53 protein-coding genes (2 of these 53 only partly in view) are annotated in these 57671 nt (G+C 43.3%); 35 read left to right on the top strand and 18 right to left on the bottom strand.

Going from position 1 to position 57671, the window contains the following annotated elements:
* A protein-coding gene (locus HNW13_RS16315; RefSeq protein ID WP_192114069.1) for a sigma 54-interacting transcriptional regulator crosses the window boundary here: on the bottom strand, positions 1-830 show its 5' portion. The gene continues 550 nt to the left of window position 1, outside the view; 830 of the gene's 1380 nt are visible here — the first part of the coding sequence; it begins with the start codon at positions 828-830; its stop codon lies off the left edge, out of view.
* A 3-nt stretch (positions 831-833) separates the two neighbouring features.
* The gene (locus HNW13_RS16310) at positions 834-2801 is read right to left on the bottom strand and encodes an ATP-binding protein (RefSeq protein ID WP_192114068.1); all 1968 of its coding nucleotides are present in this window, start codon (positions 2799-2801) and stop codon (positions 834-836) included.
* A 405-nt stretch (positions 2802-3206) separates the two neighbouring features.
* On the opposite strand from HNW13_RS16310, the gene HNW13_RS16305 reads away from it, so the two are divergent.
* Together HNW13_RS16305 and HNW13_RS16300 are read left to right on the top strand one after the other, a co-directional pair.
* Positions 3207-4997, top strand: coding sequence for a flavocytochrome c (locus HNW13_RS16305; protein WP_182743789.1), 1791 nt, complete (start codon positions 3207-3209; stop codon positions 4995-4997).
* 401 nt (positions 4998-5398) lie between these two features.
* Positions 5399-5824, top strand: a complete 426-nt coding sequence (locus HNW13_RS16300) for a VOC family protein (RefSeq protein ID WP_182743788.1) — start codon at positions 5399-5401, stop codon at positions 5822-5824.
* 326 nt (positions 5825-6150) lie between these two features.
* On the opposite strand, the gene HNW13_RS16295 is transcribed toward HNW13_RS16300, so the two are convergent.
* Both HNW13_RS16295 and norR read right to left on the bottom strand, forming a co-directional pair.
* Entirely contained in the window at positions 6151-6897 is a 747-nt protein-coding gene (locus tag HNW13_RS16295) for a DUF1499 domain-containing protein (RefSeq protein ID WP_194956023.1), read from the bottom strand.
* A gap of 188 nt (positions 6898-7085) precedes the next feature.
* Entirely contained in the window at positions 7086-8666 is a 1581-nt protein-coding gene (gene norR / locus HNW13_RS16290) for a nitric oxide reductase transcriptional regulator NorR (RefSeq protein ID WP_192114067.1), read from the bottom strand.
* A gap of 187 nt (positions 8667-8853) precedes the next feature.
* On the opposite strand from norR, the gene hmpA reads away from it, so the two are divergent.
* Entirely contained in the window at positions 8854-10035 is a 1182-nt protein-coding gene (hmpA, locus tag HNW13_RS16285) for an NO-inducible flavohemoprotein (RefSeq protein WP_192114066.1), read from the top strand.
* Between the two features lie 157 nt (positions 10036-10192).
* On the opposite strand, the gene HNW13_RS16280 is transcribed toward hmpA, so the two are convergent.
* From HNW13_RS16280 to HNW13_RS16240, 9 genes are all read right to left on the bottom strand, one after another.
* The gene (locus tag HNW13_RS16280; RefSeq protein WP_192114065.1) at positions 10193-11350 is read right to left on the bottom strand and encodes a PP2C family protein-serine/threonine phosphatase; all 1158 of its coding nucleotides are present in this window, start codon (positions 11348-11350) and stop codon (positions 10193-10195) included.
* Between the two features lie 8 nt (positions 11351-11358).
* Positions 11359-11934, bottom strand: coding sequence for an ABC transporter substrate-binding protein (locus HNW13_RS16275; protein WP_101084988.1), 576 nt, complete (start codon positions 11932-11934; stop codon positions 11359-11361).
* Positions 11934-12383 carry an outer membrane lipid asymmetry maintenance protein MlaD gene (mlaD, locus tag HNW13_RS16270; protein ID WP_101084987.1) on the bottom strand — a complete coding sequence of 150 codons (450 nt, stop codon included), beginning with the start codon at positions 12381-12383 and terminating at the stop codon, positions 11934-11936. The genes HNW13_RS16275 and mlaD overlap by 1 nt, the downstream gene beginning before the upstream one ends.
* A 12-nt stretch (positions 12384-12395) precedes the next feature.
* Positions 12396-13190 (bottom strand): ABC transporter permease, encoded by a 795-nt coding sequence (locus tag HNW13_RS16265; protein ID WP_162024038.1) that lies wholly within the window; start codon positions 13188-13190, stop codon positions 12396-12398.
* The gene (locus tag HNW13_RS16260; protein ID WP_101084985.1) at positions 13190-13987 is read right to left on the bottom strand and encodes an ATP-binding cassette domain-containing protein; all 798 of its coding nucleotides are present in this window, start codon (positions 13985-13987) and stop codon (positions 13190-13192) included. The genes HNW13_RS16265 and HNW13_RS16260 overlap by 1 nt, the downstream gene beginning before the upstream one ends.
* Positions 13980-14309: an STAS domain-containing protein gene (locus HNW13_RS16255; protein WP_011639120.1), complete on the bottom strand. Its 330-nt coding sequence runs from the start codon at positions 14307-14309 to the stop codon at positions 13980-13982. Before HNW13_RS16255 ends, HNW13_RS16260 begins: the two co-directional genes overlap by 8 nt.
* 6 nt (positions 14310-14315) lie before the next feature.
* Positions 14316-14717 carry an ATP-binding protein gene (locus tag HNW13_RS16250; RefSeq protein ID WP_101084984.1) on the bottom strand — a complete coding sequence of 134 codons (402 nt, stop codon included), beginning with the start codon at positions 14715-14717 and terminating at the stop codon, positions 14316-14318.
* A gap of 3 nt (positions 14718-14720) precedes the next feature.
* Complete coding sequence (locus tag HNW13_RS16245; protein ID WP_192114064.1) at positions 14721-15518, bottom strand: VacJ family lipoprotein; 798 nt, start codon at positions 15516-15518, stop codon at positions 14721-14723.
* Positions 15519-15793: 275 nt separating this feature from the next.
* A complete protein-coding gene (locus HNW13_RS16240; protein WP_162024040.1) occupies positions 15794-16012 on the bottom strand; it encodes a DUF6500 family protein in 219 nt (72 codons plus the stop codon).
* 278 nt (positions 16013-16290) lie between these two features.
* Here HNW13_RS16240 and HNW13_RS16235 point away from each other — a divergent pair, with 278 nt between their 5' ends.
* Entirely contained in the window at positions 16291-17037 is a 747-nt protein-coding gene (locus tag HNW13_RS16235) for a phosphatase (RefSeq protein WP_192114063.1), read from the top strand.
* Between the two features lie 163 nt (positions 17038-17200).
* Here the strand turns inward: HNW13_RS16235 and HNW13_RS16230 are convergent, their stop codons facing one another.
* Both HNW13_RS16230 and HNW13_RS16225 read right to left on the bottom strand, forming a co-directional pair.
* Positions 17201-17929, bottom strand: a complete 729-nt coding sequence (locus HNW13_RS16230) for a single-stranded DNA-binding protein (protein ID WP_192114062.1) — start codon at positions 17927-17929, stop codon at positions 17201-17203.
* Positions 17930-17994: 65 nt separating this feature from the next.
* A complete protein-coding gene (locus HNW13_RS16225) occupies positions 17995-19362 on the bottom strand; it encodes an MFS transporter (protein WP_101084979.1) in 1368 nt (455 codons plus the stop codon).
* Positions 19363-19606: 244 nt separating this feature from the next.
* Here HNW13_RS16225 and uvrA point away from each other — a divergent pair, with 244 nt between their 5' ends.
* The 4 genes from uvrA (at position 19607) to HNW13_RS16205 (ending at position 25982) form a co-directional block, all read left to right on the top strand.
* On the top strand, positions 19607-22468 hold the full coding sequence (gene uvrA, locus HNW13_RS16220) for an excinuclease ABC subunit UvrA (protein WP_192114061.1): 2862 nt from the start codon (positions 19607-19609) through the stop codon (positions 22466-22468).
* Between the two features lie 50 nt (positions 22469-22518).
* Entirely contained in the window at positions 22519-23490 is a 972-nt protein-coding gene (locus HNW13_RS16215; RefSeq protein ID WP_192114060.1) for a M20/M25/M40 family metallo-hydrolase, read from the top strand.
* A 254-nt stretch (positions 23491-23744) separates the two neighbouring features.
* Positions 23745-25637, top strand: a complete 1893-nt coding sequence (locus HNW13_RS16210) for a DEAD/DEAH box helicase (protein WP_101084976.1) — start codon at positions 23745-23747, stop codon at positions 25635-25637.
* A 183-nt stretch (positions 25638-25820) separates the two neighbouring features.
* Positions 25821-25982 carry a hypothetical protein gene (locus tag HNW13_RS16205; protein ID WP_162024045.1) on the top strand — a complete coding sequence of 54 codons (162 nt, stop codon included), beginning with the start codon at positions 25821-25823 and terminating at the stop codon, positions 25980-25982.
* A gap of 14 nt (positions 25983-25996) precedes the next feature.
* Here HNW13_RS16205 and HNW13_RS16200 read toward each other — a convergent pair whose 3' ends face one another.
* Positions 25997-26965, bottom strand: coding sequence for a DMT family transporter (locus HNW13_RS16200; protein ID WP_192114059.1), 969 nt, complete (start codon positions 26963-26965; stop codon positions 25997-25999).
* 207 nt (positions 26966-27172) lie between these two features.
* Between HNW13_RS16200 and HNW13_RS16195 the strand changes: the two genes are divergently transcribed.
* From HNW13_RS16195 to HNW13_RS16065, 27 genes are all read left to right on the top strand, one after another.
* Complete coding sequence (locus HNW13_RS16195) at positions 27173-28276, top strand: phosphoribosylaminoimidazolesuccinocarboxamide synthase (protein WP_192114058.1); 1104 nt, start codon at positions 27173-27175, stop codon at positions 28274-28276.
* Positions 28277-28574: 298 nt separating this feature from the next.
* Positions 28575-28727, top strand: a complete 153-nt coding sequence (locus HNW13_RS16190) for a hypothetical protein (RefSeq protein WP_157822756.1) — start codon at positions 28575-28577, stop codon at positions 28725-28727.
* 582 nt (positions 28728-29309) lie between these two features.
* Complete coding sequence (locus HNW13_RS16185) at positions 29310-30965, top strand: AMP-binding protein (protein ID WP_101084973.1); 1656 nt, start codon at positions 29310-29312, stop codon at positions 30963-30965.
* 140 nt (positions 30966-31105) lie between these two features.
* A complete protein-coding gene (locus HNW13_RS16180; protein ID WP_101084972.1) occupies positions 31106-32035 on the top strand; it encodes a calcium/sodium antiporter in 930 nt (309 codons plus the stop codon).
* Between the two features lie 219 nt (positions 32036-32254).
* Positions 32255-32935 carry a tetratricopeptide repeat protein gene (locus tag HNW13_RS16175; protein ID WP_192114057.1) on the top strand — a complete coding sequence of 227 codons (681 nt, stop codon included), beginning with the start codon at positions 32255-32257 and terminating at the stop codon, positions 32933-32935.
* A gap of 77 nt (positions 32936-33012) precedes the next feature.
* Positions 33013-34107, top strand: a complete 1095-nt coding sequence (locus tag HNW13_RS16170) for a histidine kinase (RefSeq protein ID WP_192114056.1) — start codon at positions 33013-33015, stop codon at positions 34105-34107.
* Complete coding sequence (locus tag HNW13_RS16165; protein WP_192114055.1) at positions 34104-34712, top strand: response regulator transcription factor; 609 nt, start codon at positions 34104-34106, stop codon at positions 34710-34712. The genes HNW13_RS16170 and HNW13_RS16165 overlap by 4 nt, the downstream gene beginning before the upstream one ends.
* Before the next feature lie 140 nt (positions 34713-34852).
* A complete protein-coding gene (gene recG, locus HNW13_RS16160) occupies positions 34853-36928 on the top strand; it encodes an ATP-dependent DNA helicase RecG (protein ID WP_192114054.1) in 2076 nt (691 codons plus the stop codon).
* Between the two features lie 399 nt (positions 36929-37327).
* Positions 37328-38215 (top strand): DUF3014 domain-containing protein, encoded by an 888-nt coding sequence (locus tag HNW13_RS16155; protein WP_192114053.1) that lies wholly within the window; start codon positions 37328-37330, stop codon positions 38213-38215.
* A gap of 248 nt (positions 38216-38463) precedes the next feature.
* A complete protein-coding gene (locus tag HNW13_RS16150) occupies positions 38464-39243 on the top strand; it encodes a beta-ketoacyl synthase chain length factor (RefSeq protein ID WP_192114052.1) in 780 nt (259 codons plus the stop codon).
* Positions 39236-40090, top strand: a complete 855-nt coding sequence (locus HNW13_RS16145) for a 1-acyl-sn-glycerol-3-phosphate acyltransferase (protein WP_192114051.1) — start codon at positions 39236-39238, stop codon at positions 40088-40090. Before HNW13_RS16150 ends, HNW13_RS16145 begins: the two co-directional genes overlap by 8 nt.
* A gap of 27 nt (positions 40091-40117) precedes the next feature.
* The gene (locus tag HNW13_RS16140) at positions 40118-40372 is read left to right on the top strand and encodes a phosphopantetheine-binding protein (protein ID WP_101084965.1); all 255 of its coding nucleotides are present in this window, start codon (positions 40118-40120) and stop codon (positions 40370-40372) included.
* Positions 40373-40380: 8 nt separating this feature from the next.
* Positions 40381-40629 carry an acyl carrier protein gene (locus HNW13_RS16135; protein ID WP_101084964.1) on the top strand — a complete coding sequence of 83 codons (249 nt, stop codon included), beginning with the start codon at positions 40381-40383 and terminating at the stop codon, positions 40627-40629.
* Positions 40629-41180, top strand: coding sequence for a hypothetical protein (locus HNW13_RS16130; RefSeq protein ID WP_192114050.1), 552 nt, complete (start codon positions 40629-40631; stop codon positions 41178-41180). The genes HNW13_RS16135 and HNW13_RS16130 overlap by 1 nt, the downstream gene beginning before the upstream one ends.
* Positions 41173-42540, top strand: a complete 1368-nt coding sequence (locus HNW13_RS16125; RefSeq protein WP_192114049.1) for an AMP-binding protein — start codon at positions 41173-41175, stop codon at positions 42538-42540. Before HNW13_RS16130 ends, HNW13_RS16125 begins: the two co-directional genes overlap by 8 nt.
* A complete protein-coding gene (locus HNW13_RS16120) occupies positions 42533-42925 on the top strand; it encodes a thioester dehydrase (RefSeq protein WP_162022126.1) in 393 nt (130 codons plus the stop codon). The genes HNW13_RS16125 and HNW13_RS16120 overlap by 8 nt, the downstream gene beginning before the upstream one ends.
* Positions 42922-44796 (top strand): glycosyltransferase family 2 protein, encoded by a 1875-nt coding sequence (locus HNW13_RS16115; protein WP_192114048.1) that lies wholly within the window; start codon positions 42922-42924, stop codon positions 44794-44796. The genes HNW13_RS16120 and HNW13_RS16115 overlap by 4 nt, the downstream gene beginning before the upstream one ends.
* 4 nt (positions 44797-44800) lie before the next feature.
* On the top strand, positions 44801-46363 hold the full coding sequence (locus HNW13_RS16110) for an aromatic amino acid ammonia-lyase (protein WP_192114047.1): 1563 nt from the start codon (positions 44801-44803) through the stop codon (positions 46361-46363).
* A complete protein-coding gene (locus HNW13_RS16105) occupies positions 46364-46795 on the top strand; it encodes an acyl-CoA thioesterase (RefSeq protein WP_101084958.1) in 432 nt (143 codons plus the stop codon).
* Positions 46795-47658 carry an outer membrane lipoprotein carrier protein LolA gene (locus HNW13_RS16100; protein WP_192114046.1) on the top strand — a complete coding sequence of 288 codons (864 nt, stop codon included), beginning with the start codon at positions 46795-46797 and terminating at the stop codon, positions 47656-47658. The genes HNW13_RS16105 and HNW13_RS16100 overlap by 1 nt, the downstream gene beginning before the upstream one ends.
* A complete protein-coding gene (locus HNW13_RS16095) occupies positions 47658-50066 on the top strand; it encodes a transporter permease (RefSeq protein ID WP_192114045.1) in 2409 nt (802 codons plus the stop codon). Before HNW13_RS16100 ends, HNW13_RS16095 begins: the two co-directional genes overlap by 1 nt.
* The gene (locus HNW13_RS16090) at positions 50056-51324 is read left to right on the top strand and encodes an NAD(P)/FAD-dependent oxidoreductase (RefSeq protein WP_192114044.1); all 1269 of its coding nucleotides are present in this window, start codon (positions 50056-50058) and stop codon (positions 51322-51324) included. Before HNW13_RS16095 ends, HNW13_RS16090 begins: the two co-directional genes overlap by 11 nt.
* The gene (locus HNW13_RS16085) at positions 51314-51934 is read left to right on the top strand and encodes a DUF3261 domain-containing protein (protein WP_192114043.1); all 621 of its coding nucleotides are present in this window, start codon (positions 51314-51316) and stop codon (positions 51932-51934) included. Before HNW13_RS16090 ends, HNW13_RS16085 begins: the two co-directional genes overlap by 11 nt.
* A 102-nt stretch (positions 51935-52036) precedes the next feature.
* The gene (locus tag HNW13_RS16080; protein ID WP_192114042.1) at positions 52037-53239 is read left to right on the top strand and encodes a beta-ketoacyl-[acyl-carrier-protein] synthase family protein; all 1203 of its coding nucleotides are present in this window, start codon (positions 52037-52039) and stop codon (positions 53237-53239) included.
* Between the two features lie 4 nt (positions 53240-53243).
* Complete coding sequence (locus tag HNW13_RS16075; RefSeq protein ID WP_182743295.1) at positions 53244-53735, top strand: hotdog family protein; 492 nt, start codon at positions 53244-53246, stop codon at positions 53733-53735.
* A 63-nt stretch (positions 53736-53798) separates the two neighbouring features.
* Positions 53799-54524 (top strand): 3-ketoacyl-ACP reductase FabG2, encoded by a 726-nt coding sequence (locus tag HNW13_RS16070; protein ID WP_011635828.1) that lies wholly within the window; start codon positions 53799-53801, stop codon positions 54522-54524.
* A complete protein-coding gene (locus HNW13_RS16065; RefSeq protein WP_182743297.1) occupies positions 54521-55747 on the top strand; it encodes a beta-ketoacyl-ACP synthase in 1227 nt (408 codons plus the stop codon). The genes HNW13_RS16070 and HNW13_RS16065 overlap by 4 nt, the downstream gene beginning before the upstream one ends.
* A gap of 67 nt (positions 55748-55814) precedes the next feature.
* Here the strand turns inward: HNW13_RS16065 and HNW13_RS16060 are convergent, their stop codons facing one another.
* Together HNW13_RS16060 and HNW13_RS16055 are read right to left on the bottom strand one after the other, a co-directional pair.
* Entirely contained in the window at positions 55815-57317 is a 1503-nt protein-coding gene (locus HNW13_RS16060) for a methyl-accepting chemotaxis protein (RefSeq protein ID WP_182743299.1), read from the bottom strand.
* A gap of 8 nt (positions 57318-57325) precedes the next feature.
* Positions 57326-57671, bottom strand: the 3' portion of a protein-coding gene (locus HNW13_RS16055; protein ID WP_192114041.1) for an SCO family protein. It continues 209 nt past the right edge of the window; only the last 346 of its 555 coding nucleotides appear in the window; the start codon falls outside the window, past its right edge; it ends in the stop codon at positions 57326-57328.

Here is a 57671-nt window from a genome sequence, read left to right as displayed (position 1 = left end):
CTACCTAAAGGGTAATATTGTTTGCTTTCTAACAGCGCTAATAACTTAATTTGGGCATCCAGTGGTAGCGTGCCAATGTCGTTAAGATAGAGTACCCCACTGCCCACTTGATGCAATAAACCTGCAACCGCTTCTAGCTCGCCATTATTGTGATGATACAGTTGGCCACACATTTTTTGCTCAAATGACTCGCAACTAATACCCGCAAGATTAATACTAACGAAGGGTTCATTAGGGCTATAAAGTGCATGGCAAGATTGAGCAAACTCGCTTTTACCGGTTCCACTGGCGCCATAAATTAACAAGGGTTCAGGGCTACACGATACGGCTTCAAGATAGCGAAATTGATCTAATAGCTGTGGCTCGCAAGTCAGCATATTATTGAATGCTTGCGGGTTATCTAAGGTTCGGCTTAAAAATTTCTCTTTGATGTAAAGGTAGTTTCTTTCAAGCCCGACTACTTCAAGTGCGCGGCGAACTGTACGAGCAAGTTCATCGACATTGTCTGTTTTGATAAAGTAGTCATAAGCACCATTTTTAATGCAACGAACTGCTGTATCAACCTCATTTACCCCTGTCACTATAATGACTCGAGTGTTAGGGAAATCACTGCGGATCATCGCTAATAACTCTTCACCGGAGTGAAATGGCATGGTGAGATCGACTAGCACTAGCGCATAGTCGCCAACCTGTAAGCGACTACTCACCTGGCGACTGTCGACACAAGTGTCAATTTCAGCTTCGGGAACTAGACGGTTCAGAGTTATCGCGAGTGTTCGTAACCATGCTGCTTCGTCGTCGATTAACAGAATATTTCTGGCTAGTTTCATGGGCTAATCCTGTTGTGCTAATGCAAAAATAAGTCGAATTTGCGTGCCTTTGCCTAAGGTAGACTGAATCTGCATTTCGCCTTGATGTTCTTTAATTATTTTACTGCACACCGATAACCCTAAGCCGCTACCACCTTCGTTGCGCCTAGTGGTAAAAAAGGGTTCGGTAATACGCTTTAATGTGGCACTGCCCATCCCGCAGCCATTATCTTGGATACTCAAGATGGCCATATTGTTTGCAACATGTGTGTCTATCACTATGCTCCCTGGCTGGGTTGAGCAAGCATTACACGCATTTTGAATGAGGTTAATTAACACCTGATGTAACTGTTGAGCATCGCCTGTAATGCAAGGGCTAGGGTCACATAACATGGTGCTGATCTGATGAGATTTTGTTTGATTCGCGGTGAGGCGCTGGGCCACTTGAACCACATCATTTAAGCTCACTCGGGTATATTGATCGGCAATATGCGGCATGGCGTAACGTTTTAGGTCATTAACAATTCGACTGATACGTTTAGCACCCTCTTCTATAGAGCCACAACTATACTGTAACTCTTCTATCGCAATGTCTGGATTTAGCCCAGCAATAAGCCAGAAAGGATTTTGTTTCTGATAGTGCTTAGCGGCAGGCGTTAAGTCTTTCATGGCCGCGGTAAATAGTGATACAGCATGCACAATAAGGCCGGTTGGATTATTGATTTCATGGGCAATTCCCGCAGACAACTCTCCCAATGAAGCTAAACGACTGGCTTCTTCATTAGCTTGGCGTAATCGATGCTGCTCGGTTGATTCTTCAAGTAGAATCACCACCTGATTGTTGGCAATGGGATGAATTTGTAATTGCCAAAATTGCTGCTGATACCGCATGTCGGCAGTAAGCGATTTTTGGGTCGATAACACCTCCAATACTGCGGCTTTAAGCTTAAAAACATCGTTGTCGATATAGTAAAATCCATCTGAATCTAACAGGTGAATATTGTTATCGTTACTCCATAAATGCTGGAGTTCCTGGTTTACTATGGTCACGCCATTAGGAAGCCCATCGAGAACGGATTGGAACTGTTGCGACAATTCAGATATTTCAACTTCAATCCGCTTTCGTTGAATTAATTCGGCATCGAGCGCTTTAGTATGACGGCGTAAACTAGCGCTTATAAATCCGGTGAAAATCATCCCAATAGCAGACATAATCGCCACTAAAATTGCGAGGGCAAACATGCGCTTTTCGGAAGAGGTTAAATCAACTTTTTCACGCCCGGTGCCAAACCATTTATTAACCAGTTTGTCGTATTCGCCCGATAATTTTAACTGCCTAAGCGCCTCGTTAATTTGGTACATCAGTTCGGTTTTTGTCTCATTCGCGACAAAATTAAATGCCCCGAAAATTAACGCATCACTGGAACTTCGCACCGATGGATATAGCGGAAGTAAGCGCCGCGCAACAAAACTCTCGGCAATAACCACGTCGACTTGGTTTTTTATCAGTAATTGAAAACCGGTTTCATACAAATCAACATCCACGCGGTCGAAATTTTGCAGATGGTCAGATAAAAACACATCAACAAAGGCACCATTTTTAATAGCTACCCGCTTACCAACAAGATCTGCCCAATTGTTTATTAACGCCTTACCCTGCAAGGTATAAGCTTTAGCATGGGTTGCATATATAGGATCAGATTGAGCTAACTTGCGATCCATGTTCACCGGGCTAACCACAGTAATCACATCGATATCGCTGTCAGGATCATGAACATCTTTTACCAATTGTTGAAAACTCTTTCGACGTACAATAATGCGCTTATTGGTCAGCTGGCCAATTCTATCCATCAACTCGATATTAAAGCCTTGATCAACACCGTTATTACGCCACTCTAATGGCGCTGTTTTTGAGTGTACGCCAAAGACAATGCTGTCTTGCGCGAGCACAGGCATAGTGATGATGATAAGTAATAGCAATAGAGTTTTCATGCCGCGATATTACCTATTTTCTCCACTTGAAACTGTGCAGCATTACCCGAATTAGCAAATCATTATGTACGTTTTCTTATGATGTTAACTCGATGTGATCTACCTCTACATAAGCTATGCAAAATTGCATATACCCCTTTATAGCTATGCATGTTTGCATAGCGCATTTTTAGGCTTGTGATTGAGTTGTCATTTCTGCCCTCTATTCTGGTTATCTGGTTGTTGATTGCGCCCCCTTAGGCAAAGATTACATTGAGCGAACATAATAGCTGACCAACTCGATGCTAATTTGGACCGTATTTTTAAAGTGAAGTGAAGTCAGTTTCACTTCAGCCTAACTAAAACAATAAGAGGCTTCTATCGTTAATGAATAAACCGTCATTACGTATAGAAGGGGGAGCAAAAATGAAAAAGATCAATCTTGCAGTCTGTATTGCTACATTAATGGGCACAGCAGGCCTAATGGGCAATGCTGTTGCCGCTGATAACTTAGCTGAATTCCATGTACAAAACCAAGAGTGTGATAGCTGTCATACACCAGATGGTGAACTGTCAAACGACAGCTTAACCTATGAAAATGCCCAATGTGTATCTTGCCATGGCACACTTGCTGAAGTAGCTGAAACCACAAAACATGAACATTACAATGCTCATGCTTCCCATTTCCCAGGCGAAGTAGCTTGTACCTCATGCCACAGCGCACACGAAAAATCGATGGTGTACTGTGACTCTTGCCACAGCTTCGATTTCAACATGCCTTATGCTAAAAAATGGCTACGTGACGAACCTACTATTGCTGAATTGGCCAAAGATAAATCAGAACGTCAGGCGGCCCTTGCTAGCGCCCCACACGACACTGTTGACGTAGTGGTTGTCGGTTCTGGCGGCGCAGGTTTCTCTGCTGCAATATCTGCAACAGACAGTGGTGCTAAAGTCATTCTTATAGAGAAAGAGCCTGTTATTGGCGGTAATGCTAAGTTGGCTGCAGGTGGCATGAACGCTGCTTGGACTGATCAACAAAAAGCTAAAAAAATTACTGATAGCCCTGAGTTAATGTTCGAAGACACCATGAAAGGTGGCCAAAACATAAACGATCCTGCATTGGTTGAAGTGTTAACTTCGCACTCTAAAGGCTCTGTTGATTGGCTGACCGCGATGGGTGCCGATTTAACCGATGTTGGCATGATGGGTGGCGCATCTGTTAACCGTGCACACCGTCCAACTGGTGGTGCTGGTGTTGGTGCCCATGTCGTTCAAGTACTTTATGATAATGCAGTGAAACGCAATATCGACTTACGCATGAACACTCGCGGTATTGAAGTGCTTAAAGATGATAAAGGCACTGTTAAAGGTATTCTGGTTAAGGGGATGTATAAAGGTTACTACTGGGTGAAAGCCGATGCGGTAATCTTAGCAACGGGTGGTTTTGCTAAAAATAACGAACGCGTGGCTAAACTTGATCCTTCACTAAAAGGCTTTATCTCTACTAACCAACCTGGAGCTGTAGGTGATGGACTGGATGTGGCTGAAAATGCGGGTGGCGCATTGAAAGACATGCAGTATATCCAAGCTCACCCAACACTATCTGTTAAAGGTGGCGTAATGGTCACTGAAGCGGTACGCGGTAATGGTGCGATTTTGGTTAACCGCGAAGGTAAGCGTTTCGTTAACGAAATTACCACTCGTGATAAAGCGTCTGCCGCTATTTTAGCGCAAACCGGTAAATCAGCTTATTTGATTTTTGATGATTCAGTGCGTAAATCACTGTCAAAAATTGATAAGTATATTGGTTTAGGTGTTGCACCAACGGCAGATAGCCTAGTTAAATTAGGTAAAATGGAAGGTATTGACGGCAAAGCACTGACTGAAACCGTTGCGCGTTACAACAGCTTAGTGAGTAGCGGTAAAGACACTGATTTTGAGCGTCCAAACCTACCGCGCGCACTTAACGAAGGTAACTACTACGCAATCGAAGTCACACCTGGTGTTCACCACACTATGGGTGGCGTGATGATCGACACTAAAGCTGAAGTCATGAATGCTAAGAAGCAGGTTATCCCAGGCTTGTATGGTGCTGGTGAGGTGACTGGCGGTGTTCATGGTGCTAACCGCTTAGGTGGTAATGCCATTTCAGACATCATCACCTTCGGTCGCTTAGCGGGTGAAGAAGCTGCAAAATATTCTAAAAAGAACTAATCGATTTAGAATTCACTGACTCGCTAGTATCAGTAAGCCACAGTTCATTGCTGTGGCTTTTTTTATGCGTCAATATCTCCATACCTATCGAATTAACCTCAACTAGGGGTAGAGATGAGAATAGAATGATAAAGATATTAAGCTTAGCCATTAACCACTCTCAAACTTGTCATTTGTTTTACTAACAAAACGAATTAACCCGTCAATAGCTGGCCTATTGCAAGTCTTCTGATGTAAAAAATAACGCAGTTAGCAAGGAAAAAGGCTGTTTGCGAGGCGTTTATTATCCCGAGTTCTGGTTAATTAATGCATAATCGACGGCACAGTAAATTTGCATTAACTCACTAGCTAACTCAATGGCTAATTCACTGGCTAATTTACAACGCTATCAAAGGATAATAATGAAACAGTCTATAGTTCACATCGCGCTAGTGGTGAATGATTACGATGAAGCCATTGATTTTTATGTTAATAAATTGAAGTTTGATCTAATTGAAGACACCTATCAAGCAGAACAAGACAAACGCTGGGTTGTGGTGTCGCCTCCGGGGTCAAACGGAGTGTCGTTGTTGCTAGCTCGTGCATCTAAACCGGAGCAGCATGATTTTATTGGTAACCAAGCCGGCGGACGGGTATTTCTTTTTTTGAATACCGACGATTTTTGGCGCGACTATAACCGCATGCAACTTGATGGGATTAAGTTTGTGCGCCCGCCTCAAGAGCAAGACTACGGCACAGTGGCGGTATTTGAAGATCTGTACGGCAATCTTTGGGACTTACTGCAGTTAAATGATAAGCATCCTATATCAATTAGAGCATCAATATAGCGCTGTTTGTTATGTATTTTTTGATAGCTTTTTAAGCGAGTAAAATAGAGAGACAGCTTTGTACTTTCGCATCATATCCATCAAGCGCGATACCGACTGATTGATGGCTACAAACAATGGCAGTTCTGCTAAAGAGCTGATTTAAAGAGCTGATTTAAAGTCAGAAATATCTCGCATCACAAAACTTAGCATAATAATCGTTAGCAGCTGTATCTTCAATTAAGCATTTAAGTTAATTAACCGTTTTGTCGTCATTAATAAAAAGGAGCATTTTATGCTCCTTTTTATTGGTTAAAACCTGCTGCATAATTTATTCAAGACTCAGACTATTCAGAGAACCGCTGACTAAATTCTTGAATGCGTTTTGCGTTCACACCAGCATCGCCAATACCAATCCGCGACACGCTGCGTAAATCAATACGACTGCCCTGCTCTAGTGTAGACACGACGATAACAACATCATCTGCAAAATTGAAAAAAGGCGTTGTTGCCGTACTTTCAAAGCGCAGTGCTTTTGGGTCTTGAGCGACAATGGTCCAGCCCATGGTTTTAGCGACAGTTAATGCTTTTTGATAAGCCGCTTCTACCGATAAGTCTGACGCAATTGGTTGAATATTGGGAAAAGCTTGCAGTTGCTGCGCGGCAATCTCTTCTCCGCCATATACCAAACTATTTTTAGCGCCAACCCGGCTGTCAGTTAAAAACTCAAACTGCGGTGGTGATTGAGTATTGGTAGTAATATCGTGAATAGGTGGGTATTTCACTGGTTTGATAACCAACGCCATAATGCTCGGCGACAATATAGCTAAGCCCAGTAATAGCGCTATTGTAGAGGTTAATATGCCTTTGCCCTTAGCGTTACTGTCTTGCTTAATGGTAAAGCTGGTCACTAATGCCAGCACCGCAACCACGACCACTAAATAACCCAACAGGTTATTGTAATTACGACTGGCCATAAAGCCGACAATAGGGTCCCACAATCCCAGTGACGAGCCAAAAACCATCAAAGCAGCAATCGCGACTGCGACGATGGCAACCACCAACGAAATATTACCTACATAACCTTTTTGCATAACATTAATCCTTTAGGAAACTCTAATTAATCCAACTTCACTCAGTATATAGACCAGAATTTTTCGGAATATATTACTGAAATAACAAAATATATTCTAATTAATCTCAAATCGTCATTACTGCAGAACGAGATGGCTTCAGACGAGATAATTAGCCGCTCACGTCACGGCTTCTTTGGATATCATTCTTAATATGCCGCGTTAGGATCAAGCCCTAAACGACGCATGGTGCGGATTAAATTGCTTCTATCCAGCTGTAAACTTCTGGCAACAGCGGCTAAATTACCTCTTTCGGTCGCTAATACCGTCTGTATTATTTGTCGTTGGTACTCATCGGTTGAATCACGTAGTCCAAGGGTTAACACCTGCGATAATGCAGCTGCGGCATTACTGTCGCTGATATTATCAACCTCGGCTATTGCTGGTGCTACTGTATGGCTCACAACAAACTCTGAACCGAGATGAACACGACTTATGTTAATGATACTGGCATGACGCCCTTGCTCGCTAATAGCCCTTAACGCAGCTCGACTGAGTAAGTGTTCTAACTCACGCACATTGCCAGGCCAATGGTATTGAGTTAACTGATCAATGGCGGTTTGCTGTAACCTCAGTTTCGCGACGCCAAGCTGATGTTGGTTTTTTTCTAAAAAATAGCCAGCCAGTAAAATAACGTCTTTACCACGATCCCGTAATGGTGGCACAGGTAAAGGATACACACTCAAGCGATGATATAAGTCAGCCCTAAAGCGACCTTCTTTGACTTCTAACTGTAAATTACGGTTAGTAGCGGCAACAATTCTGACATCCACCACGATAATATTATCGCTGCCGACTCGTTGAATTTCACCGTTTTGCAACGCACGTAGTAACTTAGCTTGCACCGCAAGTGGTAACTCACCCACTTCATCTAAAAATAATGTCCCACCATCAGCCAATTCAAAGCGGCCGCGACGGTCACTTACCGCACCAGAATACGCGCCTTTTACGTGACCAAATAATTCACTTTCAACGATGCTTTCTGGCAATGCAGCACAGTTAATTTGTACTAGTAGTTGCTCGCTGCGACGTGATTGCTGATGAATACTTTTGGCAACCAGCTCTTTACCCACGCCAGTTTCGCCAGTGATTAATACCGATAGATCGCTGGCTGCAACGGTATTTATCTCAGACAATAAATCCGTAATTGCGACACTGTTTCCAATAATACTCGACGGTCCAGCAGTCGCTAACATGCACTGCGCCACTTGATGATTACGTTCAACTTGCACTTCTAATGCTTCAATATGTTCACTGGTACTAATCGCAGCGGCCACAGCAGCAATATAAGCGCGGGTTTCGGTTGGGTTAAGCGCATCAAAGCTACCTGCTTTCATGGCGTCTAAGGTTAAAACGCCCCACGCTTTACCGTCGATATAAATGGTACTGCCCATGCAGTCATGCACGTGCAATTGTTCACTACCATCATCGACTAAACCGTCGTAGGGATCGGGCAGTGTTGAGTCGGCATCAAAGCGGGTAATATGTGGGTTAGCTAAAATTTGCTGTAAGCGTGGATGGTGGTTGATCGAAAACTGTCTAGCGAGGGCTTGTTGCTTTAGCCCTACAACAGCCACAGGGACTAAATGATCATGTTTAAGTTTTAACAAGGCCACTACGTCACATGGTATAGCGCGCTGAATCGCTAAAATCAGTCGTAAGTATCGTTCCGATTTTATCAGGTCACGATTTAAGTCTTCTACAATGTCGATAAAGGGAACAATATTCATAATATGTCAAATTAACCCAATTTAGGTTAATTTGACATATATATTGATCTAGGTCAAATTAACCCTTATGAAAATTATACCTGCTAAATCAGCTAGATAAATATTGGCGTGTTCTGTGCAATGTATGGGTAGACAAGGTAATTGATTGAAGCTTATCGCTATTTTACTCCCTAGAAGGAAATCATTAATGTTAGACACTGCAACTGTTCAAATTATTAAAGCCACCGTTCCGGCTCTGCAAATTTACGCTAATGACATCACCAGCCATTTTTATCCATTACTGTTTGCACAGCATCCAGAAGTATTACCATTTTTCAATCAAACTAACCAAGCCAAAGGCACTCAGCCTAAAGCACTGGCAAATGCGGTTATTGCTTACGGTGCCAATATTGATGAATTGGGCAATTTAAGTGATGCCGTTAGTAAAATCGTTCAAAAGCATGTTGCATTAGGCATTTTACCTGAACAATATGACGCTGTTGGCAGTTGTTTAATACAAGCCATTAAAGCCGTACTCGGTGATGCTGCAACAGACGAAGTGATTGATGCTTGGACCAAGGCTTACGGCCAATTAGCCAACATATTGATTGCGGCGGAAGAATCAATTTATACAGCTAAAGAGCAACAACAAGGTGGTTGGCGTGGCGAGCGTGACTTTATTTTAGTCAAACGTGTAGATGAAAGCTCAGTGATTACCTCATTCTACTTTCAACCTTTTGATAATAAAGGCTTACCAAAATTTGATGCTGGGCAATTTTTGACCTTAGTATTTGATGATATCGACGGCGTATCAATGCGTCGTAACTACAGTCTATCTGACGCGGCAGGCAAAGATTACTTAAGAATTAGCGTCAAGCGTGAACCTAATGGCGTGGTTTCAAATCACTTACATAACAATATTCAGTTAGGCGATAAAGTGAAATTACGTGCACCCAGTGGCGATTTCATCTTACGAAAAAACACCAAGCCGTTAATATTATTGACTGGCGGTGTCGGTATTACTCCTGCGATTAGTATGCTCAATACTGAAGCGGGTTCAGGACGCGATATTCGCTTTATTCATGCGGCCATAAATAGTGATGTCCATGCGTTTAAACAGCATGTCGATCAACTTGCCTCAACACATGACCATATAAAACCTTTGTATGTTTACAGCCAACCAGAACAACACTGCCAACCTCATGCCACTGGGTTTATTGATGCATCAATCATTGCAGAGCAACTCCCTGCAGACCGCGATGTAGAATTTTACCTGCTTGGCCCTACCGGTTTTATGAAAGCAGCATTGGCCATCGCCACCAGCTTAGGTGTACCAGCAAGCCAAATTCATTATGAATTCTTCGGCCCAGCTGAAGCATTAACCGCTTAATAGCCCAACAAACCAGTGAGATAAAAAAAGCCCTGAGCGTTAACTCAAGGCTTTTTAGTTATTGATAAAAACGATTAAACCTGTGACTGGAGATGTCCTAGAACGGGATATCGTCATCCCAATCTTCATCTTCTCAATGATTAAATACTCAATTAGCTTAAATAAACTGGATTGCGCACATGGTCAAATCATCCTGAAACTCTGAAAAACCGCAAAACTGTTTCATTTGCTGCTCCAGATACTCCAGCATAGCTTCGGGTTCATCGGGTGCTGCGCTGATGGCTTTTTCTAAGCGATCGAAACCAAATAATTCTTTGTGGGCATTTTGCGTTTCGATGACCACATCGGTATACACAAATAAGATATCACCTACATCAACACTAACCCGGTAGGTATCCCAATTTTGCTCACGCAGTACCCCAATAGGAATGCCACCTTGATCTAAGGCAACCAGCCTGTTGGCTTTTTTCAAATAGGCGTGAGGATGGCCTGCATTAGCATAAATAAGTTCTTTCTCTTGGAAGTTATAACGCATTACTGTAGCGGTTAAAAAGCTGCCACGAGGCTTTTTAGTGAAAAAATGTTGATTGATATAATTAAGCACTTCAGAAGAACTACTGTTTAAATCTTTCGGTTCAAAGGTGCGTAAGATGGCATCTATCATGGCGGTTTCTACTGCCGCGGCAGGGCCGTGACCCGATACGTCAGCAATAATCATTCCGATATCACCCTGGACATCTGGGCGACTTTTACCAAGGTCGACAATGTCTAAATAATCACCACCAGCACCTTTCATCGCTTTATAGGTATAAGCCATTTTAACAGAGCTGAGTACGATACCTTTGTCTGGCAACATCAATTGCTGCAAGCGCGAAATTTCTTCTATCTCATCGCGGATCCACACCTGGGCAGCGTTAAGTTGTGATGACGCTTCGGAAAACTGGAAGCTTTTTAGCTGGTACAAAAGCCTAAAATACAACGAGCTAACATGATGCGATTCAGTTCCTGCAGGTAAATTAAGCAGAATAATACAGTCAAATAAGCTCGATTCTTTACCAAAAGGCAGTACCCAACACACTTTACCATCGTCCTTTAGAGGCACAATTTCCGTAATACTGTGTTGTAACGACAATGCTTTAAATTGTTGATAGAGCCGGGTGTAATGCTCATCACACAAGGATGAAAAATTACAGCTGACTTGGCCATTTTTTTTAATTAAGTAATAATTAAACTCACTTAATGTGACTGCCAAATTGGTTTTAAACCATAAGGTTTCATCAATAATGCTGTTAGCTAATGCTCTATCAATATTCAAGGGTAACCTTACTTTTGGGCTAATTTAGCAGCAAGGGCTTCATTCAAACCAGTGACACCGCTTTTTTTCAAAGTACTTTTATAGTCGTTACTAAAGGTACGGATCATCGATAAACCTTCAGCAACAAAATCGTAAATTTTCCATTCATTATTACGTTGATAAAGCTGATATGAAACCGGAATGATATTTTCTTTGGTATGAATTTCAGTATCTACCGATGCATAAACCTTTTTCTTGATTGTTTCATTGGTGTAATCAACCGTTTGATTATCATACTGTTCTAGCAACACAATATAGGTATCGACTAATACGCCTTTTAACAACACCATAAATTGACGTTTTTCGGTATCGCTTGCCTGTCTCCAATACTTACCTAACACTCGTTGTGCAGAGGCTTGTATGTCGACGTGTTTTTCAATCACATCACTGAGTGATTGTTTTTTCTGTTCGACTGACAAGGCGCTATTTGATGCGATACTAATGATATCTGTCACACCTAATTTAACGCGTTCTGTTGGTTCTTGTGCCGCCAAAGCTAGAGACGGCATCACTAGCATCATGATTAAAAAAATTATTGATTTCATTATTTATCCTGACTAAACATATATTTGCTTATTAACTCTTCGATGCTGATTGATGATTCTGTTTCAATAAACTCTTCACCATCTGCCATGTTTATTTCTGAACCACCGGTAGATATTTTAACAAATCTGTCGCCAATAATACCTGATGTACGAATAGAGGCTATCGAATCATCAGGTACGGTAATCGCATTATCTAATGATATTTTAACCACTGACTCATACGCTTTAGGGTCGTAATTAATCGATTGAATTAATCCAACACGTACACCTGACATTTCGACAAAGGCACCTTCTTTTAAACCTGAAGAATTTTCAAATTTAGCCACTAAGGTGTAGTTACCACTATTAGTGACCGATGCTCCACCAATGGTAATTGACATAAATACCAAGGCCCCAATCCCGAATAATACAAACAGGCCGACGAGAAAATTGACGTAATTGTTTTTCATTGAAACCTCTAGTTATAGCGCTAATGAGCTAACGATATAGTCACTAAATAACATAATAATTGCACTCATTACCACCGCCTGAGTGGTGCCATTGCTGACGCCTTCAGCGCCCATATTTTTTTGATTTAAGTGTAAATAAAAGCCGTAATATAAAGGTATCCACATAATAAACAAACCAAATACCAGTGACTTTATTTGACCAACCAGCACATCTTTAAAGCTAATGGTATCCATTACACCTTGAATATATGCACCAGGACTTTCTCCTTGAATGTGTACTCCAACGATATAGCCACCGCCAATGCCCACCAAGTCAAAAACGGCCGTTAGCATAGGCACACAAAACAACGCCGCTAACAGTCTTGGCAGCATCACATAGCGGTAACTGTTAATCGCCATGCAATCAAGCGCATCAAATTGTTGCTCGTTACGCATAATACCAATTTCTGAACAGGTCGCAGAGCCAACTCGTGCTATTACCATTAATGCTGTCATCACCGGACCTAATTCTTTAATCAGGCTCAAGGCAACTGCCGAACCCAATAAATCCACTGAACCAAATCGCACTAAGGTATCGTAAAACTGCAGCGCCACAACCATACCGGTAAAGAGCGCCGCAACAATAATGACAATTAAAGACCGATTACCAATAAAATATATCTGCTTAATCACTTGCTTAAATGACACCAGCCCAGTGAATAGGCTGCTGACGATACGCATTAAAAATAATGTTGCTAGGCCAACACTTTCAATATTTTTACGCGTTGCGGCACCTAAGTTACTGACTGAATTAAACAAGGCATTCATTATTTTTCATCCTTATTTAACAAACGATTGAGATAAACCTCACCATCATCTCTGTAAGTGTTCGGTTGACGGTTGATCATGTTTTGAATGCGTTCATCTGGCGAGTTTTTAATCTCATCAACGGTGCCATTCGCCACCACTTCACCCGCAAACAATACCACCACGCGATCGGCAATTTTAAACACACTTTCTAGCTCATGAGTGACCACCACTATGGTCATGTTCATGGCATCTCTCAAAGTGAGAATAAGCTCGTCAAGTTCAACTGCAGTTGTGGGATCAAGCCCTGCTGAAGGTTCATCAAAAAACAGTAATTTAGGGTCCATAATTACGGCCCTAGCCAGTCCTGCTCGTTTTAGCATGCCGCCTGATAATTCCGAAGGCATTAGATGGCCTGTTCCAGCCATGTTCATTAATTCAAGCTTCATCCGCACCATAATATCAATGGTTTGGGTATCCAACGAAGTGTTGTGCTCTAAAGGTAACCTGACATTATCTGCCACCGTTAATGAACTCAGTAGTGCACCGCCTTGGAAAGCCACGCCCATTTTTTTGCGTAAGTTACGTAATTGCTTATTTTTAGCCGTGAAAATATTCACACCATCAATCATGATAGTGCCTGACGTAGGGGTTTTAAGCCCAAGCATATGGTTAAGCAAGGTACTTTTACCAGAACCAGATCCGCCCATCACCACCAGAATTTCGCCGGGGTTGACCTCTAAATTGACGTCTTTGAGTACATGGGTATCGCCATATTGGGCAAACAAATGCTCTACAGTAATGATAGGGTTAACCATTGTTACTCACAGCACTTACTGAATCAGCTAAGTTAAACACCGTGTTTAAACGGGTTAGTTGCAGTACTTGAAGCGGTGAACCATTGGCACCAACGATATGAAATTCAGTGTCATTCTCTCTGGCTTCATTGAAAGCTTCAACCAGTGAAGCCATGCCTGAACTATCGATATATTGCAGGTGGGTGAAATCGACAATGATGTTATTTTTACTCTTAATTAATTTTATGATGTCGAGTTTGATACTGCGAGAGTTGCTCAGATCGACCTCGCCATAAAGCTTAACTACTTGGTAATTGTTATGTGTCTCAATTTCAATATTCATTTAATATCACTCAAATTTAACCGTCAGTTCTAGCCAGTTACCTTTGCCTTTATGTGGGATAAGTCTTACTTTTTCAGCCACATAATGAATAAGACAAAGGCCTAACCCACCTGGTTTACATAAATTGTTTTCTGCCGGTATTAATTGCTTGTCAGTAATCTGCGAACACACATCTTTAATCACAAATAGCGCATGCTCATCATCACTGCTGACCACGATTTCTATACAGCCCTTTTTCGACATGTGATAACCATGACGAATAACATTGGCACAAGCCTCATCAACGGCCAATACGATTTCATTGACTTTACCTTCGCTAAAAGGAAAATCGCGGCATGCATCTACCACAAATTCGCGAATATTTTTTAATTCACTCGTACAAGATGAAAACGTTTTGATGTTTGACATTGGCTAGTCCGTTACCTTGTAATCAGTGTGATCGTCTGATTTGTCGTCTGCAGGTGCGTCATTTAATAGCTCATCATCTAATAGTTCGTCATCAAACTCTAGATCAAATTCGTCAGATTCAGTCTCATCCACTTTACCGTCATTGACCAAGTGAGCATCTCGCTGCAAATAGACATCTTTAACATAGCCATAAGGATCTAACGATCCGTCTAATATGGGTTCATATTGCTTAAAATCAATCCGACTGTCTAAACCTTCCAACACAAACTTTCCGGCCCTTTGTTCAAACGACAGAATAGATAAGGGATACACAAAAACATCAACAAAATCGCCGACGGTATTACGTGCAGTACTGGCGCCATAAACAGGCCACATAATGAAAGGCCCATTGCCAATACCCCAAACACCAAAGGTTTGCGCAAATGTTTCTTCTTTTTTCACTAATCCCATATCGGTAGCAGGATCAAAAAGACCCACAAGGCCGATTGTGGTGTTGACGACAAAACGTAAAACACTGCTACCGCTGTCGGTCACTTTCCATTGTAAGAGGTTATTTACTGCATAAAGAGGTTCACTTAGATTTGATAGCAGATTTGTCACACCTTGTCGGATCGGCTGAGGGATGGTTTCATAGCCTTCAGCTGCTGGTTTTAAAGCATATTTGTCCATGACCTGGTAATTAAAGTCCCAGCTTTTTCGATTAACCGCTTCGAATGGATCACCCGCTGTTGAGGTGCTAGCGCAGCCACTAAAAAATAGTAAAGTGGCGCCAATAACTAACAGTCGACCAATTATTCCCACTCATTCCTCCGGCTTTTTTCAAAAAATATCTGCTAACTATATCGGTATTAAGCACGACATTTAATATCGTTAATGTCACTCAAGAGTGAAAATATAACATTAAAACGGTCAAAACTATTAGTACAATTTTGATTGATCGTTCAAAAACGACTTGTGTCATCTAAAAACCCGTTAAGCGATTAAGCTTAATCATTAAGGCATGACTTAATCTATATATCGGTTACTTATTGAATATTGGTCAGTATTGCTCCGCCGCACATAATTTATTCAGACTATTACAAGCCATTATGAATCATTTGTTTAATTTTGTGGGCCTTCACAAAATGATCCAATTGGTGTGTTTGAATCCACCATGTTGCCGCTTCCATCAGCAATTGAGGATTATCATTTTTGTTGGCAAAAAATGCATAAAATGACAAACCGACGTTATCGCCTTTCGCCGCAATTTTTTTATCACACACGGCAATAATTTTCGCTCTTAACTCATCTCTCATTATTCAGCCTCAACTCGGGTTAAGAAGTGGAATATATAAGGCAAAGTGACAACATTCGGCCTATTTCATATCAAATACCTTACAACATCGTTAATATCATGTGCGGCCGATTGGCTCACTACAAATGCCGGAATACAGCCATGTATAACGCCAAGGCATCTTCGACAATATGCCTCAATACCTGCTTCAAGTAATCAACAAAAGTGATCATAGAGAAAGCCCAGTTAACAGCGTAGACTTGATGCCTACTGTTTTTGATTCAGAGAACGAGACTCGCCATGAAATTCCTTGTTGATATTCACGCGCATACTATAGCGTCAACTCACGCTTATAGTACCTTCCATGATTACCTTTGTGTTGCGAAAGCCAAAGGTATCAAGTTATTCGCCATTACCGATCATGGCCCAGATATGGCTGATGCGCCCCATTTTTGGCACTTTGTAAATATGAGAGTGTTACCTAGAATTGTTGACGGTGTTGGCGTGCTGCGCGGCATTGAAGCGAATATCAAAAATGAACATGGCGAGATTGATTTTTTTGGTGATTATTTAAAAGAGCTCGATATTGTGTTGGCAGGGTTCCATGAACCCGTTTTCCCACCATCGACTAGAGAGGCTCACACTACAGCACTCATCAACTGTATTGAAAGTGGTAATGTCGACATTATTACTCACCCAGGCAACCCTGCTTATCCAATCGATATTAAGCGCGTCGCCGCTGCCGCTGCCAAACATAACGTGGCGCTAGAGATAAATAACTCCTCTTTTTTGACGTCGAGAAAAGGCAGTACATGTAACTGTATTGAAATAGCTAATGCAGTAAAAGCAGCAGGTGGACTGCTCGTTATGGGTTCTGACTCGCATGTTGCTTTTAGCTTAGGCGAGTTTGAAAAAGCCATTGAGGTCATTGAAACAGTGGAATTTCCAATTGAACGCTTACTGAACCGTAGCCCCAAAGCGTTGTTGAGCTTTCTGACGGCAAGAGGTCATAAGTCACTTGATGAATACTCTGCTTTAATCGAATAAAACATTTTATATCCTAAAACTGCCACAGTGATATTTACACCATAAAGATACTGCTGGCAGAGTCAGTCTCGTTGCTTCTCTAACGTAGAAAACAAAAAGGCCTGCAAAAGCAGGCCTTAAAAGTTTTAATCAACACATTGGATTATGTAATCTCTAGTGAAGATTAGAACGGAATATCGTCATCCCAGCCTTCATCTAAATCTGGAGTGAAGTTTTGTTGTGGCTGTGGTGCTGGACGCTGTGCAGGAGCATTTTGTGGTTGGAAATTACCCTGAGGTGCAGCGGCTGGCTTTGGTGCATAAGCAGGTGCAGCTTGTTGCGCTGGCGCAGATTGTTGCTGGTAACCACCACCTTGCTGGCCAGCATTAGGCTGAGCTTGGTAAGCTTCATTACCTGCAGCAGGCGCAGTTTGATTGTATTGCGCTTGTGGCTGACGAGCTTGAGGTGCTGATGCGGGACGAGACTGTTGTTGTCCCATATTTTGTCCGGCGTTTTGCCCAGAGCTTTGACCTTGCCCTTGATACTGACCACCACCGGCATTATCACCTGAGTTGCGGCTGTCTAACATTTGCATTTCCATAGCGTTGATTTCAGTCTTATAACGGTCTTGACCGGTAGTCTGATCTTGCCACTTACTGGTTTGCAATTTGCCTTCTAAATAAACTTTAGAGCCTTTCTTTAAGTACTCGCCAGCAATTTCCGCAAGACGACGATACATAACAATGTTGTGCCACTCGGTACGTTCTTGCATTTGACCTTGTTGGTCTTTCCACGACTCACTTGTCGCTATAGTAAAGTTGGCAACAGCATTGCCGTTTGGCATGTAACGAACCTCAGGATCTTTACCTAAGTTACCGACCAAAATCACTTTATTCACACCACGACTAGCCATCGAAATCTCCTGAGATTTTTATCTGTTTACTTTAACTGAATACTAAGCTGAATGATCTACACGATCTAATTCACAGAGCCTAACACAGCTCGCGCTTCGCTTAAATTGAATTTATCATCGACCTTTAAATAAGCCACTTTCTCTTCGAGCACCACAATGGCCTCTACAACACCGATTAACTGTGACAATTTACTGGCCATATCTTGTGCATCGCTTCTATCTTTTACTGTAGCTTCAAGAGTATAGCTTTTCAATAATACAGGCTTTTGCATACCGAGGGTCAAAAATAACCACACACACATTAGCCCTAGCGCAACAAAAAACACTCCCGATGCGCCGACGAGCTGATAAGCTCCGCCGCCTAACATGCCGCCACAAAAAGCGCCTAAAAATTGACTAGTTGAATACACGCCCATAGCCGAACCTTTATCGCCGACAGGACAAAACTTAGCAATCAAACTTGGCAATGATGCTTCAAGGTAATTAAAGCCGGTGAAAAATAGCACTACAGCGCCACTTAACACCCAAAGGTTATCGGCATACAGCCCCATCGCGGCAAGTGACACCATCATGATCATTAACGACAACTGGAACATGGTTTTGGTGTTGTTGCGTTTCACCCCAATGATAATTAACGGCACCATTAAGAAAAATGCACCAACAAAAGCGGGGAAGTACAGCATCCAATGCTTTTCTTTGACTAAACCGGCATCCACCAAATCGAGCGGCAATGCAACAAACACCGCGGTTAGCACTAAGTGCAGAATAAAAATACCTGCATCTAGGCGAAATAACTGCGGGTCTAACAACATACGCTTTAATTTTGTCGGAGTGGCGACCGTATCGCCTTTAGGCGCTTGGCTAATAGGATTGGGAACAAAAAACTGCACAATTAACATGCCCAATACTGCCAGAACTGCGGTTAATAAAAACAACCCCGTTAAGCCCATGTATTGCGCCACAATAGGCCCGACCAATAATGACAAGGCAAATGAAAAGCCAATACACATGCCGATAATCGCCATGACTTTAGTGCGCTGCTCGTCTCGGGTTAAATCGGCGGCAAGCGCTAACACGGCGGCAGCTATTGCGCCCATACCTTGGACTGCGCGACCAAACACTACCCCGTAAATGTGATCCGATGATGCGGCAATTAAACTACCAATGGCAAACAATACCAAGCCACCTAGAATAATCGGCTTACGTCCGTATTTGTCGGACAAAATGCCCATTGGGATCTGTAAAAAAGCCTGGGTTAATCCGTAAGCACCAATGGCAATACCCACCCATAGCGGTGAAAAGCCTTCAAGGTGCTGACCATACAGCGCGAAGACAGGCATAATCATAAACAATCCCATCATTCGTAAACCAAACACACTGGCTAACGAAAATGCGACCTTTTTCTCCATACCCGACAGTCCATTACTGGCCATGCTGTTGCCCTTCGATAAGTAATTCAACAATATTATAAGGTGCGCATATTATCACAGCGCCAGAAATTAGCTCAAAAGGAAATCACAGTTTTTGATATAAGGTGTTTTATCTGCGCATGTTAAACTTTAGCTGAGTTTTATGCGTACCATGAAACCAACATAGTCAAAATTGATATGAAGTCCCCCAACAAACTATGCGATACTGATCGCTGTTTTGTTTTACATAAGTCATAGAGTGATATAGATGGATAAAATTGAAATACGCGGTGCCCGAACCCACAATCTTAAGAACATCAATCTAACCATTCCCCGTGACAAACTTATTGTGATAACTGGGTTATCCGGTTCAGGAAAATCATCATTAGCCTTCGATACTTTGTATGCAGAAGGCCAACGTCGTTATGTCGAATCGCTGTCGGCGTATGCGCGTCAATTCTTGAGCTTAATGGAAAAACCCGATGTAGATCATATTGAAGGCCTTAGCCCTGCCATTTCAATTGAACAAAAATCAACCTCGCACAATCCGCGATCGACCGTCGGTACCATTACCGAAATCTATGACTATTTACGCTTGTTGTTTGCCCGTGTGGGCGAACCTCGCTGCCCAACGCATAATCAGCCGTTGTCAGCGCAAACAGTGAGTCAAATGGTGGATAAAGTGTTGGCGATGCCGGCAGATAGCCGTCAAATGCTGCTTGCGCCAGTGGTTAACGACCGTAAAGGTGAGCACGTTAAGTTGCTGGAAAGCTTATCGGCACAAGGCTACATCCGCGCCCGTATTGACGGTGAAGTATGTGACTTAACCGATCCTCCAACATTAGATTTACACATCAAACATACCATTGAAGTGGTTGTCGATCGCTTCAAAGTACGCGAAGACATGAAACAGCGCTTGGCTGAGTCGTTTGAAACCGCTTTAGAATTATCTGGTGGCATTGCAAAAATTGCCAGTATGGATGATAGCAAAGCCGAAGAACTGATATTTTCAGCTAATTTCGCGTGTCCGCATTGTGGCTATTCGATGGCCGAACTTGAGCCGCGTATTTTCTCGTTTAACAATCCGGCCGGTGCTTGTCAAACTTGTGATGGTTTAGGTGTGCAGCAGTTTTTTGACCCTGAACGAGTCATTGCTAATGATGAACTATCGTTAGCTGGCGGCGCGATTAGAGGCTGGGACCGACGCAACTTTTACTATTTCCAAATGCTCAGCTCTCTAGCCGAACATTATAAGTTTGATGTTGAGAAGCCATATGCCGAACTAAGTGACAAAGTTAAAAAGATTGTCTTATATGGTTCTGGCAAACAAAACATTGCCTTTAAGTACATTAATGACCGCGGCGATGTTGTGATCCGTAACCATCCGTTTGAAGGCATTTTAAATAATATGGATCGCCGTTACCGTGAAACCGAAAGTAACTCGGTGCGCGATGAGCTGTCTAAATTTATTAATATGCAGCCGTGTAACAGCTGTGGTGGTTCGCGCTTACGTGAAGAAGCCCGTAACGTATTTATTGGTGAGTTAAACCTACCGCAACTGACCATTTGGTCGATTGGCGAAGCTAAACAATACTTCGACACCGTCGTGTTTGAAGGACAACGCGCGCAAATTGCCGAGAAAATCTTAAAAGAGATCAGTCAACGCCTTGGCTTCTTGGTCAATGTGGGGCTTAACTATTTAAGCTTGTCGCGCTCAGCTGAAACCTTATCGGGTGGCGAGGCGCAACGTATTCGCCTAGCCAGCCAAATTGGAGCGGGTTTAGTGGGCGTGATGTACGTGCTTGATGAGCCTTCAATTGGTTTGCATCAACGCGATAACGAACGTTTATTACAAACCCTGATCCATCTGCGTGATTTAGGCAATACCGTGATTGTGGTTGAACACGATGAAGATGCGATTCGCTTAGCAGATCACATTATCGATATTGGCCCAGGTGCCGGCGTACATGGCGGTGAAGTCATTTGTGACGGTACGCTAGAAGATATTCTTAACTGTGAAGCGTCGGTTACGGGCCAATATATTTCCGGTAAAAAGCAAATACACATTAGTGACCAGCGCACCCCTATCGATCCGAAAAAGGTGATTGAGTTATTTGGCGCATCGGGTAATAACCTAAGAGATGTTGATTTAACCATTCCAGTTGGATTGTTTACCTGTGTTACTGGCGTATCGGGTTCAGGTAAATCGACACTGATTAACGACACTTTCTTTAAAATTGCCCATAGGATGCTCAATGGCGCTACCGTAGATGAACCTGCACCTTACAGAAGTATTGAAGGCATGGATCATTGCGACAAAGTCGTCGATATTGATCAAAGTCCTATTGGCCGCACGCCACGCTCGAACCCTGCCACCTATACGGGTATTTTCACCCCAATACGTGAACTGTTTGCTGGCACACAAGAATCGCGCACCCGTGGTTATCAAGTGGGTCGCTTCTCGTTTAACGTCAAGGGCGGTCGTTGTGAAGCCTGCCAAGGTGATGGGTTAATTAAAGTGGAAATGCACTTTTTACCTGATGTTTATGTGCCTTGTGATTCGTGTAAAGGTAAGCGTTATAACCGCGAAACCTTAGAAGTAAAATACAAAGGCAAAAACATTCACGAAGTGCTGCAAATGACGGTTGAAGACGCTCGTGGCTATTTTGATGCGATTCCATCTATTTCACGTAAATTGCAAACCTTAATGGATGTCGGCTTGTCGTACATTCGCTTAGGGCAAAGCGCGACAACCTTATCTGGCGGTGAAGCTCAGCGCGTTAAACTGGCCAAAGAGCTGTCTAAACGCGATACAGGTAAAACCTTATACATTTTAGATGAACCCACTACAGGGCTTCACTTTGCCGATATTCAACTATTGTTAGAAGTACTGCATCGCTTAAAGTCTCATGGCAACACTGTCGTGGTGATTGAGCATAATTTAGATGTGATTAAAACCGCAGACTGGATTATCGATTTAGGCCCTGAAGGTGGTGCTGGCGGCGGCATGATTTTAGCTGCAGGCAGCCCAGAAGAAGTAGCAGAGCACCCAGAGTCTCATACCGCGAGATTCTTAAAGCCGATGTTGGCGCTTCACAATAAACGTGTAAAGGCTAAAAAAGCCAAATAACACGCTGAGATAAAATACCAAACCTTAGGTGAATAAGAGGAGAGCACATTATGTTTACGACTCAAATTCACCTCAAGGTATTGGCTATGATGTTATTGTGCTGCTTACTCAATGCCTGCAGCCAAACACCTCAACAATGCTCGTCAGCTATTATCACCTCTTGGTCTAGCGCCCATAGCCAAATTACTGAAGATATCACCACACTGAGTTCCACTGAATTTCAAGGCCGCAAGACTGACTCTGAAGGCGCCCGCCTCACTCAAGCGTATTTAATCACACGATTTACAGAGATGGGCTTACAACCCTGGCAGTCAAATTTTGCCGTCCCGTTTAGTTTTCAACATCAATTTTCGACCGTCTCTGGGGTCAATATTATTGCCACTATTGCGGCAAGAAATAGCTCAAACCGATGGCGAGTGATTACCGCTCATTATGATCACTTAGGTCAAACGGCCAATAAAATGTATCCAGGTGCTGATGATAATGCCTCAGGCATTGCCGGAATGATGGCAATTGCAGCCCAATGGCAGGAAAATCCGCCGTTAGATGATGTTAATTTGATGATTGTGGCAACCGACGCTGAAGAACCAGGCTTATATGGCAGCTATGAATTAGTGACGTTATTGCAGCAATACCCACAGATGGACATTGAGCTAAGTGTAAACTTGGACATGATAGGTCATCCAGATCGGCGCAGAGCAATCTACATGGAAGGGCAAAAAAATCTGTCAAATTTTGAGTCAATCAAACCATTGTTGATGCAACAGACCCAATTATGTATTCGCACTCATCACACAAATTTACTAAGTGGCCGGATGAAAAAAAGTGATTGGCTCAGAGCGTCAGACCATTACCCATTTCATAAAGCCGGCTACTCCTGGGTGTATTTTGGCGTGCCACCCCATGCGCAATATCATACGGCCGACGACACAATAGCCACGTTAGACATCGACTTTATTGTGGCGGTTGCTGAAACAGTATATCAAATGCTCAGCATCGATAAGCTGACCAAGGCCCCATAAACAGCCTAATTCACGCCAACAAATGTTCATTTTTCAACCAATTAACAAATCTTAAAAATCAAGAATCAGGCCAATCTTAAACTAGAATAGGCAATTTAATGTTTATTTTCAGTTTTTACGTGGTCAACTAGCATTGTTGCTGCTATAATACGCCCCCTTATCGGCGCGGGAAATCGACACGGGGTTGATTTTCTGTCTGTGAAACTTTAGCACGAGCTTCCGAACTTCGTGCGCATCCACAAGGCTACAACTCAATGTCATCTGAAAGAACTTTCCGCGAACTCGGCCTGTCTGAGTCTTTGTTGCGTTCGCTTGACGAGTTAGGTTATGAAAACCCAACTCCTATTCAAGCTGCTAGTATCGACCCGCTTATGGCTGGTAAAGATATTATCGGTCAAGCACAAACCGGTACCGGTAAAACAGGCGCGTTTGCCCTGCCTTTACTAAACAAAATCGACATGAAAATCAATGCTCCACAGATTTTAGTGTTAGCACCAACCCGCGAATTAGCGGTTCAAGTTGCCGAAGCATTTGGTAGTTATGCCAAATTCATGAAAGGCTTCCACGTACTACCGATTTACGGTGGTCAAAGCATGCAACAACAATTAAACGCCCTTAAGCGTGGACCACAAGTGATTGTTGGTACTCCTGGTCGTGTAATGGATCACATGCGTCGTGGCACATTAAAGCTAGATAATCTAAAAGCCTTAGTATTAGACGAAGCCGATGAAATGCTAAAAATGGGCTTCATCGATGATATCGAATGGGTATTAGAGCACAAGCCTACTGACAGCCAACTTGCATTATTCTCTGCCACTATGCCTGAGCAAATTAAGCGCGTTGCAGCTAAGCACTTAACAAACCCAGTGAACATCAGCATAGCGTCTAGCCAGACAACTGTTGAGTCTATCGACCAACGTTATGTGCAAGTATCACAACACAATAAACTAGAAGCGTTAGTACGTGTTTTAGAAGTTGAAAATACTGAAGGTATTATCATCTTCGTTCGTACCCGTAACAGCTGTGTTGAATTAGCAGAAAAATTAGAAGCCCGTGGTTATGCTTCATCTCCATTACATGGTGACATGAATCAACAAGCACGTGAGCGTGCTGTTGAGCAGCTTAAGCGCGGCAAGTTAGACATTTTAATCGCGACTGACGTTGCGGCACGTGGTCTAGACGTTGAACGTATTGGACACGTAGTAAACTACGATATTCCTTATGATTCAGAAGCCTATGTTCACCGCATCGGTCGTACAGGTCGTGCTGGTCGTACTGGTATGGCAATCCTATTTGTAACCAATCGTGAAATGCGCATGTTACGCACTATCGAACGCGCTACAAACAGCCGTATTTCGCCAATGAAAGTGCCTAGCCCTGAATCAGTTGCAGAGCGTCGTTTATCTCGTTTAGGCGAGCAAATCCAAGAAACCATTAACGGTGACTTAGATTTCATGAAAAACGCTGTAGCTGAATTATGTCAACAGCTTGAAGTTGATACCGATTTACTGGCTGCTGCATTGTTACAACAAGTACAGCAAGAGCGTCCACTACAGTTACCAACGATTACCGAACGTCAACGTGATTCACGTGACGAACGTAGTGATCGTGGTAGTGACCGTGGTGATCGCAATAGTAGCAGCGACCGTCCACGCCGTGAACGCAGTGACCGTGGCGAGCGTAGTAGCCGTCCAGCACCAAATAGCTTTGGTGATGCAGAAGGCTTAAAAGATAACCCAGACGTTAAAATGAATCGTTATGTTATCGATGTAGGTCGTGAAAATGGTGTTGGTGTAGGTAATATCGTTGGCGCTATCGCTAACGAAGCAAACATCGATAGCCGTTTCATTGGTCAAATCCAATTGTTTGATCAAGTCACAACCGTTGATTTACCAGACGGAATGCCTAAAGACATCCTTTCGCACCTAAGAAAAGTGCGTGTGTGTGGTCGTCCTTTAAACATTCGTGAAGCGGGTGATGAAGTGTTTGCTGACACGACTCGCGGCGCAGGCGCTCCACGTCGCCCACGTAGTGATCGTGCTCGCAGTGACCGTCCACGTACTGACCGCCCAGCGGGTGATCGTCCGGCTAGTGACCGCCCTGCAAGTGCAGAGCGTCGTCCACGTAAGCCACGTGACAACGGTTAATCATTCAGTTGAATGACACAAAAAATGGAGCCTAAGGGCTCCATTTTTGTTTTCCGCGTTTGGTTAAACCAATTCTTTATAAGCTAAAAATGATAAAACCAATTAACACTAATTAATTTGGTTACTGCAAGAATGTAGGTAATATTATCATTCTCGAATGAATTAACCCGATAGGTAATCTAAATGGATTTTTTACTCGTCGTTGCACAAATATTTGGCTCGCCATTCCTTGACGCTACAAAATCAGCTAAACAAGATAAAACCTTATTGTGGATGATGATAATTGGCGGCACACTATTTAGCGCATTTGGCTTAACGCTCTATTACCTTGCGCAACATAGTTAATGCCTAGCGACTATTTACAATACAGTCCTGAACGCTTTTGCCTGCTTACGCTTTTGATACATAGGCACAATTTGCACCACAAATACCGCACACACAATCAGCACAATCCCCATCAATGACAATGCATCGATGTTCGCACTGGTAAATACCCCGCTCCACCAGCCTAAACTGACCACTAATTCGGTGGCACTAAAACTCAATACCGGCGTTAACGATAACATCGCACTCACTTGCGCGGTTGGCCAATAATGTAAAACTTGACCAAAACAGCCATACGCAATCAAAGTATTGGCGCCGCAAAAAAGTACTATCCACCATTGATCGAGCGTCATAGCTTCAAACTGACTAAAGTCACTAAATGGCGCCATAAGCACAATGCCTAATGCGTAAATAAATAACAGTACATTACTGGGTGACAGTCGTTGGCTCACCGACTTTTGTAACAAAGCATAGCTGGTCCACGACATCACCGAAAACTGCACAATCATAATCCCAACCAACACTTGATGATCGCTCGCTTGATTTAAATCGAGCTGCGGATGGAAAAACATCAGCATGCCCAGTCCAAGCGTGGCAAAACAACTTAACTGAAATGCATTAAAACGCTCTTTGAAAAACAACACCCCACCAAATGCCAAGAAAAAAGGCGCGGTTTGGAAGTTAAGCTGTGCAGTGCCTGGAGCTAGATATCCCAACGAATAAACAAACGACACGTAATTGCACATCAACAGCACGCCAGCGAGCACCAATTTCAACCATACTAATGAAGGTAAACCGACAAATTGACGTAATGCACCTAAGCGCCATTGAATTAACAAGGTCACGACTAACGCCATGACAAACCGAAACCAGGTCAGAGTAACTGGTGTAATGAATCCACCTGATAGCTTTAATGCTATAGGCAAAATACCCCAGAAAAAGACTGCTATAGAAACAAATATCAGTCCTAAACGGGCATTCGCGCTTTCTTGTTCACTGTTCACGTTGGTTTATCCATCACATCATTAAGGCGTTAATTCTGCCTGAATAACCCAATAAAGTCTTTATCAAGAAAGGTTAACCTTACCCTTGATTGTTCGCATAACAAAAAAGCCTATTTCAACCCCTCCTTTTATCGTGCAAACGCTTTGAATGCAGGTAAAATAGCCGCCATAAAAACCTATGTACCCTACTAACTAAGGAACACTCGCATGAATCTTGCCGATTCCGTTCTTGCCGTGAACAATGATTTACCTATCCGTACCGACAAGCCTGTCCACAGTGGCAAAGTACGCAGTGTTTACTGGTTAACCGACACAGACAGTCGCCGCTTAATCCGCGACAAAGGTTACGATGTACCTGAAGATACTCCGCTAGCAATTATGGTGATCAGCGACAGGATCTCGGCGTTCGATTGTATTTTTCATGGCGATGGTAACTTGCAGGGTATTCCAGGTAAAGGCGCTGCACTGAATGCGATTTCAAATCATTGGTTTGGTTTATTCGCCGAAAATAGTTTAGCTGACAGCCACATTCTAGATATTCCGCACCCTTTTGTATGGATAGTGCAAAAAGCTCGCCCAATTAAAGTCGAAGCGATTTGTCGCCAATACATTACCGGCTCAATGTGGCGTGCTTATTCAAAAGGCGAACGGGTATTTTGTGGTATCACCTTGCCAGAAGGGTTAAGCAAAGATCAAAAACTGCCAGAGTTACTGATCACCCCGTCAACCAAAGGTATCTTAACCGGCATCCCGGGCGTGCCTGCGCAAGATGACGTTAACATTAGCCGTAGCGATATTGAAGCTAACTACCAAGCCTTTGGATTTGAAAAACCACAAGATATCGACTTGTATGAAACCTTGTTAAAGCAAGGCTTTAAAGTAATTTCAGATGCGCTAGCAAAGCTTGATCAAGTGTTTGTCGATACTAAATTTGAGTTTGGCTACGTCAATGACAAAAATGGTCAATCAAAACTGATTTACATGGATGAAGTCGGCACACCAGATTCATCACGTATTTGGGACGGTGCTGCTTATCGTGAGGGCAAGATTGTTGAAAACTCAAAAGAAGGCTTCCGCCAGTTCTTACTGAATCATTTTGACGATGCCGACATTTTGCTAAACAAAGACAGAATGCCAGAGCGTGAAGCACTTGCTCGTGACAACGACTTACCATTAGACGCGATGATGAATGTATCGCGCACTTATATTGGTGTTGCAGAAAAAGTCACTGGTTCAAGTATTCCATTACCAGCCAACCCAAAAGCGGACATTATTAAAGTGCTACGTGAACAGTATGATTTAATTGTATAAATTAATTTAACTGGATAATAAATAAGGCGCTAATAGCGCCTTATTTATTATTAGCTGACCACATTAATACCAATAAAAAGAAGATTATCTTCGACCCAAAATCATCATCAGTGAATAGCTACACGACCATCAAGAAGTCTTCAACTGCCAAACACTCAGCGACGGCATCTCCTAGCAATTAATTCCTAGCGATTGAATAGCTTAGCTACAAAAACTGACTTTGCTAACACCCAGAAAATGGATTCGTTCATCGCAGTACAAATGATAACACCTTGAAATCAGAAAAATCACCTTAACCGTGTTATGTACTATCAGTTTAACTCAACAGGCCATTGCCGCCGAGACAGTGCCTGATGAAAATACTAAAAAAGAAAATATCGAAACAATTGAAGTAAAAGGCAGTGACATTGCTAACTATATCGCTCAATCAGCTAGCGGCGAATCACGTTAAGATTTAGCCATCTCAGAGATTTTCTCAATCGGTTTCAGTTATAACCGATACGCAATTAAAAGACGTCTAGCGGCAAGAGATTATCTCAGCACTTGCAGGATTATCTTTAGCGAAACAAGCCATTTGTTCAGCGGTTACTCTTACGGGATTTTAGACAGCGTTGATAAACTTTATTTCGGTTTTTCCGGTGGATAATTCACGCGGAGCATTTGGTGTATTGTCAGCTTAATACTAATGACATTGGCTTTTACTGGGCTTTATCAGTACTGGTATCGCCGCAAAAAATAGGTTAAATAGATACAAAATCATCGCTACAAGCATTTAATACTTTAAACAGAAGTGCTCATTCTGATGAAATGTGGCATCAATCAGTTAGTGAATTCAATTTCTGCAACGAATCGTCTATCCGTTTTACTTAGTAGAGTATTTGCTCAATATCTATTGTTTATTCAGTAGATTCTGCTAACGTGTTTATAGTGTTATCTTGCACACATAATGTGCAATTGTTTGCGCCAGCGCACAAAAATGGCCATACTAAATTTATAGAGACCCACAATAACAATAAAGAACATGGAAGCGTCGATGGAAAATTTAATTAAAACTCCTGTTGAGATGTTGTCTCATTGGGTAGATACGCAAGGTGACAAAGTTTACCTTCGCCAGCCGATTGACGGTAAATATGTTGATTTCACATGGCGTGAAGTTCAGCAAAAGATGCAACAAATTGCAGGCTCACTGCGTCATTTAGGTTTAGAACGTGGCGATAAAATTGCTGTATTGTCGAAAAACTGTGCCGAGTGGTTTATTGTCGATTTAGCATTAATGTACGGTGGTTACATTAGTGTGCCTGTTTATCCAACCGCTAATGCCGAAACTATTCGCTATGTACTTGAACATAGCGGCGCTAAAGCCATTTTTACCGGTAAACTCGATCATTGGGCTGAACAAGAAGCTGCTGTTGGCGGTGAAATTCTCCGTTTAGCCATGCCATATGACACCATGCCAGCACAATATCATTGGGATCACTTGTTAAAGCTGGGTCAGCCGCTCGTTGACGAGCCGTTCCCAACTGCAGATCAAGTCATGACCCTGATTTACACCTCAGGTTCAACCGGCAAACCCAAAGGCGCGATTCAAAGCTTTACCAGTTATGGCTGGGCGTGCGAAGCGGTGATTCGTGATTTACAAACCAATACTACTGACCGACTATTATCGTACTTACCGCTAGCACACATTACCGAACGTGTGGCCATTGAAGGCTCGTCATTTTATTCAGGGGCAACGGTTTCTTTTGTAGAAAGCCTCGACTCATTTGTTGATGACATTCAACGCTGTCGCCCAACGGTGTTTTTCTCGGTACCGCGTTTATGGACAGTATTCCAATTAAATATCATCAACAAGATTGGTGAGAAAAAACTCAAAACCTTACTCAAACTGCCCATCATTAGCAGTATTGTTAAGCGTAAAATTAAGAAAGGTTTGGGACTCGACCAATCTCGCTTGAACGGCTCAGGCTCAGCACCCATCCCACCATCATTGATTCAATGGTATTACAGCATTGGCATCGATATTTGTGAAGCGTGGGGAATGACCGAAAACTGTGCTTACTCGATAATTAACTTCCCATTCAACGCCAAGAAGATCGGCACTGTTGGCCGGCCAGTTGAAGGCTGCTTAGTACGTCAAACTGAAGAAGGTGAGTTATTAGTTAAAAGCCCAGGCTTGATGAACGGCTATTACTTACAAGAAGAAGCCACCGCCGCAGCATTTACTGAAGATGGCTTTTTCCACACTGGCGATTTGTGCGAAATTGACGCAGACGGTTACATCGACATTACCGGCCGCGTTAAAGACAATTTCAAAACCTCAAAAGGTAAGTATGTTGCTCCAGTGCCGATTGAACGTAAATTAGCTCAGGACACTCATGTAGATTTAATTTGTGTTATCGGTTCAGGTTTACCACATCCGGTCGCGTTAGTGCAGCTTTCAGAAGGTTCAAAACTTCAGCCTCGCGAAGAAGTAAGAACATCGTTAAAAGAGACTCTCGATGGTGTTAATCCACATTTAGAGTCACACGAACATGTTGATGCCATTATCGTTGTTAATGATGAGTGGACCATTGAGAATGACGTGTTAACCCCGACGTTAAAAATTAAACGTCACGTACTTGAAAAAGCGTTTACCGCCAAAGTAGACGGTGTTCGCGGCGCCAAAGTACGTTGGGAAGACGAGTTGTAATAATCAGCTAACGATTATCTATCTTCAAAAAATACACGCAATATGCGTGTATTTTTTTGACATATTCTGTCAATATACCCGCCATTAACTATGCAGCGTTAACACTATCGTTGTACACCATTTATTAGGCAGAAACTCGAATGTTCATTGCGTTATCCATTATCGGCGGTTTTATTATTTTAACCATTGGCGCTGAAGCACTTGTGCGCGGAGCCAGTGCCGTAGCGCTGCGTTTGGGCATTGCCCCACTTATTATTGGCTTAACCATTGTGGCATTTGGTACCAGCGCCCCTGAATTAGCCGTTAGTGTTAAATCAGCATTAGCAGGTAATCCAGGTATAGCATTAGGTAATGTCGTCGGCTCCAACATTGTCAACATTGGTTTAATTCTAGCTATCACCGCTCTTATTCGCCCTATTACAGTGCAATCTCAAATGGTGAAGCGCGACATCCCTATCATGATTGCCGCTTCAGTATTAATGTGGTTTTTGCTGCTTGATGGTGAAGTGAGCTTTATCGACGGTGCCATTTTATTCAGCGCGCTTGTTGGCTATTTAGTTTTTAGTTATGTTAGTGCCAAAAATAACCCAGAAGATCTGGATGTTGATGCCAGCCCGCAACACCCTGGCTTATCTATCGCATTAATCATTGTTGGTATCGCGATGTTAGTTGGTGGTGGCATATTATTTGTTGATGGTGCCGTCGATTTAGCCAAACAGTTTGGCATTAGCGAAGTCATCATCGGCTTAACCATTGTGGCTATTGGTACCAGTATGCCAGAGCTTGTCACCTCGGTGATGGCAGCTCTTAAAGGTCAAAGTGACATTGCCATCGGTAATGTTGTTGGATCAAATATTTTCAACGTACTCGGTATTTTAGGCGCAACAGCATTAATCCACCCAGTTTCCGCGGCCGGATTTAACGAAATCGATTTTATCGCCATGTTGATCTTCGCCTTCATGGTATTACCGTTTGCTTGGAGTGGCTTACGTATTGGTCGTCGTGAAGGTAGTGTTCTGTTAGCTGGTTACCTTGGCTACACCAGTTACTTGGTGATGCAAGTGGTTTAAGTTAACGACAATATTACTCATACTAAGGCCGAATATTGATTCGGTCTTTTATTAACAAGTTCTGAAACTGCACTCACATTTAAGATGTGCTGCTGAAAATAAATGACATTTGTCATCTTCAATTGATGACCTTTGTGTCTAAGAATATCCTCCGTCTATCGCCATACTACACCTATCCCAACAACATATTGATTGGGGAAAACGTAAATGGAGATAGCCATGAAAACTTTACTACTGATCACCAGCTTAACCTTAGTCAGCCACACTAGCTTTGCTAACATTAGCGATATTGATGCTGCAGCTAACACCATGAATATCACTGAACTGAGTCAATACAGTGAACAAGCTATTGATTATGAAAAAGCCTATGCTGATTATCGCATAGCCATTACAGCCAACATCATCGGCCAACGTCAACTCGCTACAGATTCATTAAACAATGCCCAGCACACATTAGAATCCCTTTTAGTCCAAGATCCATCTGCAGACCAACAAGCTCTACTTGCTGCGGTATACGGAATGCAAATCTCGTTTGATAATAGCAAAGGTGCTGTATTAGGAATGAAAACAGCGCAATTATTGCAACAAGCAAACGATCTCGAACCTAACAATCCGCGAGTCAGCCTAGTGCGAGCAATTAATGCATTTTATACCCCAAGCGTATTTGGTGGCGGCCTCGATAAGTCACAAACATTAGCAACCCAAGCAATTAGTCAATTTGAGCAGCCTTGTAACGAAATCTGTTGGGGACATGCTGAAGCCTATACTTGGCGCGGACTAGCGAAACAGGAACAAGGCGACTTAAAAGGTGCTTTACAAGATTGGCAAACCGCCACTGAGGTTGACCCTCAGTATGGTTGGGCAACATATCTGTTAAACCAACAAACAGTAAAGCAGTAATCGACCAGTTAATTATTACTCGCATAGGTTTTAGTTAGCGCGCAGTTACTCTATGATTAACTGCGCTAGGAGGCACAATGACATCATGTTTATCATCTAATAATGAAAAAAGTTACGAGCAAAAAACCGCTTGGGTTTACCTCATAAACTTAGGTTTTTACTTTATTCCCTTGTATTTCATGGACGGTCAATGGTTAAAGATTACGATTGCGATCGTATTATTAGTGCCCTTTATTATTGGTTATTTCTGGGCTTATAACAGTAGCAAAGAGCAAGCCCTCAAACCCATTGGGTTAATGTTTTTCACAGCAATAGCGTCGTCATTCGTCAGCAGTGGTGCAATATCACTATTCAGTTTTTGCTGCTTCTTTGTTGGTTTTTTCTACTCACTTCGCACTGCTATATTGAGTTTTATCGGACTGAGTATTTTGCTTTTAGTCATCGATATCAGCATGGGTTACTCAGGCTACTTTTTTACTTTTTATGGTATGGGAATTTGCTTAGGTGTCGGAGTTTTTGGTGTGATTGAACAAAATCGCCAACGAATAAAACGCCAGCAACAACAATCAAAAGATGAAGTCGCCAATTTAGCCACCGCATTAGAGCGCGAACGTATTGGCCGCGATTTACATGATGTTATGGGACATCACTTAGCCGCCATCGCCTTAAAAGCAGAACTGGCAGACAAGCTCATTACCTCAGGTAAAATCGACCAAGCGCAGCTGCAAATTCATCAAGTTAGCGTGATAACTCGAGACTGTTTAAGCCAAATTCGCCACACGGTATCGGGTTATAAACATCAAGGGTTAACCCAAACGTTAAACACCTTAGCCAACACGTTAAGAGATAACGCTATTGCTGTCAGCATAGAAGGCACATTCCCTAAACTCAGTGAACTCATGGAATCGCAAATCAGCTTGCTACTAACTGAGTTGATTAATAACACCATAAAACACAGCCAAGCGACACATTGCACCTTGTGTATTGAAACAAGCCAAGACTGGCTCAAACTCAACTTTATCGAGAATGTGCCGGTTAAAATCATCACCAAAGGCAACGGATTAACAGGCATTCAAGAGCGAGTAAGCTTGCTACATGGCACAATCGACTATCAATTAATTCCCCATTATAAAGTGAGTATCCAATTGCCACTAAGTGAGCCCGTTAGATGAAAATTCTATTAGCCGAAGATCAAGCGATGGTAAGAGGCGCCCTCGCCGCGTTGCTCACATTAGCGTGTGATAGCTTAAATGAAATAGAGATTGTCGAAGTCGAAGACGGCGATAAAGCGATGCAACAACTTAAAACAGATTCATTTGACCTGTTACTCACCGACATTGAAATGCCTGGAAAATCAGGTTTAGAGCTGAGCCAATGGTTACAACAACAGCGCAGCCAGACCAAAGTGATTATTTTGACCACCTTTGGCCGAGCAGGTTATATCAAACGCGCATTAGAATACGGTGTCGGTGGTTTTTTATTAAAAGACGCTCCGTCTGATGACTTAATTAATGCGATTAAACAAGTGATGGCGGGTAAACGGGTTATTGATCCAGAATTAGCTTTTACCGCTATTGGTGAAATAGACCCTCTCAACGACAAAGAAAGACGTGCATTGCGCCTGGCAAGCGAAGGCTTATCAACCAGCGATATTGCCAGTCAGTTGTTTATTGCAGAAGGCACAGTACGAAACTATTTATCGGAAGCCATCAGCAAACTCAATGCCAATAACCGAATTGATGCCGCCAGAATCGCCAAGCAAAAGGGTTGGTTGTAATTAACGGCTTAATATTGCCTTGTATTCAAAGTCTGCTAAGATACCTTAAACATCTGTATATAATTACAGTGATTCGAGATTGATAGCTTGAAATCACTATGGTTTTTACATCTTTGATAATCAATTTAGGTGAGCACAATTTGCTACGACTGGATCTTGTTCCGATCACCGACCTTAAAGGCGTTGCTAAAAAGGTTGCGGAAAAACTGGCTAAGTTAGGTATTAAAACAGTACAAGATGTACTGTTTCATTTACCGCTGCGTTATGAAGACCGTACGCAAATCCATCCTATTGCCGCATTACCTCCTGGCAGTTATGGCACCATCGAAGCAGAAATTCAGTCGACTCAAATCATGCAAGGTCGGCGGCGCATGTTAGTGTGTAATGTCCGTGATCACAGCGGAATGATGAGCCTACGGTTTTTTAATTTCTCGATGGCGCAACGTAACGCCATGGAAAATGGTGCCAGCATTCGGGCTTACGGTGAAATACGCCGCGGCAATCATCATAAAGAAATTGTTCACCCAGAATATCAAATTATTCATCCTGGTGAATCGGTCACATTAAGCGACACGCTGACGCCTATTTACCCGACAACTGAAGGGCTAAAACAAGCCAGTTGGATAAAATTGACAGAGCAAGCCTTAGCGATGTTAGACCAGGGTGGATTACCCGAATTACTTCCCAGTGGATTACAACCAAACAATATTAGCCTGCGTGATGCACTGCATATTTTGCACCGTCCCCATAGCTCGGTGTCTCCTTTTGAATTAGAGCAAGGTCAACATCCTGCACAGCAAAGATTAATCCAAGAAGAACTGCTGGCTCATAATTTGAGCATGTTGCAACTACGCCAGCGCAGTAATCAAGATGCCGCAGTGCCAATGCCTGCTACCGGGCAATTGTTAAGCCCTTTTTTAGCGCAACTACCCTTTAAGCCAACGGGAGCACAACAAAGAGTTGTCGCCGAAATCAACCAAGATCTTCAGCACCCAACCCCCATGATGCGTTTAGTTCAAGGTGACGTAGGTTCAGGTAAAACCTTGGTGGCGGCACTGGCGGCATTACAAGCAATTGAAAACGGTTACCAAGTAGCCATGATGGCCCCTACTGAATTATTGGCTGAACAGCACGCAGCTAATTTTGCAACTTGGTTTGAACCACTTGGGCTAAAAATCGGCTGGCTGGCGGGTAAACTCAAAGGTAAAGCCAGAACACAATCCCTTGAAGATATTGCCTCTGGTGCGGCACAAATGGTCATCGGTACTCATGCGATATTTCAACAAGCGGTGGTGTTTAACAAGCTGGCATTGATCATTATTGACGAACAACATCGTTTTGGGGTTCATCAACGCTTAGGATTACGAGAAAAAGGCGTCAGCCAAGGTTTTCATCCACACCAGCTAATCATGACAGCCACTCCGATCCCACGAACTTTAGCCATGACAGCTTATGCAGATTTAGACACCTCAGTAATTGACGAGCTTCCTCCAGGACGCACCCCTGTGACAACGGTTGCGATTGCCGATAGCCGTCGTGAGCAAGTGATTGAGCGAGTCAAACAAGCTGCATTACACGATAATCGCCAAGCTTATTGGGTATGTACGTTAATTGAAGAATCTGAGGTGCTTGAATGCCAAGCCGCAGAAGACACCGCAGCTGAACTCACCATTGCACTACCTGAGCTCAAAATTGGCTTAATCCATGGCCGAATGAAAAGTGCTGAAAAGCAGGCGATTATGGCGCAATTTAAAGCGGGTGAGTTGAACTTATTAGTCGCGACTACCGTCATAGAAGTCGGTGTAGATGTAGCCAATGCCAGTTTAATGATTATCGAAAACCCTGAACGATTAGGCCTAGCACAGTTGCACCAGTTAAGAGGCCGAGTAGGCCGAGGTGCTATTGCTAGCCATTGTGTATTACTTTATAAAGCGCCACTGTCACAAACCGCCACTAAACGTTTAGGTGTGCTGCGCAGCAGTAATGATGGCTTTGTAATTGCTCAAAAAGACTTAGAAATTCGAGGGCCAGGTGAAGTGCTTGGCACCAAACAAACCGGTTTGGCAGATCTTAAAATAGCTGATCTAATACGTGATCAACATTTAATTGCCCCAACCCAAAAATTGGCATCACACGTTTACCAGCAAGTGCCTCAAAACGTAGATGCTATCATTCAACGCTGGATAGGTGATAGACAGCAATATGTCCAAGCTTAAATAGATCTTAATATATTGTTCATTATCATCAGTTATCACTAGACAAGTCTGCTGAATATTGCAGAATGGTATACTAATCGTATTCGTTATCTGGTCGTGCAGCGGGAATTCAAATGGCTGTAATCAGGCGAAGGTTTGAAAGCATAGCCATTTTACGTTGAAAGGCTGCAACGCAGAGTTAAGTAATTAGAAACCCGTCCTTCGGAAGCGTTTCAAGCATTCAAGTACTGCGTTGCATTAACTTAAAAGGGAACAACCATTCCTATATTAATACGCCTTGAATTGAAAAGCTTGAGACGCTCTGAACGGTTAAGATAACTGATGTGATTGATATTATGCAGTATTTTTCGACTCCACCAAGATATTTATATCGATTAGCAATAACCCCAAGGAATTGAAATGCAAGTTAATGAAGAAGACCGAATTACCCCACAAGCCGCTGAGAAACCAGGGTCTAACATGCTATTAATCGCTATCGCGGTAATCGCCCTGTTAGGCGCGAGCAGTTATTTCTATTTTACCAGTGATGACACTGAAGAATTTGAACCGGTTGTTATCACTCCAGTTGAGCTGCCAGAGTCAGTTCCAGAGACACCAATAGAACAAACGTCTATTGAAGAACCGCAAAACATTACCACCACAGATGATGTAGTACCCACAGGAGACTCTGAAACATCTTCGGAAGCTGTAGTTGCAGAACCACTTCCTGCATTAGCTGAGTCTGATGATTTTGTTGAAGCAAAAACATTAGCTATAGCCAACGGTATGAAAATAGCGCCGATGATCTTGAAAAAAGATATTGCCCGCCAATTTGTGGTGTTTGTTGATAACCTAGCCCAAGGCGATATTGTGCGTAAAGCTAGCCCGTTAAAAGGCCCTGACACGCAATTTACCGTGAGTGAAATAACCAACAAAACATATCTTAATCCAGACGGTTATCATCGCTATGATTTGTATGCTAATTTTATAGCAGGCTTGAGTGAAAAAGACTTAGTGACTACTTACACTGAGTTAAAACCACTATTTGCCGAAGCCTTTACTGAACTCGGTTACAGTGATATTGATTTTGATAAGCGTATGCAACAGGCTTTTAGCATGATTGCTAGCGCGCCCATTATTGAAGACCCTATTGAGTTATCGTCAATCAGTGTTAACTATAAATATGTCGATCCAAACCTTGAAGCATTACCTAATGCTCAAAAATTGTTGATCCGTATGGGGCCAGACAACACGCGAAAAATTAAAGAAGCTGTCAAAAAATTGCAACAAAGCTTTGCGAACAAATAGGCTTTTACATCAAGCGGTAAAGCTATTTTAGTAAGCTATCTGTTATCAGCGCGACGGTTACCGTCGCGCTTTTTTATTTAATGGTCACTTTGTTGAATTAACAATCAGCTATTAGGCTTTTTCGTCCACACAGCTTCTTATCTACATTAACTTAGGTGTACAATTAGCAAGGTTAACGAATATTCATTATTACATAATTATTGTTAACACTTAGAAAAGGATAGCCAAGCCGTTATAGAGGGAATGTAGTGCATTTAGAATTTGAGCTTCTATCATGGGGCGCATGGTCGCCGGACTTTCAGACACCTGAGAGTTGGCTACAATGGCAGCAGCCTAACAGCAACCCGTCACCTAAGTCTGACTCGCCAGCATTGAAGCATATTCCTGCTATGCAACGTCGTCGCTTTAGTCGCTTAACCAAAATGATGCTTACGGCGGCATACCAATGCCAACCACAGAATAATTGCCGCAGTATTTTTTCATCTCGCCATGGAGAGCTCACGCGCACCTTGGGCTTGCTCAAAGATATCACTCAAAAACAGGCGTTATCGCCAATGGCTTTTAGCCAATCCGTGCACAATACTGCCAGTGGAATTTTTGGTATTGTTAATAACAATACCGCTTCGTCTACATCGATTGCCGCTGGAGAACAAACTCTCACTCAAGCACTCATTGAAGCCTACGCGCAATTAGCGCAATCGCCACAACCAGTATTAGTTGTTTTTGGTGATGATCCGGTTCCACCGGTATACAGTGAGTTTACTCACGAAATCGAGCTGCCCCTGGCCTTAGGTTTGTACCTCGCGCCATTCAATAGCTGTGCCCAACAAGCTAAAAAACAGCTTGCAGACATCGTTTTACAACCTGCATCAGCTCAGCGAATAACCCTTAGCGTATCTGATCATCCGCTCGACAATCACAACCAAAACAACATCAGCTTGAGCGAATTGATCCACCATATTGCCAACAAAAAAAATATCCAAGGTAAATTGTGCCATTGGTATTGGTCACTCGAACATCATGACTAATCAACAACATACAGCACAAGCTGCTGACACTATTGAGCAAAAAAAAGCCTCAGCCCCAAAACTCAGCGGTTTACGTTATATACCTCGCTGGATTGGTGGTGTGTGTTGTTATATTGCTTTTGGTTTAGGCGGCTTGTTGAGTTCATTAACTATTTTACCGCTATTACGATTTTGGCCGGGCGAGAAAACAGTGCGCGTAGCTCGGTCCCAAAAAGCCGTCAGCTGGATGTTTAAAGCATTTGTTGCCATGCTCAGTTTTGCTGGAGTGATAGCTGTGAGCACCAAAAATATTGAGGCACTACAGCAAACAAAAGGGAAAGTGGTCATCGCTAATCATCCGACATTAGTGGACGTGGTGGTATTGATTAGTCTTATGCCGAATGCGGGCTGTATTGTAAAACAAAGCTTATGGCGTAATCCGTTTATTCGCGGCGTGCTCGCCAGCGCTGGTTACATCCCTAATCGTGGCGCCGATTGGCTATTACATGACTGCCAACAAGTGCTGCGCACCGATACTAATCTGATTATTTTCCCCGAGGGTACCCGAACATTAACCGGTAATATTGTTAACTCCTTTGCGCGTGGCGCCGCCAATATTGCCTTGCGCACTAAAACCGATATTTTACCCGTAGTGTTACGTACTGATGTTGCAGGCTTAACTAAGCAACAATCTTGGTACCAAATTCCACGGCAAACCATCAATATGTCAGTAGAAATTGGCACAAGCATGTCATACCTGCTGTATGATGCTAAACAAGGTAATGAAGCCAAAATGGCTCGACAGCTGACGCGCGACTTACAGCAATTTTACCTTGATACACTTAAACAGCCTATCAAGTCACATTGATAGCCATACTTATAAGAAAGACAAAAAATGAACTTACACAATCAAATAAAACAACTGATCATTGATTGCTTAGATCTAGAAGATGTCACTGTCGATGATATAGAAACCGATGCGGCCTTATTTGGCGAAGGTCTGGGCTTAGACTCGATCGACGCACTTGAATTAGGCTTAGCAATTAAGAAAGAGTTTGATGTCAAAATTGAAGCCAACTCTGATGCGACTAAAGCACACTTTTTCAGTGTTGCTAGCTTAGCTAGCTTTATTGAATCTCAACGTGTTTAGGAGTCAGCATGCAAAATCGTGAACAAATCCTTGAGATGCTAAGTGGCATTTTAATTGATGAATTTGAAATAGAGGCAGCAGATATCACGCTTGAAGCTTCTTTGTATGAAGATCTAGATTTAGACAGCATTGATGCGGTAGATTTGGTGATTAAATTGCAACAGCTGACGGGTAAAAAAATTCAGCCAGAAGCATTTAAAACCGTGCGCACAGTCAATGATGTCGTTGATGCCATAGAAGGCTTAATAAAAAGCTAATGCGGTTAATCCTGCAGATTATTACGACCTTGGTGATTATTGCTTACCCTATTGCGGTGTACTTTGGTTTGCAGTATTTACCACCAGGCACAATCGCTTTGCTGCTGTGTTTGTTATTATTGCTACGGTTTATGGTCACTAAGCAGCAAGTAAAATCCATGACATTGCCAATACTGGTGGGCATAGGATTAACCGCGGCCAGTTTCATTACTCAACGTAACGACTGGTTACTGTTTTATCCGGTGATGATAAATCTGAGCATGTTGGGATTATTCAGTTATTCACTGATTAATGGTCCAAGCATGATTGAGCGCTTGGCACGTTTAAAAGAGCCGGATTTACCAGACTCAGCTATACCTTACTTACAAACCATCACTAAACTTTGGTGTGGGTTATTTGTTGTTAATGGTGCTGTGGCTGCCTATACCGCCATAGCAACAAGCATTGAAATATGGACGCTTTACAACGGACTGATCGCATACCTGCTTATGGGGTTGCTGCTCAGTGGTGAATGGATTTATCGTCGCTTTTGGTTGAAAAAACATGAATAAGCTTTTACTCAATTGGTTATCAACAGGACCTGCCACGCAGCAGTTAATCAGCTTTGACCATCATGACATCATGACGGGATCGTTGTTTTGCGCGCAAGTGGCCCACTTACATGCTCAGCTGATTCAAAGTGATGCTCAGCGCTGGCTGCTTGCTGCAAAGCACAGTGACTTATTTGCCGCTGGTTTATGCGCAGCCTTGTTAGCCGGTAAACAAGTGATATTGCCTGCCAACACCCAAAGCGGCACCTTGAGTGAGCTCAACCATGAGTTTGATGCCATTATTGCCGACACGCCGTTATGTGAGGTGCGTGAGTATATCGCGCTCAAAAAAGAACTCAGTTTACCCGCAGCAACTTGGCCTAAAACCAAGTCATTAGGTGAATTAGTGTTATTCACCTCGGGCAGTAGCGGCCTGCCTAAAGCGATCAAAAAAACACTGCAACAACTGGATGCAGAAGTCAGTATTCTTGAGCAAACATTTGCCGAGCATTTGCCTCATTGTTCAGTGGTATCGACGGTTTCACATCAGCATATCTATGGTTTATTGTTTAAAATTTTGTGGCCTTTGGCCGCAAGCCGAGCATTCTTAAGTGAACAAATCGACTTTCCAGAAACCTTAAGCTACTACTTGGCCATCATGCCAAATTTGTGTTTAATCAGTAGTCCAGCTCAATTGACCCGCTTACCTGATGCACTAGATAATCAAAAACAACAACGTATCCCAAGCTTAATTTTCAGCTCTGGTGGTCCGTTAAACTTTGATGCAGCCCAGGCAGTTAAACAATGCTTTAATCAATTACCTATTGAAATATTTGGCAGCACTGAAACGGGCGGTATTGGATATCGACGCCAACAGCAACCCATGCAACCATGGCAAGCATTTACCCAAGTGAATGTCGATATGGACCCGCAAGATGGCGCGCTGATGCTGCAGTCTGTTTATTTAGACAATCCAACTCAATGGTTAAAATGTGATGACAAAATTGAACTGTTAGATGATGGCCAGTTCCGTTTATTGCATCGCCTTGACCGCATTGTAAAAATTGAAGAAAAACGCTTATCGTTAGCGCAAGTGGAGCATTTACTGCAAACTCATCCTTTTGTCAGCGAAGCGGCCGTCACGGTTTTAGAACAACCGCGTACCATGTTAGGTGCTGCAGTCTGTTTAAGTGAATTAGGCCAGCAAACACTCAAAGCGGAAGGGAAATTAGCGGTTAATAATGCCTTAAAAAACCATTTATTGAGCCAGTTTGAGCGCATCACCCTACCACGACGCTGGCGTTACCCGGCACACTTGCCACTCAACAGCCAAGGCAAGCGTACCCAAGCAGAAATTGTCGCTTTATTTAGTCATGATTAAGTCAGAATTACCGCATATTGTTAGCCATGAAGGCGGTAACAATCTCTATCAATGGCGTTTATTTGTCAGTGCAGATTTAGCCTTTTTCGATGGCCATTTTCCTCAGCAAGCCGTATTACCAGGTGTCACCCAATTAGATTGGGCGGTCAAACTTGGCTGTGAGGCGTTTGGTTATTCAGCCCAAGTGGCCACATTAGAAGTGCTTAAATTCCAGCAGCTCATTTTGCCCGACACCTATGTTGATTTGGTCATTGAACATCAGCCTCAAAAAGCAAAACTGATCTTTAGCTATCGGGATCAAGATAAACGGTTTGCCTCTGGCCGTATTGTGCTTAAGCCAGCAGTAGTGACTACTGCGCCGACAGTCAATGAGATCGCCTCATGAAACTAGCCTTGGTTATTCCCAATTACAATCATCATATTGCCATTGAACAAACCTTAACTGACTTGGCAAAATTCAATCTGCCTTGTTATTTGGTTGATGATGGTAGCCAAGATGAAACCCGTTATATTTTACAAGCCATGGCAGAAAAATTTAGCTGGGTAACGCTCATTAACCATCCTTTTAATCGTGGTAAAGGTGCGGCAGTAACCAGCGGCCTACGCCAAGCTTACCGCGATGGTTTTAGCCATGTATTACAAGTTGATGCTGATGGACAACATAATTTAGACGATATCCCGTTAATGATATCGACTGCAGAACAACAGCCACAAGCATTAATATCTGGCCAACCGATTTATGATGACTCGGTGCCTAAAGGACGTTTATACGGGCGTTACATCACCCATTTTTGGGTATGGGTTGAAACCTTAAGTCTCGACATTCAAGATTCTATGTGTGGCTTTCGGGTTTATCCATTAGAGGCAACCGAGCAGTTATTAAGCCAACAAGCTCTGGGTGAGAGGATGGACTTTGATATTGAAATCATGGTCAAACTGCACTGGCAAGGCACTCCAGTGGTTCATGTGCCGACCAAAGTCATCTACCCAGAAGACGGTATTAGCCACTTTCAAGGCTTGCAAGACAATGTACGCATTAGCTGGATGCACACTAAGTTATTTTTTGCTATGTTGACTCGTTTGCCACAAATTCTGAATAAAAAAAGCCCGCATCAGCATTGGTCATCAATGGGAGAGCGTGGCAGTTATTGGGGCATAAAATTACTGGCAGAATGCTATAGATTAGGCGGCCACTGGTTGTGCCGAGCCATTATGTATCCGGTGATTGGTTATTTTTTTCTAACCGGTGCTTCTGCTCGTCACGCGTCGATGAATTTTCTTACCCGAGTGCAGCAACAAGTTCCAGATCATCCAGATTTACATCAACCCACCCATTGGCGCGACAGTCTAAATCACTTTATTGCTTTTGGTAATGCTGCTCTAGATAGAATTGATGCTTGGTGCGATCGTATCAAACTCAATCAAGTCGATTTTAACGATCGTCATATTCTGGCAAACCAAGTGGCTTCCGGTCGAGGAGCCGTACTAATTGTGTCGCATTTAGGTAATTTAGAGTTATGCCGTGCGATTTCAATCCACCAGCAGAAAGTAAAAGTCAACGTTATGGTATTGACTCAACACGCCGAAAACTTTAACAAAGTATTACAACAGCTAAACCCACAAAGTAGCCTTAATCTTATTCATGTTAATGAACTTGATCCCAGTACTTCTATGCTGTTACAGCAAAAAATTGATATGGGCGAAATAGTGGTTATTGCAGCCGACCGCACCTCATCAAACAGCCAAGGTCGGGTGGTTTACCTCCCATTTCTCGGTCATGAAGCGCCGTTTCCGCAAGGACCATTTATTCTTGCTAGCTTGTTAAATTGTCCGGTTTACACCATGTTTTGCATTCGCCAACAAGGCCGTTATAAAGTACATGTCGAACACTTAAGTGATAGTTTAAAAGGCCCGCGAGCAGGGCGCATTGCACGCTTAACTGATGCAATGAAATTGTACAGCCAACGCTTAGAGTACTTTGCCAAACAGGCACCATTGCAGTGGTTTAATTTTTACGATTTTTGGCATAAAGACGAATTGATTGATCGTCCGCTGTCGCGCCCCGCTAGTGCTGTCAATACGGGTACAGCACCTAATACTAGTAGTGCACCTAATACTGGTAGTGCACTTAATACTGGTAGTGCACTTAATACTGGTAGTGCACTTAATACTGGTAGTGCACTTAATACAAGTGCTGCGTCAAATACAAATACTGCACCCGCTAACAGCACCACTTCACCTAGTCAGGATAACTAATTCAATGAGCAACACTTCTTCACCGTCATCATCTGCCGAAAAAACGGTGCATTTAGGCCAAAGCTACCTGAGCCTTGAACAAGTGGTCGCAGTCGCCAAAGGCGCAACGGTCAAACTAGCGGATGCTGCAGACTATGTTGAATATATTCAAAAAGGTGCCCGTTTCATCGACAGTTTGCTGCATGAAGAAGGCGTAGTATATGGCGTCACCACAGGTTACGGCGACTCCTGCACAGTCAATGTCAGCTTAGACTTAGTCCATGAATTACCACTGCATTTAACCCGTTTTCATGGTTGTGGTTTAGGTGATGTATTCAGCCCAATGCAAGCCCGCGCGATTATGGCTTGCCGCTTAAACTCATTGGCGGTGGGTAAGTCAGGTGTCAGTTATCTGCTACTGCAGCGCATTGAATGGCTACTCAATAATGATATTACCCCGGTAATTCCTCAAGAAGGTTCGGTTGGCGCCAGCGGCGATTTAACCCCGCTATCTTATCTTGCCGCAGTACTTGTTGGCGAACGTGAGGTGATATACCAAGGTAAACGCCAAGCGACCAAAGATGTTTATCTGAAATTCGGTATGATGCCATTAACCCTGCGCCCTAAAGAAGGCCTCGCGTTAATGAATGGCACCGCGGTGATGACAGCACTCGCCTGTTTAGCCTATGACAGATCGCAGTACTTAACTCGCTTATCAAGCCGTATTACTGCCATGGCATCGTTAACGCTTAAAGGCAACACAAATCATTTTGATGAAATTTTGTTTGCCGCCAAACCCCACCCAGGACAAAACCAGATTGCCAGTTGGATCCGCGAAGACTTAAATCATCATGCGCATCCACGTAATTCTGACCGCTTACAAGACCGCTATTCTATACGCTGTGCACCGCACATCATTGGCGTACTGCAAGATGCTTTGCCCTTTATGCGTCAGTTTATTGAAACCGAACTCAATAGCGCTAACGACAACCCAATTGTCGATGCCGAGGGTGAACATATCCTCCATGGCGGTCACTTTTATGGCGGCCACATTGCCTTTGCCATGGATGCTATGAAAAATGCAGTGGCCAATATCGCCGATTTAATTGATCGTCAAATGGCTTTAGTTATGGACCCTAAATTCAACAATGGCTTACCGGCTAATTTATCTGCTGCAGAAGGCCAACGTCGCGCCATTAACCATGGTTTTAAAGCGGTACAAATCGGTGTTTCAGCTTGGACTGCTGAAGCATTAAAAAATACCATGCCTGCCAGTGTGTTTTCACGCTCAACTGAATGCCACAATCAAGACAAAGTGAGCATGGGCACTATTGCCGCTCGCGACTGCATGCGAATATTACAACTGACTGAACAAGTCGCTGCCGCCGCATTACTGGCCATGAGCCAAGGTATTCAGCTGCGGGTGATACAGAAAGAATTAGACCCTAATTCGCTAACACCTTCACTTGCCACCACACTGGCTCAAGTCAGTGAAGATTTTGAACTGCTTACCGAAGACCGTCCATTAGAAGCAGTACTACGCCAAACAGTAGACAAAATTCAACTGGGTCTATGGGAGGTGTGTTAAATGAAAGGTTTATTACTCACAGAAATGGAAATGGTGATCCCGTTTCACGATGTCGACTCGATGGGCATTACTTGGCACGGTAATTACTTACGCTATTTTGAGGTTGTGCGTTGTCAATTACTGGATAAACTCGGTTATAACTATCGCACTATGCAAGAGTCCGGTTATGCATGGCCCATTGTCGATGTGCAAATTAAGTACGTTAAAAGCAGCACCTTTGACCAAAAAATCAAGGTTATCGCCACCATTGTTGAATGGGAAAACCGCTTACGTATTAACTATCAAATTGTTGATGCCGACACCAACTCGCGCATCACCAAGGGCTATACCATCCAAGCCGCAGTTGAGATTGCTACCCAAGAATTATGCTTTGTTACTCCAGAAGTGTTTCAGCAAAAAATTCGCCCATTACTCGATGCGAGCCAAGTGTAATGAGTGCCCGCAGCAGAGTATTTTTGAGCCTATTTACTGGCATATTTATTAGTGTATTGGCGCGAGTAAGCAGCATCATTATGTTGTGTTGCCTGTGTATTGCGGCCACCTCAGCTAACGAACGTCCACCAGCAAGCAATAATCAAACACTTACTCCAGAGCTGACACAGCCAAAGCCTCAAGCTCTGACCAAAGATCAATTAGCAGATATTCAGACTCTGTATACTCAACCAGCCAGCACTGAAGCCCTCAGTGCGCTAGCGCAGCAACTGAATCTACAACTTGATATTCGTGGGCAGTTTGTTCAACTACGCCATTTACAGGTGCTTATAAAGCCCTTACTCAGCCAAGGACAGTTTATATTTAGTCCAACGCAAGGATTGGTATGGCAGCAGCAACGTCCTTTCAAAACCTTGATGGTGCTTAAAGATCAGCAGTTGATCCAACAAAACAGCCAAGGCAAAATTCAACACTTTAGTGCTGGGGCTAATGGCAACCCGATTGCACAGCAATTACCGCGTTTATTACAAGCCATTATGGCGGGCGATATTGATGCCTTAAGTGCCGATTTCAACTTATTTATGCCTGCTGCTCAATCAGTAATTCAGCCCGTAATTCAGCCTGCAACTAAGCCTGAAAATAGGTCATGGCAACTGGGCTTACAAGCTAAAGACCCACAAGTGCAATCGTCTATGGGTAACATTACCCTCAGCGGCGATACCCTTATACGTTCATTAATCATGACCAGTAACCAAGCGGATATTAGCGACTATACTCAAATTCAATTTACCCTGACCCAACAAGGGCCGCTGAGTGAAACTGAGCTGGCACTTTTTAGTCTTGGCAATGAGTCCGCTAAATAATGCAGCCAATATCGCTAACCGCGTTGTTATCTCCTATTGGGCGTTTTGTCTTATGGGTATTATTGCTACTGACAATGTTAGTCACTGGCTTAATACAATGGCAACAGGGCGCGCATATTCAAACTGATATTTTGGCGATGTTGCCGCATTTACAACAAGACAAACTCACTGAAACAGCATTAAACAGAGTTGAACAGCAACTCGCTAACCAAGTGTATATTGCAATAAAAGCCGATGACGACAACCAAGCTATCAGTGCCGCACAGCAACTGATGGATGCACTAGATAAACAGCCACAACAGCCCTTTATTCACATTCGTAGCGGCGCGGATGATCATCTGCAAGACTTAGCTAAAGTGTATTTCGAACATCGCTTTACCCTACTCACCGCCGAGCAAGCTAAAGCGATTGAAACAGATAATTGGCGCCAACTGCTTAACGCGGCCCAAAATCAACTTTATAGCGCATTTGGTTTTGCCAACAGCCAGCTGCTCAGCAATGATCCGTTACTGATGTTTCCAGCCAACTTACTGGCGTTATCACCTAATAGTGCGCTGCGTAGCCAACAAGACATTTTACTCACCGATACTACCAATGGTGTGGCTGCGATTGTCATGGCCAAAGGGCGCGACAGTGCTTTTAGCCCGACCGCTCAGCAACAGCAAATTCAAGCATTAGATGCTGCATTTAGCCAAGTGACTCTGCATGTCCCCGATGTCAGTTTCCTTAAAGCTGGTGCGCTTTTTCATGCGATTGCCGCCACCGAATCAGCCAAACAAGAAATCAGTCGAATTGGCTTAATTTCCATGTTGGGGATCATCTTATTAGTCTGGTTGGCCTTTCGGTCGATTATGCCGTTATTTGCCGCACTACTGACGTTAACCACTGGGGTGGTGTTTGCGTTTGTCGCCACCTTAAGTATTTTCGGTGAGTTGCACTTACTCACATTAGTGTTTGGCACCAGCTTAATTGGCGTCGCCATTGATTACAGCTTTCACTTTTATTGTGAAAAACAAGCTCACCCTAATAACAACGCCAGTGACACTTTAAAGCAGATTTTTCCGGCGCTCACTCTCGCACTTGCTACCAGTGCCAGTGCCTTTATCGCCATTGGCTTTACCCCATTTCCGGGAATGCAACAAGTGGCCGTCTTTTGTGCTGCTGGGTTAATTGGTGCATACCTAACGTTATTATTGGTGTTTCCATTACTGGGTAACCATGCGCTTAAACCGACGCCAGGATTAACCCTTGCCCAAGGTTATTTGGGGCTATTACAACGTATTTTCACACCGAATAAATTGTGGCAAAAAATAGCTATAGCGGCTTTGCTCATTGGTTTGGCAACAATATTGTTTTTCGGTTTGTCACAAACGGATTCTAACGATGATATTCGTCAGCTACAGCAAAGCCCTGAAGCCATCACCACCGAAGAGAACCAACTACGGCAACTGCTCAGCGGCGGCACCGATAACCAATTTATTTTAGTCAGTGGTCCCAATGAACAAGCTTTATTACAAACGTTAGAGCAACTGACACCAGTACTGGATAAAGCCATAACTGATGCTGAGTTAGACCAAGCTATCAGTCTCAGCCGCTTTATGCCCAGCATTGCCAAACAACAACAACACTATCAGTTACAGCAACAGCTTTATGGGCAACATTTAGACGAAATCATCAGTGAAATGGGCCTTGATGACAGCATAAGCACCAGTATGATGGCACAACTTAATCACGCCGAATCACAATGGTTAACCCCAACCATGGTGCTAGCCAAAGCTAATGATGATTTACAGACGTTATGGCTTGGCGCGATCACAACAACCGATCAAACCCAGCAATTTGGCGCCATAGTATTACTCGGTGGCATCCACTCATTAGCCTCTCTTGAACAACGATTGACTGAGCATGAATGGCCTTTAGGGCAAGTTCGGTTAATCGATAAGGTCGGTGATATATCCCATTTAATGGGCAAGTATCGCCAACTAACATTACAGCTATTGATGTGGGTATTTGCTTTAGCCAGCCTACTGTTTAGCATTAAATACGGTATTAAGTTGGCATTCGCTATCGTCGCTGTCCCCGCTTTATCAGTACTGCTCACGCTAGCTTGTTTAGGGCTTGTCGGCTCGAGCATTAGCTTGTTTCACGCCTTAGCGCTTATTTTGGTGTTAGGCATTGGTATCGATTACAGCCTATTTTTTGCCGAGGCCAAGCACACCAGTCGCGGAGTGATGATGGCAATCTTTATGTCAGCCTGTTCAACACTATTAGCTTTTGGTTTACTGGCGCTGAGTCAAACCCATGCTATTCACTTTTTCGGTTTAACGCTTCTTTTTGGGATCAGTTTTTCATTTTTACTGGCACCGTTTATTTCATTTATTACTAGGAAAACTGTAAATGCCATCTAGTCATTCACATACAGTCAGCAACATGGACGTTGACGTTGCCATCATTGGTGCAGGCCCTTCTGGCGCCATTGCCGCAAGCCTTTTACGCCAACAAGGTCATCAGGTTGTTGTTATTGAAAAACAGCATTTTCCACGTTTTTCGATTGGCGAAAGTTTACTGCCTTGTTGTATGCAATTTCTCGAACAAGCAGGCATGCTGGACGCCGTTAATCAGGCTGGATTTCAATTTAAAAATGGCGCAGCATTTCAACACCTAGGGCGATACACCACCTTCGACTTTACCGATAAATTTACACCAGGCCCTGGGACTACGTTTCAAGTTCAACGGGCGGATTTTGATAAACTTCTAGCCGACACAGCTATCAGCCAAGGGGTTGAGATCCGTTTTGGTCATCAAGTTGATGCGATTGATTTGACTCATAATCCTCGCTTAACGGTAACGAATGACCGAGGTGCACAATATCAAGTGAATGCTAAATTTGTGCTCGATGCTAGTGGTTTTGGCCGAGTATTACCGCGATTACTGAATTTAGAACAACCATCAAATTTACCGCCACGCAGCGCCATTTTCACCCATATTGAAGACAACATTAGCGATCCCCATTTTGATCGTAATAAGATCTTAATCAGTGTTCATCCTCAACATAAGGATATCTGGTACTGGTTAATCCCTTTTAGCAATAACCGTTGCTCAATTGGCGTGGTGGCTGAGCCACATTTACTCGAGCATTTATCCGGTAGCCTTGAACAACAATTGTTAGCGGTGATTAATGAAGAGCCTGAGCTACAGCAGTTGCTGAGTAATGCCAATATTGTTCAGCCTTGTGCCACGCTCAAAGGTTATTCGGCTAATGTCACCACCTTAGCAACCAATCAGTTTGCTTTACTGGGTAATGCTGGCGAGTTCCTTGACCCAGTATTTTCATCAGGGGTGACAATTGCCATGCAGTCAGCATCAATGGCGGTTGCCAGTTTGAATAAACAACTTAATGGCCAAACAGTTGATTGGGATAGCGAATACTCTGCGCCATTAATGCAAGGAGTTAACACCTTTAGAACCTATGTCCAAGCTTGGTATGACGGACGCTTTCAAGATGTCATTTTCTATCAACAAGCTGACAACAAGATTAAACAAATGATCTGCTCAATTTTAGCAGGCTACGCTTGGGACATGAGCAACCCGTTTGTAAAAGAGTCCGAACGACGCCTCAATACCATTGTTGAATTATGTCAGGAGCCAAAGCCCAATGTTGCTTAATCTGCTGGGACGTTCTGCGGGGATTATATTGCTTCGCGTGGTGGCGCTATTACAGCTAAGCCTATTAAGTGCTTGCAGCCAACAAATCGAGCGGCAAACTTGTGTCCCACTCGCCAGTGAAGCACAATATTGCCTAAGCTCAGCCTCTGCGCTGTTAACAACGTCACCGCAGCAAGATATCAGCTTAAGCCAAATGGTCAGCTTTACCCATGGGCAAGAAAATCATGAGTTATTAACCCAGCTGGAGCTTAATTCACTACAGATGACGTTAGTGGGATTAGCGCCACTTGGGCAAGCATTATTCACGTTAGTATACGATGGCCAAACCCTGCAAAGTCAGCAAAGTCTGTTATTAGGTGAGCAATTTAAAGCAGAGTATTTAATGGCAATAATGCAGTTAATTTACTGGCCAACGGAGCAAGTTAATCAACATTTAACCGGCGGTGAATTAGTCACTATGGCATGTGATATGCCGTTATGTAAGCAACTTATCGATGCCAGTGGTGCCTTAATCACGATAACGTATAGCGATATCGACCCGTGGTTAGCGCAAGTGAATGTAGACATCGACGCCGCCGATATTCATATGCAAATAAACCCAATTGACTAACTAATTGACTAACTAATTAACTAACTGATTGAATAACAGATTGATAAACAAGTGCTCCAGCATAATCCAATAAACCGAGATAAATAGGCCATCAAACTAAACATGAACAGTCGCATAGCAATAACTCACATCGGATTGTGTACACCTCTGGGCAACTTGCCAGAAGAGGTGCTGCCGCGTCTCATTAGCGGTGATATCAGTGCTATGCAATGGCGCAATAATTTATTGTTCGATGCGCCTACATTAGTCGGTTGCGTCGATGACAAACGGTTAATAGAAATTGCCGATCATCTCAGTTTATTTGCTTGCCGTAATAATCGTTTATTAAACACTGCCGCCCAGCAACTTGTGCCCGCAATAGAGCAAGCTAAGCAGCGTTTTGGTTCCCATCGCATCGGAGTGGTTTTAGGCACCAGCACCTCTGGCATTTCCAAAGGCGAAGCGGCATTAAAGTATCAGCTTGAACATGGCCATTTCCCCCCGAGTTACCATTACTCGCAGCAAGAACTGGGCAGCCCCAGTGATTATTTAAAACAGTTGTTTGAACTGTCAGGCCCTTGTTATACCGTATCTACAGCGTGTTCATCGAGTGCAAAAGTGTTTGCCAGTGCTCAGCGGTTACTCAATGCGAATATGTGCGATATGGTAATTGTGGGGGGTGTAGACAGTTTGTGTCAGTTAACCGTTAATGGCTTTGCCGCATTAGAATCGGTATCCAAAGGCCATTGCAATCCGTTTAGTCGCCATCGTGATGGAATTAATATTGGTGAAGGGGCTGCTTTATTTACTTTAGAGCGTGGCCAAAGTGACGTCATGTTGGCGGGGATCGGCGAGTCTGCCGATGCTCATCATATTTCAGCGCCACACCCGCAAGGATTAGGTGCTATTGCCGCTATGCAACAAGCCCTGGCAGAAGCCAACATTGCTGCCGAAAAAATCGATTATCTCAACCTCCACGGTACCGCTACTCCCAAAAATGATGCCATGGAATCGCGTGCGGTCACTGCAGTATTCAGCCATTCATCACCAGCCTGCAGCTCAACCAAGCCGCTCACGGGCCATACTTTAGGCGCAGCTGGCGCGATTGAAGCTGCCTTTTGTTATTTATTATTAAGCCCACTTAACCATGATAAGCGTTTGCCGCCGCACATCTGGGATGGGCAGCAAGATACTAATGACCCGAATATCGCTCTCGTTAGTGCCAACAACAATACTGGCCTTAGCCAACTCAACTTTATTATGAGCAATTCATTTGCCTTTGGCGGCAGTAATGCCAGCCTGATTTTTTGTCGAAAGGATGCCTAGTTCCATGTCAATAGTCACTGCAACGCCGGCGATGTTAGCGCAAGATATAAGTACTTTTATTCCGCATCGATCACCGATGATCTTGATTGATAATGTCTTAGAACATCGCCCAGACTGCTTAATCACCGCAACCCATATTAGCCCTAATAGTGCCTATTTCGACGCTCAACTCAATGGCGTGCCTAATTACGTTGGCATCGAGTATATGGCCCAAAGTATTGCTGCATTAGCGGGTGTTGAAGCCTTACTGTGCGACGATACTATCCGAGTCGGTTTTTTACTCGGCACCCGCAAACTGCAAATGCATATAGACACCTTTACCTTAGGTGAGTCTTATCGCACCCAGGTGACTCGGCTGTACCAGGAAGAGTCTGGATTAGCGGTATTTGACTGCCAAATTTATCATCACCAAACGTTAGTGGCGGCAGCTAATGTCAATGTATTCCAACCACAAGACACCCAAGCCTATATTGATGAAAGCCAAGCTGACGGCTAAGCATGATCAACAAACCTTTTGACACCCCATTGGAGTTCCTCGAATCAATCACGGAGAGACATTTTGAATAATAGAGTATTAGTTACCGGTTCAAGCCGAGGAATAGGCAAAGCCATCGCAATTAAATTAGCCGAGAATGGTTTCGATATTGCGCTGCACTTTCACAGCAATCATGCTGCCGCAGCGCAAGTACAAAAAACCTTATTAGATCTTGGTGTGCAGGTTAGTTTACTGCAATTTGATATTGCCGACCGCCAAGCGGTCAAGCTTGCTATCGAAACGGACATTGCCGAAAATGGTGCCTATTATGGCGTTATTCTTAATGCGGGTATTAATCGCGACACCGCCTTCCCTGCGATGACCGAAGATGAATGGGACAGTGTGATCCACACTAACCTTGATGGTTTTTATAATGTTATCCATCCTACAGTGATGCCAATGGTGCAAGCACGTAAAGGCGGACGTATTATCACCCTAGCCTCAGTGTCAGGCATTGCGGGTAATCGTGGCCAAGTGAACTACAGCGCATCAAAAGCGGGAATTATTGGCGCAACTAAAGCCTTGTCGCTTGAGTTAGCTAAACGAAAAATCACCGTCAATTGTATCGCACCAGGGTTGATTGAAACCGACATGGTCACCGATATTTCAACTGATATTGTCAACCAAATAGTTCCGATGAAACGCATGGGCAAACCCAGTGAAATAGCCGGGCTAGCTAACTTTTTATTATCAGACGATGCCGCCTACATAACTCGCCAAGTGATCTCCGTTAACGGAGGCATGATATGAAGCGTGTAGTCGTTACCGGTATGGGCGGGATTTCCGCATTAGGCCAAGACTGGCAACAAATTAAAGCCAGCCTATTAGCCAAACACAACTGCGTTATTCGTATGGATGAATGGGATCGTTACCCAGGTCTAAATACTCGACTGGCAGCGCCAGTGACTGATTTTTCTTTACCTGCCCATTATTCACGTAAAAAGATCCGCTCTATGGGGCGAGTATCCATGATGGCGACACGAGCCAGTGAATTAGCGCTTGAAGATGCAGGTTTGTTGAACGACCCCATCCTTAATTCCGGTCAAGTTGGCGTTGCTTACGGTTCATCTACAGGCAGTACCGATCCCATTATGGGCTTTGGTGACATGTTAAAAACGGGCGAAATGTCGGGGTTAACCGCCACCAGTTATATCCGCATGATGGCCCACACTACCGCGGTTAATATTGGGGTGTTCTTTGGCCTGCAAGGCCGTATTCACACCACCAGCAGTGCCTGTACCTCTGCCAGTCAAGGCATTGGCTATGCTTATGAAGCGATTAAATATGGCATGCAAACCATTATGCTCGCGGGCGGCGGTGAAGAGCTTTGTCCTACTGAGGCGGTGGTATTTGATACTTTGTATGCCACCAGCACCCAAAATGAAACTCCAGAGCTAACGCCACGCCCATTTGACCAGAGCCGCGATGGTTTGGTTATCGGTGAAGGAGCTTGTACTTTGATATTAGAAGAGCTTGAACATGCTCAAGCCCGTGGTGCAAATATTTATGCTGAGTTGGTTGGTTTTGGCACCAACTCAGATGGCCAACACGTCACTCAACCCAATGCTAATACCATGGAAGTAGCGATTCGTTTAGCCTTAAAAGATGCCCAACTATCGGCACAAGACATCGGTTATATCAGTGCTCATGGCACCGCTACTGATCGCGGTGATATAGCTGAAACTGCCGCGACTCATGCAGTATTTGGCGCAGAAACGCCAATATCGTCATTAAAGAGTTATACCGGTCATACCCTAGGAGCCTGTGGTTCATTGGAAGCATGGACTAGTATTAACATGATGAATGAAGGCTGGTTTGCACCAACACTCAATCTTAATCATGTCGACCCAGAATGCGCCGCGCTCGATTACATTAAAGACGATATTCGTCATATCGACACCGACTATATTATGAGTAATAACTTTGCTTTTGGTGGCATTAATACTTCATTGATTTTTAAACGTTGGCGTTAATCATATAAGGGTATAGCTCCTTTGCAGCCATATAATGCAGGCGAAAGCGATGCTTTCGCCTGTGTTTTTACACCTTGTAAGCCGCAGCTTTGGCTTGATAGTCTTGAGTAATCCGTTTCATTTCTACCGCGCCACCAGCCAGCTTTTGAACTTGCGCCGATAAAAGTACAACGGCTTGGGCGTTATCCAAAATCTCCGCACCTATTTGAGTCAATCTATCTGCTTGTTGTTGTGTACCATTTGCCACATTGTGGCTCAAGGTAGCCACTTGACCTATTTGAGCAGAACGTTGCTCAAGTCCTTGAGCAATGCTACTGGTGTGGACTACATTTTGCGTCGTACGTTGCTTGCCTTGATCCATCGACTCAACGGTTTTTAGCATGCTGACATTTAAACGACTCAGTACTTTTTCAATACCATCGGTAGACTGACTGGTACGCTTTGCTAAAGTGCGAACTTCATCTGCCACAACGGCAAAACCACGGCCACTCTCACCCGCTCTAGCCGCTTCAATCGCCGCATTCAACGCAAGTAAGTTAGTTTGATCTGAAATACTGCGAATGGCCTGCAACTGTGTGGTAATAGCACTAACATCAGTGGTTAAATCAGTCATTGATTCAGTTACTTCAGTCATATTAGTTTCTAGCGCCTGCATGTCTTTCATAATGCTTAATGCGTTCTGGCGATCGCCAAGACTTGAGGTTGCCCCCTCTCTTGCTTGATCCGCTGAAATTTGGCTGTCATGAGCCATTTGCTGAAAACTGTCAATAACATGTTGAGTCGATTCGGCAATCAATCGCGCTTGGTTATTTTGCTGTTGTACCGCATGTTGAGCTTGATCGCTCAGGCTCATTAAATTGTCGGAAGTACTTGCCATTTTCACAGCAATATCGCGATAGTCGTTAAACAATTGCGACAACTCTTCCAGCATCAAATTAAAGGACATTTCTGCCTGAGTATCGGCTGAAGGTAACCGAATCGATAAATCTTTATGCTGTGAAATATGTTGAATTGCACCAGCAATACGTTGATTGGCAACTGAGTCTGCACGCATAAATAAGGCAATACGAATTAAAATACCGGTTTCAGTTACGGCAAACAGCGCATGAACGAGCATGATACTCCAGCTACACTCGCCAGCAAAAATCATCACTGGCGTATCAAATAGTTCAACACCTTGTAATTGGATATAAGTCATTAAGACGTGATGTATCGCCACGGTCAACAAAGCGGCCACTAACGGCTGCCAACGCAGGTAAATAAGAAATATCCCCATGGTAGCAAAGATATGAAAGTGCATTTCAATCATGCCCATTTGGCTTTGAACTAATAGTCCCGATACTGTCATCATAATCACAGCAGCCACAATGCCAAACAACTCAGTACCTTTTAGCAAAACATAACTGAGCTGTGATATTACCAATACTGCTATCGCGGCGGTGATACTAAATGTCAGCATTTTAGCGCCGATAAAACCACTCGCTGCTAGCAGTGGAGCCTGCAGCAACAATAATCGATATATATATGAATCATTTTTTTTAAGCAGTGTTACTGTTTGATTATCATTCATACATATCCCTAGTGTTGAGTTGAAATAATATGGTTTAGGTCGATGAGCATTTTGGATGTTGAAAGCTGCTTAGCAGTGTAAATACGCGCAATTTTTCCGTAAGGATCCAACAAAAATAGATTGCCTACATGATTTATCGTTGCGAGTTGTCGATTGATATTGTCAGATAAGCGTAACTCAAGTTGATGTAAATCTGACTCGGACAATGACGCACTGACAAAACGTTTAGAGCGTGCATCGATCACCGCTTGGCGCACGGCTAATATGTCGTTATCAGGATCGATAGTCACAAACATAAATTGAACCTCAGCTTTATTTATCGAAGCATCCTGCTCTATTCGTTGCTCAAGTTGA

It is taken from the genome of Shewanella sp. BF02_Schw, from assembly GCF_014596695.2.
GTDB lineage: Bacteria > Pseudomonadota > Gammaproteobacteria > Enterobacterales > Shewanellaceae > Shewanella.
This window is presented reverse-complemented; position numbering and strand designations above follow the sequence as displayed.

Coding starts and splice junctions, on each gene's coding strand:
- HNW13_RS16310 (WP_192114068.1), bottom strand. CDS start 2,801: ATGAAAACTCTATTGCTATTACTTATCATCATCACTATGCCTGTGCTC.
- HNW13_RS16305 (WP_182743789.1), top strand. CDS start 3,207: ATGAAAAAGATCAATCTTGCAGTCTGTATTGCTACATTAATGGGCACA.
- HNW13_RS16300 (WP_182743788.1), top strand. CDS start 5,399: ATGAAACAGTCTATAGTTCACATCGCGCTAGTGGTGAATGATTACGAT.
- HNW13_RS16295 (WP_194956023.1), bottom strand. CDS start 6,897: ATGCAAAAAGGTTATGTAGGTAATATTTCGTTGGTGGTTGCCATCGTC.
- norR (WP_192114067.1), bottom strand. CDS start 8,666: ATGAATATTGTTCCCTTTATCGACATTGTAGAAGACTTAAATCGTGAC.
- hmpA (WP_192114066.1), top strand. CDS start 8,854: ATGTTAGACACTGCAACTGTTCAAATTATTAAAGCCACCGTTCCGGCT.
- HNW13_RS16275 (WP_101084988.1), bottom strand. CDS start 11,934: ATGAAATCAATAATTTTTTTAATCATGATGCTAGTGATGCCGTCTCTA.
- mlaD (WP_101084987.1), bottom strand. CDS start 12,383: ATGAAAAACAATTACGTCAATTTTCTCGTCGGCCTGTTTGTATTATTC.
- HNW13_RS16265 (WP_162024038.1), bottom strand. CDS start 13,190: ATGAATGCCTTGTTTAATTCAGTCAGTAACTTAGGTGCCGCAACGCGT.
- HNW13_RS16260 (WP_101084985.1), bottom strand. CDS start 13,987: ATGGTTAACCCTATCATTACTGTAGAGCATTTGTTTGCCCAATATGGC.
- HNW13_RS16255 (WP_011639120.1), bottom strand. CDS start 14,309: ATGAATATTGAAATTGAGACACATAACAATTACCAAGTAGTTAAGCTT.
- HNW13_RS16250 (WP_101084984.1), bottom strand. CDS start 14,717: ATGTCAAACATCAAAACGTTTTCATCTTGTACGAGTGAATTAAAAAAT.
- HNW13_RS16240 (WP_162024040.1), bottom strand. CDS start 16,012: ATGAGAGATGAGTTAAGAGCGAAAATTATTGCCGTGTGTGATAAAAAA.
- HNW13_RS16235 (WP_192114063.1), top strand. CDS start 16,291: ATGAAATTCCTTGTTGATATTCACGCGCATACTATAGCGTCAACTCAC.
- HNW13_RS16230 (WP_192114062.1), bottom strand. CDS start 17,929: ATGGCTAGTCGTGGTGTGAATAAAGTGATTTTGGTCGGTAACTTAGGT.
- HNW13_RS16225 (WP_101084979.1), bottom strand. CDS start 19,362: ATGGCCAGTAATGGACTGTCGGGTATGGAGAAAAAGGTCGCATTTTCG.
- uvrA (WP_192114061.1), top strand. CDS start 19,607: ATGGATAAAATTGAAATACGCGGTGCCCGAACCCACAATCTTAAGAAC.
- HNW13_RS16215 (WP_192114060.1), top strand. CDS start 22,519: ATGTTTACGACTCAAATTCACCTCAAGGTATTGGCTATGATGTTATTG.
- HNW13_RS16210 (WP_101084976.1), top strand. CDS start 23,745: ATGTCATCTGAAAGAACTTTCCGCGAACTCGGCCTGTCTGAGTCTTTG.
- HNW13_RS16205 (WP_162024045.1), top strand. CDS start 25,821: ATGGATTTTTTACTCGTCGTTGCACAAATATTTGGCTCGCCATTCCTT.
- HNW13_RS16195 (WP_192114058.1), top strand. CDS start 27,173: ATGAATCTTGCCGATTCCGTTCTTGCCGTGAACAATGATTTACCTATC.
- HNW13_RS16185 (WP_101084973.1), top strand. CDS start 29,310: ATGGAAAATTTAATTAAAACTCCTGTTGAGATGTTGTCTCATTGGGTA.
- HNW13_RS16180 (WP_101084972.1), top strand. CDS start 31,106: ATGTTCATTGCGTTATCCATTATCGGCGGTTTTATTATTTTAACCATT.
- HNW13_RS16175 (WP_192114057.1), top strand. CDS start 32,255: ATGAAAACTTTACTACTGATCACCAGCTTAACCTTAGTCAGCCACACT.
- HNW13_RS16170 (WP_192114056.1), top strand. CDS start 33,013: ATGACATCATGTTTATCATCTAATAATGAAAAAAGTTACGAGCAAAAA.
- HNW13_RS16165 (WP_192114055.1), top strand. CDS start 34,104: ATGAAAATTCTATTAGCCGAAGATCAAGCGATGGTAAGAGGCGCCCTC.
- HNW13_RS16155 (WP_192114053.1), top strand. CDS start 37,328: ATGCAAGTTAATGAAGAAGACCGAATTACCCCACAAGCCGCTGAGAAA.
- HNW13_RS16145 (WP_192114051.1), top strand. CDS start 39,236: ATGACTAATCAACAACATACAGCACAAGCTGCTGACACTATTGAGCAA.
- HNW13_RS16140 (WP_101084965.1), top strand. CDS start 40,118: ATGAACTTACACAATCAAATAAAACAACTGATCATTGATTGCTTAGAT.
- HNW13_RS16135 (WP_101084964.1), top strand. CDS start 40,381: ATGCAAAATCGTGAACAAATCCTTGAGATGCTAAGTGGCATTTTAATT.
- HNW13_RS16130 (WP_192114050.1), top strand. CDS start 40,629: ATGCGGTTAATCCTGCAGATTATTACGACCTTGGTGATTATTGCTTAC.
- HNW13_RS16125 (WP_192114049.1), top strand. CDS start 41,173: ATGAATAAGCTTTTACTCAATTGGTTATCAACAGGACCTGCCACGCAG.
- HNW13_RS16120 (WP_162022126.1), top strand. CDS start 42,533: ATGATTAAGTCAGAATTACCGCATATTGTTAGCCATGAAGGCGGTAAC.
- HNW13_RS16115 (WP_192114048.1), top strand. CDS start 42,922: ATGAAACTAGCCTTGGTTATTCCCAATTACAATCATCATATTGCCATT.
- HNW13_RS16110 (WP_192114047.1), top strand. CDS start 44,801: ATGAGCAACACTTCTTCACCGTCATCATCTGCCGAAAAAACGGTGCAT.
- HNW13_RS16105 (WP_101084958.1), top strand. CDS start 46,364: ATGAAAGGTTTATTACTCACAGAAATGGAAATGGTGATCCCGTTTCAC.
- HNW13_RS16100 (WP_192114046.1), top strand. CDS start 46,795: ATGAGTGCCCGCAGCAGAGTATTTTTGAGCCTATTTACTGGCATATTT.
- HNW13_RS16095 (WP_192114045.1), top strand. CDS start 47,658: ATGCAGCCAATATCGCTAACCGCGTTGTTATCTCCTATTGGGCGTTTT.
- HNW13_RS16090 (WP_192114044.1), top strand. CDS start 50,056: ATGCCATCTAGTCATTCACATACAGTCAGCAACATGGACGTTGACGTT.
- HNW13_RS16085 (WP_192114043.1), top strand. CDS start 51,314: ATGTTGCTTAATCTGCTGGGACGTTCTGCGGGGATTATATTGCTTCGC.
- HNW13_RS16080 (WP_192114042.1), top strand. CDS start 52,037: ATGAACAGTCGCATAGCAATAACTCACATCGGATTGTGTACACCTCTG.
- HNW13_RS16075 (WP_182743295.1), top strand. CDS start 53,244: ATGTCAATAGTCACTGCAACGCCGGCGATGTTAGCGCAAGATATAAGT.
- HNW13_RS16065 (WP_182743297.1), top strand. CDS start 54,521: ATGAAGCGTGTAGTCGTTACCGGTATGGGCGGGATTTCCGCATTAGGC.
- HNW13_RS16060 (WP_182743299.1), bottom strand. CDS start 57,317: ATGAATGATAATCAAACAGTAACACTGCTTAAAAAAAATGATTCATAT.